Origin of the sequence: Aliarcobacter cibarius, from assembly GCF_013372265.1 — a bacterium.
Taxonomy (GTDB): Bacteria; Campylobacterota; Campylobacteria; order Campylobacterales; family Arcobacteraceae; genus Aliarcobacter; species Aliarcobacter cibarius.
This window is the reverse complement of sequence record NZ_CP054051.1, coordinates 1499459-1557129: the sequence shown is the minus strand read 5'-3', so window position 1 is coordinate 1557129 and position 57671 is coordinate 1499459. Positions and strand designations below refer to the sequence as shown.

Below are 57671 nucleotides of genomic sequence, written 5' to 3'. Positions count from 1 at the left end.
ATGATATTGGAAAAGCTTTAACTCACGAAGCTCCAGGAAGTCATGTAGATTTAGGTGCTGAAATTTGTAAAAGATATGGTGAATGTGAGACTGTAATAAATGCAATTTACGCTCATCACGGACATGAGGAGCCTATAAACGTAGAAAGTGCAGCTGTGTGTGCGGCTGATGCTTTAAGTGCAGCAAGACCAGGAGCTAGAAGAGAAGTTTTAGAGAGTTTTCTAAAAAGAGTAGAAGAGATTGAAAATATAACTACAAGTAAAGTTGGAGTTACAAATGCTTATGCTATTAATGCTGGAAGAGAAGTAAGAGTTATTGTAAATGCTCAACTTGTAAATGATGACGAAGCTGTACTTTTAGCATCTGAAATAGCAAAAGAGATAGAAGAAAAAGTTCAATATCCAGGTGAAATTAAAATAAATGTAATAAGAGAATTAAGAGCGGAGAGTTACGCAAGATAATTCCACATAAAGGTAAAATATGAAAGAAACAAAACCAACAACAAAAATTATAGCTGGTGCTTATAAGGGAAAAGTTTTAGAATTACCATCTCTTGATGTTACAAGAAGTTCAAAATCAGTTTTAAAAGAGTCTGTTTTTAATGTTTTACAGTTTGATATTATTGACAAAATATTTATAGAATCATTTGCTGGAAGTGGTTCTATTGGTCTTGAAGCAGTTAGTAGAGGAGCAAAAAGAGCTTATTTTATAGAATTAGATAAAAATTCTTACTCTATTTTGGTAAAAAATTGTAAAAATGTGAATATAGAAAAATGTCAGACTATTCAGGGAAATGCTTTTGTTCAAACTCCTCTTATTTTAGATTTTTTGAAAAATTCTAAAGATGAAATAATTTTATATGTAGATCCACCTTTTGATTATAGAGATAATATGGAAGATATTTATGATAAATCATTTAGGATGATAAAAAATATTGAAGTAGATAATATTTTTAAAATTATAATTGAACATCAAAGTGCACTTGAAGTTCCTACAGTTTTAGGTAAATTTAGTTTGGAAAAAACTAGAAAATTTGGTAAAAGTTCATTATCTTACTATAGTTACACTATTTGATGTTTAAATTTGCTCTATTTTTATTAATAACTCTTAGTTTGGTAATGTTTATTTTGCCAATCTTTTATACAGTTTCCCCTTATGAATTAGATCCAAATAAAATTCTTTTGGCTCCTAGTTTTGAACATATTTTTGGAACTGATAGACTGGGACGAGATATTTTTGCAAGAGTTTTACAAGGTGGACAAACTTCACTTATTATTGGATTTCTAGCTGCTAGTTTTTCATCTTTATTAGGATTAATTATAGGAATTACAGCTGGATATTTTAAAGGATATGTTGATAAAACTATTACGGTAATTATTGATTTGTTTTTAACTTTTCCAACATTTTTTCTTCTTTTGGCCCTTGTATCTTATATTGAAGCAAACGCACTTATTTTAATAGTTGTTATTTCAATTACTGGTTGGATGGGAATGTCAAGGATGATTAGAAGTGAGAGTTTTGCCATAGGAAATAAGCCTTTTATTAAGATCCTAAAAATTACAAATGTTAGTAAAACAAAGATTATTTTAAAATATTTTGCTCCACTTTTAGCACCTATATTTCTTATTTCTTTTTCTTTTGGCGTAGCAGGTGCAATTTTAGCTGAATCAGGACTTTCATTTTTAGGACTTGGCGTAAATCCTCCTAATATGTCTTGGGGAAGTTTATTAAGTGATGGAAAAGCTGTTATTGATATTGCTTGGTGGCTTAGTTTTTTCCCTGGACTTATGATATTTATAATAACTTTTTGTTTAATTCAAATAAGTGACTATTTACAAAATTTAGCAAATAAAAAAGAGGTAGTAAAGAGTTAAATCTTTACTAACAATTTGTCAAGCAATCCTTGAGATAAAATTCTTTTAGCAAAACCTAGAATATATGTAGCTTTTGTTACGTAATATCTTGGTTTTGGTTTTTGACTTTTTAATATTTCTAAAACAACTTTAGCAACGCTACTTGGAGGAAGAGTAAAAGCTCCTTTATCATCGCTACTTTCAAGCCTAGCTTTAAGCTCACTTTCGTAAGCACTTTTCCAAAAGCTATTTTTTATATTAATGTGTTTTTTGAAATTTATCAAAGAGTTTTCTCTAAATTTTGATGTTACTGGTCCAGTATTTATTGTGCTTATAAAAATATTACTATTTAAAGTTTCAAGTCTTAATGTATCACATAGTCCTTCGATAGCGTATTTACTTGCATTGTAAGCTCCTCTAAATCTTAAAGAGATTATTCCTAAAACAGAACTATGTTGAACAATTTTCCCATAACCTTGATTTCTAAATATTTTCATAGCTTGGATTGTTACTTCATGTAATCCAAAGAAATTTGTATCGAATAACTCTTTTAAAACATCAGTGTTTATATCTTCAACTGCTCCAGGGATTGCAAATCCTGCATTATTAAAAACACAATCAAGTTTTTTATCTTCTTTTAAAATTTCATTTAGAGCAAAACTTATTTCATCTTTTTTTGTAACATCAATTTTAAAAGTTTTTAATCCCAAATCTTGTAACATTTTTACATCATCTTCATCTCTTGCACTTGCATATACTTTTACATTTTGTTTTTTTAAAAAGAGTGCAGTTTCAAGTCCAATACCACTTGAACAACCTGTAATTAATATATTTGTCATTATATTCCTAATTAAATTTTAGTTATTATATCTAAAAATAATTTGAGTAAAAAATGACAAAAAAAGATAAAGAGATAAAAGAACTGTTAGATATAGAAGTAAATTCTAGAAATACTACTTTTGAAATAAACTATGATAAACCTGACCCACTTTTGGTTGCTAGAAGACAAAATAATGATTATGCAATACTTTTATGTGCTTTGTTCGCTTATGGAAATGCAAAGTTAGTTGTTAAATTTTTGGATAGCTTGGATTTTTCTTTGTTAGAGCAAAGTGAAGAGCAAATAGAAAAGGAGCTTAAAAATCATTATTATAGATTCCAAAGTAGTAAGGATGTAATTGAAGTTTTTAAAACTTTTAGAAGATTAAAACAAGAATATAATTTGGAAAATAGTTTTTATGAAGCATATAAAAAAGAGAATAATGTCTTAGATGGTATTGACTTTTTAATACAAAAAATTAGGCTCACTTCTTCTTATAGCTCAAAAGGCTTTGACTTTTTAGTTGGAAATTCTTTAAAAAGAGATAAAAATGGAATTATAAAAGACTCAAATGCTCCTTATAAAAGGTGGAATATGTATCTTAGATGGATGGTTAGAAATGATAACATTGATTTGGGACTTTGGAAAAGTATTGAGAAAAAGGATTTAATCTTACCTTTGGATACTCATACTTTTAGGATTTCGCAAAAGTTTGGACTTTTGAAAAATAAAAATTATAATTTGAAATCTGCTATTGAAGTTTCAAAAAAATTAAAAGAGTTTGATTCTTCTGATCCCGTTAAATACGATTTTGCAATTTATAGGTTGGGACAAGAAAAGTTATTTTGATTTTGTTACTTTAATGTTATCTTTGTTTGTTATGATACGGTTCTAATAAATATAGGAGGAAAGATTTATGAGAAAGTTAGTTTCAATTACAGCTTTAATAGCATTAGCAGCAACTTCGTTAAGTGCTTTTGATGCAAAAGAGTTAGCAAAACGACAAGATACTGGATTTAAGTATGAGGGAAAACTTGAATATAAAATTCCAGATGAGAGTACAATTCCAAATAATAAGTTTGGTGAAATGGTTAAATATGGAAAGGAGTTGGTAGTTAATACTCCTAAATATATAGGTCCTGAAGTAAGTGATGAAAAAATGAGATTTGCAGGAAACAATTTAACATGTCAAAATTGCCACTTAGAAGCAGGTACAAAACCTTATGCAGGGACATTTGTTGGAACTTATGCATCATTCCCACAATATGGAGCAAGAGGTGATAGTATTGGAACATTGGCTGATAGAATCAATGGATGTATGACAAGAAGTATGAATGGTAAAGCATTACCACTTGACAGTAAAGAGATGAAAGCTATTGAAACATATATGTTTTGGTTAAGTCAAGGTATTCCTCTAGGAGCTGCAAATAAGCTTCAAGAAAGAGAACTTTATAAAGTTGATAGAAAAATGATTAAACAAAAAGCGGCAGATCCTATAAAAGGGAAAGTTGTATATGATACTCATTGTGCTTCATGTCACGGTACAAACGGTGAGGGGATAAAAAATGAAGGTTTAGCTACAGGTTATATAAATCCACCACTATGGGGACAAGATAGCTACAATAAAGGTGCTGGAATGTATAGAACACTTAAAGCAGCAGATTTTATTAGAAGTAATATGCCTTTAGGTGCATCTAAAGATAGTCCTATCTTAACAGACGAAGAAGCTTATAATGTTGCTGCTTATATGAATGATGATAGTCACTTTAGACCAGAAAAAGCAAATAGAGATAAAGATTTTCCTGATGAAGTTGTAAAAGCTCCTGATACATATAGAGAAGGAATTGAATCAAAAGAGTACAAATTTGGACCTTATGGAAAAATTATTAAATAAATTGGTGGTATCTATATGATACCCCCCAATTAAAATATCTTACAAAAAATTCTTAATATCATTTTTAATATTGATTTCAATTTTACTATTTTTTTTAAATAGATATAACACAATACTTAATCAAAAAGAACTAGATATTTTTGTTTCTAATCAAATGAAAATAGTTGAAGATGAATTAGAAAATCAGAAAAAACAAGCCCTTTCTTTAGCTTTAGTATTTTCAAAGAATCAAGATATAGTAAAAAATCTTGATGATAACAATTCAAAAGAGTTAAAAAAAGAGCTTTTAAAACTTTTAGAGATTATTAAAGCCTATACAAATCAAGATATTGACGTACAAATTCATACAAAAAATCTTGAAGTTTTTACTAGAAGTTGGGAAGATAAGGATTTTGGAGAGAATTTAACTAGTTTTAGAGAAGGACTAGTAAAAGTTAAGAGCTCAAATAAACCATTTGTTTCTAATGAATTAGGAAAAAGATTTAATGTTAAAGCAATAGCTCCAATTTATGATAAAAATAATGAATTCTTAGGATCTATAGAGATAATTATTGATTTTAAAGATTTTATTTACAGGCTAAAAAATTTGGGTATATCATCGATGATTTTGCTTGAAAAAGATTTTTTGAATATTGCTACTTCATATAAAGAGAATAAGCATATTGAAGAATTTGTATTATTACAAAATAGTTTTGATAAATTTAATAAAGAACTTATAAAAGAAGTTTTAAATAGTGATAAATTATTTATTGAACAAGATTCTAAAATTTATTCAAAGATACCTTTAGGAAATTTTGGAAATAAAAATGCAGGTGTTTTAGTGGTTTGTTTTGAGAAATTTGTAAAAAACTTTGTATATTTGCCAAATTATAATTATCATGGGGAATTTAATTTAAATGATAGTGAAAGAAAATATAATAATATAAATAAAGAGATAATAATAAAATGATAAAGATATTGTTATTAGAAGATGATTTTTTATATAAAGAGTCGATAAAAGAGTTTTTAGAAGAATTAGATTTTGTTGTAGATGATTTTGATAATGGAGAAGATGCGCTAAACGCTATATTTGAAACAAAGTATGATTTGCTTTTACTTGATATAAGAGTTCCAAAAATAGATGGTTTTTCTCTTGTTAAGTATGTAAGAGAATCAAATATTGATACTCCAATAATAATTTTAACTTCATTAACAGATATAAAAGATTTAAGTCATGGTTATACTTTAGGTTGTAATGATTATATAAGAAAACCTTTTGATATGATTGAATTAAAGCATAGGATTGAACAACAAATAAAAAATTATTTCCAAAGTAATGAAGATTGTATAACATTACAATTTGGATATAAATTTAATATAAAGAAAATGGTTTTATCTGTAGATAATGTTATAGTAGAGCTATCACAAAAAGAGCTTGAACTTGTAGCTTTTTTAGTACAAAATAGAGGTTTCTTTGTATCAATTGAGAGTTTACATGAAAATGTATGGGAAAATAAAGAAATTTCTTATGCTGATATTAGAATGTGCATAAAAAGAGTTAGAGAAAAAACAAATAATAATTTTATAGTTACAAAAAGATTTTTGGGATATAAGATTGAAAAGTAATAAAAGTGATTTTAAATATATTTTAATTCAAGGTTTGATAACTCTTTTAATAGCTTTTATACCAATCTATTTTTATATAGATGCAAGTATAAAAAATCAAGATATAAAAGATAAACTTGACTTACAAAGCTATTCTAATCAAGTAGTTAAAAAAATAGAGAATTTTTTAGAACAAAATGGTGAAGTTTTTTATTTTCCTAGATCAAATATATTTTACTCTAGTTTATATGATGAAAATAAAAAAGAGAAATTTTTTACAAATCTTTCTTTAGATTTTTTTGAAGATGATTTTAATGAATCTAATGAAAGACTTTGTTTTAAAAGAGAGCTAAATAATATTTTAGATAATAATTATTTGATTATTTGCAAAAATATTGATTATAGTGAAGTTATTTACAACTGTTTAATACTTTTTATAATAGTTAGTTTTTTTATATTTTTGTTATCTTTTTTTGTAATTAAACAAAGTATTGAACCTTATAGAAAATTAAATGAGTATTTAGATAATTTTTTAAAAGATGCAATGCATGAATTAAAAACACCTATTGGGGTTGCAAGAATAAATATTGATATGTTATCTTTGAGATTAAAAAATGATAAGAATATTTTAAGAGTTAAATCAGCTTTAAAAAATATGACAGTTATTTATGAAGATTTAGAATATTATATGCAACAAAATGAAGTAAAAAATGAAAGAAGAGATATGGATTTTTCTTTATTTTTTGAAAAAAGAGTAGATTTTTTTAATGATTTAGCAAATGCAAAAAATATAGAAATTTTTAAAAATATAGAACCAAATATAAATATAAAATTTAATGAAATAGAAGCTTATAGAATAATTGATAATAATCTTTCAAATGCAATAAAATACTCAAATAAAGAATCAAAAATTTTTGTAAAATTAGAAAAAATAGATGAAGGTTTTATTTTAGAGTTTAAAGATGAAGGAATTGGAATAAAAGATGTTTCAAAACTTTTTGAAAGGTATTATAGAGGTGATAAAATTACAGGTGGTTTTGGAATAGGGCTTAGTATTGTAAAGAATATTTGTATTAAAAACAATATTAAAATAGATGTATTTTCTAAAGAGAGTGAGGGTTCAACTTTTAGATATATATTTTTTAATATTTGATTTAAAAATGGAATTAAAATTCCATTCCATTTTCTAAAATAATTTTATTTCTACCAGATTTTTTTGCTTCATAAAGTAGCTTATCTGCTTTATTTATAGCTTCATCATAGTTTTTGTAGCTATTTCTAATAGTTACACCAGCAGAAAAAGTAACTTTTAGTTGTTTATCTTTGTATATAAAATTGTTTTCAGTAACTATTGATTTGATTCTTTTTAAGAAAAGTAAAAGCTCTTTTGTCTCTTTAAAATGAACAATAGCGATAAATTCTTCACCACCATACCTTCCAACTATATCTAAATCTCTAATACTTTTGTTTAGAATTTTTCCAAAAGTTGATAATACAATATCTCCACCTTCATGGCCAAATGTATCATTTATCTTTTTGAAATGATCTATATCAAAGAAAATAATTGCATACTGTGTTCCCATTCTTTCATATGAACTATCTATTCTTTTTAATTCTTCAAAAAATGTTTTTCTTGTTAAAAGACCAGTTAAATGATCTCTCATACTTTCATTTTTCGTTTTCTTTAGTTCATCTTCAAGATTTTTTATTTTATCTTCAAGCTCTTGAACTTTTGTTTTTCCTGATTGTAATTTATTTGAAACTTTGTTCATCTCTTCTTCTATTGAAGAAGCCGCATTTATTAGTTCTGCTTGAACCATAGAAAGAGTCTCTAAACTACCATCATTTATATCTATAGATTTTAATTTTTCTTTTATATTTAATACATTTTTAGAGCCATTTCCACTACTTGAAATGGCTTCATTTAAAAATTCTTCCATTATAAAAACAAGTTTTGAAAGATCAGAAGTTTTTTCAATAATTACTTGTTTGTCTTTTTCAAATCTTTGTGAAATAAATTGTTCAATTTTTTCTTGTACTTCTTTTTCAAAGATTAAATTTTCATCTTTATCTATTTCTAAAAATAGTTCTTCAAGCTCTTTATTTTCATCTTGGCTAATAGAAGGAAGTAAAGATTGTTTTAAAATATTTACTAAAACTCTTACATTTTTTCTAGGGGCTCTTTTTAAAAGAAGAGAAATTAGCCCTTCCGCAGAATTTATCTGATTTTTTTTAATTTCAAGTTTTTCTATTTCACACAGATTTTCAAAGAATTCTTGCATTTTTTTTTATCCTAAAAGTTTTTTTACCATCTCATTTATTCTTTTTCCATCTGCAACACCTGCAAATTTCTTTGAAGCTGCTCCCATAACTTTTCCCATATCTTTTAAACTAGTTGCTCCAACTTCACTGATTATTTCTTTCATCCCAGTTTCTAATTCATCATCACTTAGTTGTTTTGGTAAATACTGCATAAATACATCAACTTGATCCTGCTCTTTTTGAACTAAATCATCTCTTTCAGCAGCGCTATATTGAGAAATTGCTTCCTCTCTTTGTTTGATACCTCTTTGAATAAGTTTTATAACTTCAGCATCATCTAAAACTCTTCTTTCATCAACTTCAACTTGCTTAACCATTGTATTAATAGCTCTAATAGAATCTCTTTTTACAACCTCTTTATCTCTCATCGCTTGTTTTAAATCTTCATTTAATTTTTCTTTTAAACTCATTTTTTCTCCTTTTTTAATGTAAAATTATATTATTTTAATTGTTAAAACTTTCAATTAACTCTTCAAGATGTAGGAATCTTTCAACTTTTTCTTCATAGATAGTTTTTGTATCTTCAAGCTCTTTTGAAAGTGCTATAATTCCCATCTTTTCATAACATTTTGGATCAGCTAAGCAGTTATTTAATTCGGCAATCTTATTTTCAAGATCTTCAATCTCTTTGGGTAAAATATCATATTCTCTTTGATCTTTATATGATAATTTAGTTTGTTTTTTCGGTTCATTTACAACTTTTGAAGTAGTTTTGTCTTTTTCTATTTCAACTTCTAAAGAATCAAGCTCTTTTAGCTCTTTTTCTATTTGTAAATATTCACTATATGGCTGGAAACTTTCCATAATATGACCATTTCCTTGGAATACAAATAGTTTTTTTGCAATCTTATCTACGAAATACCTATCATGTGATACAAATATTAGTGCACCTTGAAAATTTTGTAGATACTCTTCTAAAATATTGATTGTAGGAATATCTAAATCATTTGTAGGCTCATCAAGAATCATGCAATCAACTCTTTTTGTAAATAGTAGTGCAAGGGCAACTCTATTTTTTTCACCACCACTTAAAACACCTACTTTTTTATCTAAATACTCTTTTGGAAATAGAAAATTTTTCAAGTATCCAAAAACATGCATATTTCTTCCATCATCTAAAACTACTCTATCTCCACCATTAGGGCAGAAAATCTCCATAATAGTTTTGTTGTCATCTAGCATCTCTCTTTGTTGATCAAAGTAACCTATTTGGAAATCACCTTTTTTAAAAGTTCCTTTGTCTATTTTTAGTTTTTCCATAAAAATTTTAAGTAGAGTTGATTTTCCACTTCCATTTGGTCCAACTATTGCAATAGTATCTTTTTGTAGAATTCTAGTAGTAAAATCTTTGATTAACTCTTTTTCACCCAATGTTTTGTATACATTATCAAGTTCATAGAGCATTTTTTTCTTATTTTGTTGTTTTTCTTCACTATTAAAAGATTTTTGCTCTCTTTGAAGTTCTATGCTCATTTTTTTTATTACTGCCGGATTTGTTTTTGCTTTTTGTTTTAAATCAAAATATTCAGCTTTTCTTCTTTCGTTTCTTTTTCTTCTTGCAGTAACTCCATGTTGCATCCAGTGAGCTTCTTGTTTTACAAGTCTTAGAAGGTTTTCATGCTCTTTTTGCATATTTGATAAGATTTGAGCTTTTTGTTCTAAATAAGCAGAGTATCCTCCATTAAAACGTCTTAATTCTCCACCTTCAACTTCAACAACACTTGTAGCAATATTATCAATAAAATATCTATCGTGAGAGATGAAAAGTAGAGTAAAGTTATTTTTTAAAAGTAATTCTTCTAAAAATTCAACCATATAAACATCAAGATGATTTGTAGGCTCATCTAAAAGTAGAACATCTGGTTTTTTTAAAATTAGTCCAGCGAGGCTAACTCTACGTTGTTCTCCTCCACTTAACATGTTTACATCTTTGTTTTCATATTCTTTTAATTGAAATTCAACCAAAACTCTTTCTATCATGTTATCTAGATCCCAAGCATTATGAAAATCAATAAATGAAGCTAAATCACTCTGTTTTCTTAACAAATCTTGATCTTCATAATTTGTAGCTAATTCATTTGTAACTCTTTCATATTCAGCTTTGGCAGTTTTTAGTTCTACTAGTTGATTTTCAATGGCATCTCTTACACTTAAGTTTGCTTCAAATTTTGGTTGTTGATCTAGCATCTCTATTTTTACTGACCTATCAATAGCCATTTCACCACTATCTGGTTCAACAGTTTTCATAATAATTTTAAATAGAGTTGATTTACCTTGTCCATTTTGACCAATAACTGCAACTCTTTGCCCTTGTTGTAGGGTAAAGTTTGCATCTTTTAGAATAACTTTTATATCGTATTGTTTTGAGATGTTTTGTAAGTCTATTAGTGCCATATAAAAACCTTTAATCTTTAAAGGTTAGATTTTATCCAAAAAAGGGTTATATATGGCTTTTTGCTTTTTTAATTAAGATTTTACATCGTGTACAACTGCAACTTTTCCACACCAACTTTTTAAGATATCACAAGCAACTTTTGTTCCATCTCCATTAGCACATGCAAACATAGAAGGAACACCACTTGCAAGACCAGCAACATAAAGATTCTCTGAAATAAGATTATTTGTATTTGCTAATAAAATTTTATTTGGTTTAGGAGCAAAAATATTTTCTTTTACTTGAACTTCACTAAATTCTATATCAAATTTATGCATACCTGTTGCTAAAACAAGAGTTTTTGATTCTATAGTTTGATTTTCACAAATGATTATAAATCCAGACTCTACTTTTTCTATTTTGTTAACTGTACTATTTTTTAGTTCGTTGTTAGAATATTGTTTTAATTGAACTTTCATCTTTTCTAATAAATCAACTCCATTTATACCAGCCTCAATTCCAGCAACATTAAAATATTTACCAGCATTTAAATCACTTTTGTTATCATCAATAATTAAATATTTTTTATCTTTTGCCCATTCAAACTTATCATTAGCACTAGCAAGAGTCAATGCACAACCAAATCCAGCCGCACCACCACCTATAATAACAACATCATAAATCATAATTCTTCCTTATAAAATTTTTGTTAATTATAATAAAAAAGATTAATAAATCTCTTAAATAAAACTTTATTTAAAAATAAGTTTAATTTAATTTTAAGAAATGTATAATTGGCCATATAAACACAAAGGAGTTTAAATGAAAGTACAAGGACAGATGAGCCAAGCTTTGGATATGTATAAGCAAAATACGAATTTAAGTGCCAAGACTAAAAATGAATCAGCTAAGAGTGAATCGGTTGAGGAGATTATTAATAATTCTGCAGCTAGAGTTACTTTATCTATGAATGCTCAAGTTATTTTATTTGAGATAAACGCTAAACATATGGCAAAGGGTGGTACATTAGCTCAGGCTGGTGTTGTTGGACAAGGAGCTGATAAATCTAGTCAAATAGATCTTTTAGATTTCCTTGGTGGTAAAGAGACTCAAAGTGGAATGAGTTTAAAAAATATTGGATATACGGGTAAACCAATTTTAGATTTAACGCAAGATGAAGCAAAAGATTTAGTTAGTGAAAATGGTTTTTTTGGAATAACTCAAACTTCAGATAGAGTTGCAAATTTTGTTTTTAGCTTTGCAGGGGATGATTTAGAAAAGCTTCAAAAAGGAAGAGATGGAATTGTTCAAGGATTTGAAGAGGCAAACAAACTTTTTGGAGGGAATTTACCTGAAATTTCATATAAAACTCAAGAAAGAACTTTAGCTTTAATTGATGAGAAAATAAATTCATTAAAAAGTGAGTAAGAATTAAATTCTTACTCATCTTTTAGATAGTTTTGTAAATCATAATTATTAAAACAAACAGATTTAATGTTAATACAAATTTTTTATACGAAGTTGCTTTTGTTTTCTCTTTTACTTTTATTCCAAAATATACTCCAATAACAGAACCTATACCTATAATTGCTCCTTCATAGTAGAGCATATTTCCATAAATTGAAGTTGAAATAAAACCACCAATTGAAGAAAAAATAACAAAAAACAGTCCTAAAGCAGTTGCTACTTTTAAATCATATTTTAAAAATCGTACCAATATTGGTAGAAGCATCAATGAACCACCAATTCCTATACTCATAGCAAAAATTCCAACAAAAAAACCAATAAAAATTAGTAGAAATATATTTTTATCTTCTTGTTCTACATCTTGACTTGCAGGAGCTCTAAAAAGGGTATATATTGTATAAATAAGAGTAGCTATGAATATGTATTGAAGATATATATTTGGAATACTAGGTAAAAAATATCCACTAACTAATCCACCAAATATAGCTCCAATTCCTAAAATAATACCATCTCTAACTAAGCCTTTTATTTTTTTTGAATTTAAAAATGAACCATAAATTGATGAAAAAACCATTTGCATGATTGATATTGCAACAGCTTCCTTCATAACAAATCCAACGAGTAAAAGCATAGGAATTAAAATACTTCCTCCACCAATTCCAAAAAAACCTGATGTAAATCCAGTAATTAATCCAAATACAATAAGTTCTAATTCCACAATCAGTCTTTCTTACTAGAGTTTAGTGTTTCTATAAATTTGTTATATTCTGTTTCTAAAATGTTGTTTTTTTCATCTTCTGTACAATCTTCATCTCTTTTTATTGAATGTTCAAGATGAGCAATTCTTCCTATTAAGTATTTAAACATTTCTTTATTTATATCTGGTAATTCATTGTGTGCTAATTTATCTCTTTTACCATCTTTTTTTATAATTCTTGCAGGTACTCCAACAGCTGTAGAGTTTTCAGGTACATCGACAACTACAACAGAGTTTGCTCCAATTTTACAATTAGCACCAATAGTTATATTTCCAAGAATTTTAGCTCCACTTCCAAGAACTACATTAGATTTAATTGTAGGGTGTCTTTTACCTTTGTTAAGACTTACCCCTCCTAAAGTTACACCTTGATAAATTAATACATCATCTTCGACAATAGCTGTTGCTCCAATAACAACTCCAATTGCATGGTCTATAAAAACTCTTCGTCCTATAGTTGCAGCTGGATGAATATCTGTTTTTGTGAAAAAAGATGAAATTCCAGCAACTACTCTTGCAAATTTTTTAAATCCTTTATAATAAAGTTTATTTGCAATTCTATGATTTATTATCGCCCAAACACCTGGATAGTTAAAAAATAGTTCAAAATTTGAGTCTAGAACAGGATCATTTAATTTTGGAACAGAAAAGTCCTCTTTAATTATCTGCCATAAGCTTAATTCTTCTTTCTTTTGTTCTTCATTCATCGTCATAGTAACTCCAGATAGTTTTTAAATAACTATTATCATTCAGGTATTTTTTTAATATTTCATAAGTTTCTAAAGGTAATCTTTTACTCAAAATACTTTGTATCTCTTCAGTATCATAGTCAATATCATCCAAAATATCTATAACTTTTTGAGATTCTAAAAGTTTTTCTAAAATTACTTCATCATCTTTAAATACTACATTTACTTCAGTTGGATGAGAGAATAGATTGTGTTTCATTCCTAAAGTATCTTGATATGCTCCCACATTAAAAAAACCTAGAAAGTAATCTTCTTTATTTAAATTTACATCATGTAAATATAGAGGTTTTTGCATATCAAAAGGTATCTCTCCATCACTATCACAAGTTATATCCCAAAGACTTGCACTTCTTGTTGGTTTCTTATCTAAATGCGTAATTGGCATAATAGGGAATTCTTGGTTTATTCCCCAATAATCTGGTAGTGATTGGAATAAAGAGAAATTAAGTAGATATTTTTCTTGAATATTTTTATCAAATTTTCTAAGCTCTTCATAATCATCTACTTGTAAAAGTGAAATAGCTTTTTTTATAATTTGATGAGTTAAAATTTCAGCATTTGATCTATCTTGTAAGTCAATATATCCTAAATCAAAAAGAGTTAAAAGTGACTCTAAGTGGTCAATACTATCATGCATAAACTCATATGCTTTTTTCTTAGTCATATCTCTAAACAAATCATGTAACTCTTGAATAAGAGGAGGATTTACTCCTTTTAATTTTAGATGACTTAATTCATATTCTGCTGAGAAAAGTTCTAAAACAGGTGCTATAAGTACAGTTGATGCAGCACTAATAAATCTTCCTGATTCAGTAAAAATATTTGGCTCTTCAACACCTTTTTGTCTTGCTATCTCTTTTAGTGTAAATACAACGTCACTTGCAAATTCATTTAGAGAGTAGAATCTTGATTGTTCGTAAGCACTATATTCAACACTTAATCCACCACCAATGTTTATTGAGCTTAATTTTTTTGCTCCTAAATTTTTAAGTTCAGCATAGATATGACCAGATTCTCTTAAAGCTTTTTTCAAAGGTTTGATAGTATTCATAGCTGAACCTATGTGGAAATGAATCATAGTTAATAAATCTTCTAAATTATTGTCTTGCATAAGTTCAAAAGCTTCTAGAATTTCTGTTGAAGTAAGTCCAAATTTAGAATCAATTCCTCCACTTTTTGCCCAAACGCCGCTTCCTCCACTATGAAGTCTAACTCTAAGACCTACATTAGGCGCTTCCATATTTGTCTCTTTTAAAACTTCAACAATCATTTCAAGTTCATTTAAACCTTCAATAATAACTGTAATATCATGACCCATACTTTTTGCAATGAAGCAAAGATGTATCATCTCTTTATCTTTGAATCCATTTACAGTAATAGGACTTCCCAAGTTGTTATAAGTCATAGCTATTATTAATTCGGCTTTACTTCCAGCTTCCAAACCATAACCATACTTTTTCCCAGCACTTACTAAAGGGTGAATAAAATTAGGTAGTTGGTTTACTTTTAATGGGAAAACTGCATTAAATTTACCTTTGTAATCATACTCTTTCATGCTTGCATTGAAAGCATTAAAAAGAGTTTTTATTTGTTTTTTCGTAATATGAGGAAATCTAAGAAGCAAAGGACCTTTAAATCCTTGTTTTCTTATGTCTTTTACAATTGAAATAAGTGAAGGAGAACAACTATAATCAACTTTTACAACACCATCTTCAATAAAAAAATTATCATCACCCCAAATATCTATTCCATATTTATTTTTCATACTAAAAATCTCCCAACTTCACTGTAATTTCTTCTTTTGTACCTATATTTTTTGTATAAATTGTCTCATTCTTTAGTTCATTTTCACCGATTAATGCAACAATATTACAACCTAATTTTTCAGCTATGCCAAAATGCTTTGCAAATCCTCTAGGAGTATATTCGATATAAGTTTTTGTTGTTTTTCTTTTTTTTATACCTATTTCAAAAGCTTTATTTAAAGAAGCTTCATCTAAAACACCAATGTATACAAAGTCTTCTTTTTCATCATTTTTCTTAACTAATTCTAAAAGTCTTTCAATACCTATAGCAAAACCAATACCAGGAGTTGATTTTCCACCTAAGAATTCAACTAATCTATCGTATCTTCCTCCACCAGCTATTGCACTTTGAGAACCTATTTCATTACTTACAAATTCAAAGGCTGTTTTGTTATAGTAATCAAGTCCACGAACAAGGTTTGAATCTATTTCATAAGAGATATTATTAAAATCTAAAATTTCTTTTAGTTTATTGAAATCTGTATTACATGAATTACAAAGGTTATTTGTAATTTTTGGTGAATTAGTTAATAGTGATTGGCATTTTTCAATTTTACAATCTAAAACTCTAATAGGATTTGTTAAAAGTCTTCTATTACAATCTTCGCATAATTCTTCTTTGAAGCTTGATAGATGTTCAACTAAGCTTTCTTTATATTTTGGCATACAATCACTGCATCCTAAAGAATTTAATTTTAAAGTAAATCCAATACCAAAAAATTCTAAAATTTCTTTTATCATGATTATAATATTTGCATCTTCATAAACACTTTGTAATCCAAAAACTTCACAACCAAATTGGTGAAATTCTCTTAATCTTCCTTTTTGAGGTCTTTCATATCTAAACATTGGTCCATAATAGTACCATTTATAAACCCCTCCAGCACGATCAAGTTTTTTCTCAACAAAATGTCTAACAACTCCAGCTGTACCTTCAGGTCTTAGACAAACATCATTTTGTCCTTTATCAATAAATTGGTACATCTCTTTGTTTACAATATCACTACTTTCTCCAACGCTTCTTTTAAATAAAGCAGTCTCTTCCAAAAGTGGAGTTTCAATGTAAGAAAATCCATATTTTTTAGCAATTTTAGAAGCATTTTCAACAAAATATGTGAAAAGTTCACTTTCACTTCCCACAATATCTTTCATTCCTCTTAAACTTTGTATATTTTTAATACTATTTTGCATTTATAAAATCCTCTATAATCTTCTCAATTTCATTTATATTTAGACTTGCATCAATAAATTTATAAGATATATTTAGTTTTAAAATCGTCTCTTTTAATCTTTTTTGAATATTTAAAAGATATTCTATTCCTCTTTTTTCTATACTATCATTTTGCTTTTGTGATAATCTTTTTTCTAATTCTTCTTTACTTAGTTCCAATAATATAACTTTTTGTGGAAAATTATTTGAAGTTGCAAGACGGTTTAATTCTATTAGTTTATCAATTTCTTCATCTAAAGCATAAGCAATACCTGAGATAAAAGATCTATCACTTATTACCAATTCATTTTTATTTTTTAAAATAACTTCTTTAGTATGTTCTGCTCTATCAGCTAAAAACATAAACATCTCAGCTAAATTTGAATTTGCTTCACCATTTAAAATCATCTCTCTAAGTTTAATTCCAAGTTTTGTTCCACCTGGTTCTTTTGTAAAAACAGCACTGGGAAATTTATATTTTAAAAGTTGTAGTTGTGTAGATTTTCCAGCTGTATCAATACCTTCAAGAACTACATACATTCAACAACCTTCTTAGGAACCAAATGTTCAAATTTTCCTTTAAATCTTATAATTTCTCTAACAATTGTAGAGCTTACAAAAGCGTGTTCTAAAGTAGGCATTAAATAAACAGTTTCTAAATTCTTATTTATTGAAGAGTTTGCATATCCCATTTGAAGTTCAAATTCAAAGTCACTAACAGCTCTAAGACCTCTTATAATTGTATTAGTTTTAAGTTCTCTTGCTAAATCAACTAAAAGTGTATCAAACCCTACAACTCTAACATTGTTTAGGTGAGTTGTAGCTGCTTTTACAAATTCCACTCTTTTTTGGTGAGAAAACATTGGTTTTTTTAGTTCACTTTTTGCAACACTAATAATAACTTCATCAAAGATATTTGTTGCTCTTTCTATGATGTCTAAATGACCAATAGTTATTGGATCAAAGGTACCACTATAAATTGCTCTTTTATATGAACCTGTATAATTATAATTACTGTTTTCCATTTTCATTTCCATCTTTTGTATAATGTATTATCTATTTTTAATAAGTCCATCCATTTTCCAATAATAAAATTTTCCATATCTTCAAGTGTTTGTTGATTACTGTAATATCCTAATATTGGTGGAGCAATAACAACGCCTAAATTTGATAGTTTTAGCATATTTTCAAGCATAATAGTATTTAGAGGTAATTCTCTGGGAACTACAATTATCTCTCTCTTTTCTTTTAACATTACTGAAAAGGCTCTTGTAATAAGACTATCTGCTATCCCATAGGCACATTTTGCAAGTGTATTTGAACTGCAAGGAATAATTATCATTTTGTCAATTTTAAATGATCCAGAAGCAATTGAAGCTCCTATATTTTCATCTTTGAAGATTGTGATATTATTAAAATCTTTAAAAATATCTTTTACTTTCAGTTTATTTTCAAGACTTAATGCTTTTTTTGCACTTTTAGAAAATACAACAAAAAGCTCAATATCTTTGGGTATGAGTTTTACGAATTTTATCGCTAAATTTACCCCACTAGCACCGCTAATTGCAACAGTTAACTTCAATCTAAAACCTTATTATTTATATAAAAAATTGATATTATCTAAAATAAACTTTGAATTCAATCACAAAATATTTAGTAAAAAAGACAATTAATTTATGTAAGCATTTATTAATATTTTAGTGGATAACATTTTGTATAAACTTTTCTATAAGAATTAAACAATATGTTTAAGCAAAACTAGATTGTTTTTTTGAATAAAGGAGAAATATGTCAAAAATTTTTACTTACATTAGAAAAAATTTAAACAATGATAAATATACACAAGAGCAAGAAGAAGCAATTTCTAATTATGTTTCAAAAAAGAAGTTGCAAATATATAAAAATGTTGAGATAATTATTAATACACCAAAAGATGAAAAAAACATTTTACAACTTCTTGAAAATTGTGAAAAAAACTCAATGATTATTGTTACAAATTTAAATGTATTTGGAAGAACAATAGATACAATTTTAGAAATTGTAAAGTTTTTATTACAAAATAAAATTCGAATTATTGTAATAGAGCAAAATTTGGATTTAATAGATGACAAAGATATGCTAAGCCAAATGATTTTAAGTGTTATATCAATGACAGTAAATTTAGAGAAAGAGCTTATGAGTCTTAGAACAAAAGAGGCTTTAACTGCAAAAAAATTAGATGGTATAGCTTTAGGAAAACCAAAAGGAACTATTCAAAAATCTAAGTTTGATGAACAAAGAGAGAAAATTGAAGAACTTCTAGGTGTAGGTTTAAGTGTACGAAAAATAGCAAAACTTTTAGGTTATAATAACCATATAGGCTTAAATAATTATGTTAGAAAAAGAAATATAAAACAACAAGTTAATCAATCTTCAGATAGTTAGGCTTTATTAGGCTTTAAATAAAATATTGTAAAATAAAAAGATTAAAAAAGAAGGATGAATAAAAATGAAAGTATTATTAATAAAAGATGTAAAAACTTTAGGAAAAGCTGGAGAGATAAAAGAAGTAGCTGATGGATATGGTAAAAATTTTTTAATTGGAAAAGGTTTAGCTTTACAAGCAACAAATGATGTAATTGCAAAACATAACGCAGAACAAAAAAAATTAGCACTTAAAGAAGAAGAGGAGATAAAAGCTGCAAAAGAGTTAGCAGAAAAAATTAATTCTACTAAACTTACTATTAGACACAAAGCTGGTACTAATGGTCAACTAATTGGAAGTGTTACAAATAAAGAGATAAGTGAAGAACTTGAAAAACAATTTTCTATAATGATTGATAAAAAAAGTATAGCAGCTGATAACAAATTAAAATCAGTTGGTATTTATGAAGTTGTTTGTAAATTAGGGCACTCTATAAATGCTACATTAAAAATTGATATTATTGCAGGTTAAATTATGTTTCACGCGACAACTATACTTGCATACAAAGGTAAAAATAAAGCTGTAATTGGTGGAGATGGACAAGTGTCTTTTGGAAATACAGTTTTAAAAGGGAATGCAACAAAAATAAGAACTTTATATCAAGGAAAAATATTAGCCGGTTTTGCAGGAAGTACTGCAGATGCATTTAATCTTTTTGATATGTTTGAAGCTCATTTAGAAGCTTGTAAAGGAGATTTACTAAAGTCTGTTATTGCTTTTTCTAAAGAGTGGAGAAAAGATAAATATTTAAGAAGACTTGAAGCTATGATGATAGTTTTAAATAAAGAGAAAATATTTATATTAAGTGGAAATGGTGATGTAGTTGAACCAGAAGATGGAGAAATTGCAAGTATTGGAAGTGGTGGAAATTTTGCCATTTCGGCTGCACGGGCATTAGCAAAACATTCAAATCTTGATGAAGAAGAGTTGGTAAAAGAATCACTTATGATTGCTGGAGAACTATGTATTTATACAAATCAAAATATAAAAATATTAAAGTTAGAGGATTAAAAATATTATGGATATGACACCAAGACAGATTGTTGAATATTTAGATGATTATATTATAGGTCAAAATGATGCAAAAAAAACTATTGCATTAGCTCTTAGAAATAGATATAGAAGAATGAGAGTTGAACCAAAACTTCAAGAAGAGATTATGCCAAAAAATATTCTAATGATTGGAAGTACTGGAGTTGGAAAAACTGAAATAGCAAGAAGAATGGCAAAAATGATGGGTCTTCCTTTTGTAAAAGTAGAAGCTAGTAAATATACAGAAGTTGGATTTGTAGGACGTGATGTTGAATCTATGGTTAGAGATTTGGTGTATGAAGGAATAAATCTTGTTACAAAAGAGTATGAAGATAAAATAAAAGATAAGATTGATGAAGAAGTTACTAAAAAAATAGTTGAAAAATTAGTTCCTCCTCTTCCTGAAAGTGCAAGTGATAGTGCAAAAGAATCTTTTATAAAAGCATATAATCTTATGGAAAAGAAGCTTCTTGATGGGGAATTAGATGATAAAAAAATAGAGATCGAAGTTCCAAAAAAAGCTCATGTTGAAATAATTGATTCCAGTTTACCTTTTGATATGAGTTCAATGCAAGAAAGTCTTAACAAGATGTTAGGGAATTTAAACAAAGATAAAATAAAAAAAGAAGTTAGTATAAAAGATGCAAAAGTTCTTTTAAGAGGAATTGCAAGTGAAGGATTATTAGATACAGAGGCTATTAAAGTTGAAGCAATAAAGAGATGTGAGAATGGTGGAATAATTTTCATTGATGAGATAGATAAAATTGCAACTAGCAAAAAGAATAATGGACAAGATCCTTCAAAAGAGGGAGTACAAAGAGATTTACTTCCAATAGTTGAAGGTAGTTCTGTTCAAACAAAATTTGGGCAAATAAAAACTGATCATATTTTGTTTATTGCTGCTGGAGCATTTCATGTATCAAAACCTAGTGATTTAATACCTGAACTTCAAGGAAGATTTCCTCTAAGAGTTGAACTAGAATCTTTAGATGAAGAAGCATTATATAAGATTTTAACAAATACAAAAAATTCATTGTTAAGACAGTATAAAGCTCTTTTACAAGTTGAAGATGTAGAGTTAGAGTTTGATGATAGCGCAGTTAGAGCTTTTGCAAAATATAGTGTATTAGCTAATGAAAAAACTGAAGATATTGGGGCAAGAAGACTTCATACTGTTATAGAGAAAGTTATTGAAGATATATCTTTTGATGCAGATATGAGTAAAGGTTCAAAAGTTGTTGTTACAGAAGAATTAGTATCTTCAAAATTAGAGAAGATTGTTGATAACGTTGATACAACTAGATATATTTTGTAATTTAAAAATATTTAGATAGAATTGTTTAGACTTAAATTTTTAGCCAAGGAATGTTTATGAAAATAGTTACTTTTTATGATATAGATGCATCTTTATTTAATAAAGAGTTTGATGTTGAATCTTTTTCTGGTAGTTCAAGCGATGCTGATATCGTTATTTTAGGAATTGATTCAATTTTTGATTTTGAAGAAAATAAATCAAAAGTTTGCAAAGACAAGTTTGCTTCTATCGCTGTAATTGATGATGAGAGTGATTATGATGCATTTAAAAATTTTGGAATAGATGCATGGATAAAAGGTAAAGATATTTCACAAATTAATAACATTATAAATTTAGTAAATAAAAGATTATTGTCATAAGGATATACCATAATTATCGATACACATTGTCATTTAGACAACGAAGCATATTTTAGTGATATAGAAGGTGTTATAATAAATGCTAAAGAAGCAGGTGTTAATGGATTTTTAATTCCTGGTGCAGATTTTGATACACTAGATAGAGCAATTAAACTTAGTGAAAAATATGAAGAAGTATTTTTTGCTGTTGGTGCGCATCCTTATGATATTGAAAAATATGATGAAGCAATCATTGAAAAATATGTAAATCATCCAAAATGTGTTGCTATTGGCGAATGTGGATTAGATTATTATAGGCTTCCAGAAGATGAAGAAGAAAAAAAAGAGAATATAAAAAGACAAAAAGAGGTATTTATATCTCAAATAACTTTGGCAAAAAAGTATAAAAAACCTCTTATTATTCATATAAGAGAAGCTTCTGATGATTCAAGACAAATTTTGATAAATGAAAATGCTAAAGAAGTTGGTGGTGTTTTACACTGTTTCAATGCAAGTGAACATTTACTTCCTTTGGCTGATCATAATTTTTATTTTGGGATAGGTGGAGTTCTTACTTTTAAAAATGCAAAAAAATTAGTAGAAATTTTACCTAAAATCCCCAAAAGTAAACTTCTTATAGAAACAGATGCTCCTTATTTAACTCCTCATCCTTATAGAGGTATTAGAAATGAGCCATATTATACTGTATATGTTGCACAAAAAATGGCAGAACTATTAAATCTTTCAGAAGATGAAATAATAAATTTAACAACAAATAATGCAAAAAAATTATTTAAAGAGTTTAAAAATATTTCTTAGATATAATAAAATAAATTATAATAAGAGGCTCTTTTGATTAAAACACTACTGCTTATCCTACTATTTTGTTTGCAACTATTTTCTTTAGATGAAATAGAACAAAAAGTTTTAAATGACTTAGGAATTAATAGTTCTTTTTTAAATACGCAAGCTTTTAAATCAGTTTATGATGAATATAGTTCTTCTTCGCAAATAAATTATTACAATAACATTTTAAGAAAATCTGCTTTAAATATGGAAATTGTAAGAGAAGAGATAGAAAAAAGAAATTTACCTGATGCTATGTTTTTTATTCCTTTATTTGAATCAAGTTATGTTAATCAAGGAAAAGGAAAAGGTCCAGGAGGACTTTGGCAAATAATACCTCAAACAGCAAGTAACTTAAAACTAAAAATTGATGATAATATCGATGAAAGATTAGATTTATTAAAATCTACAGATGCTGCTGGAACATATTTAAAAAGATATTATAAAATTTTCAATAAATGGTATTTAGCAATAGCAGCATATAATAGTGGAGAAGGAAGAATAATTAGTGGTATTGCAAGAGCCAGTTTAGATAAATATCTTGAAGAAAATCCAAATGAAGAGAATAACCCTACGGTAAAAATTTATAAAAAATATATAGATGATTATAATAAAAATAAAAGTGGTATGAGTAATTTATATATAATTTATGATAGATACAAAAGTTATTTTGATCTCGCATATTTAGTAAATAATAATCATAAAGACTATTTTTCAAAAACTACAGTGACATATATTTCAAAAATTGTAACTTTTTCTATATTGAAGGAAAAAGATTCTTTTAGTGCAATTGATAAAAAAGCAAAATATAATTTAGAGGTTGTAAATCCTCCAAAGGGTGTACAGCTAAAATCTATTGCTGGTATGATAGGAATGGATTTTAACGAATTCAGAAATCTAAATAAACATATAAAAAAAGATGTTTTACCAACTAGTATAAAATCATATAATATCTATATCCCACATACTAAATTAGATGTTTATAATCAAAAACTGGGTAATATAAAACAAGTTATTGCAAAAAATAACAATAAACAAGAGATAGATACAAAAAAAGTAATAAAAAATGATAGTAAAAAAGATGTATCGAAAAAGCAAGGTATTACTGTTTATGAAGTAAAAGCAGGGGATACATTAGAATCAATTGCAAAAAAATATAAAACTTCTACAAAGAAGTTAAAAATTATTAGTAAAAAAAGTAAGAAAGTGCTAAGCATAGGAGATAAGATTGAAATTGTTAAATAGTGTTAATATAAGTTTTTTTATAGGACTAGTTAGCATTTTTTTCTTTACAGGTTGTTCAAGTAAAAATGTAGATAACGACTATAATAAATTTTATAAAAATACAAACAATTCAAAAATAAACAATTCTCCAGAAATGCATAGAGCAACTATGCGACCTTATAGTGTTTTTGGTATAAAATATTATCCTGAGATAGCTAAAATAGGTGATAGATTTGAAGGTATTGCATCTTGGTATGGCCCTGATTTTCATTCTAAAAAAACTTCAAATGGTGAAATTTATAATATGTACGATATGACAGCAGCGCATAAGACTTTACCTATGAATACTGTTGTTAGAGTTGATAATCTTGAAAATGGAAAAAGTACTATTGTAAGAATAAATGATAGAGGACCTTTTGTTTCAGGAAGAATAATTGATCTTTCAAATAAAGCAGCTCATGCAATAAGTATGGTAGGTGCAGGAACAGCAAAAGTAAAAGTTACAGTTCTAGGGTATAATGGTGAAATTGAGAATAGTAAAGCACCTGCTGTTGAGGTTATTGATACACCAAAAGAAGAGAAGATTGAACCTTTTGAAGCTATTGAAATAAAAGAAGATAATATAGTTGTTACGACTCCAGTTAGTACTCAAATTGGCGCGAAAGTAGCAAATAATAAATCTTCTAACCAAAAAATAGTTGGTAATTCTAAAGTTGCTATACAAGTTGGTGCTTTTAGTAAACTAGAAGGTGCGAATAAAGTGAAAAAAGATTATCAAAATAAATATCCTTCAAAAATAGTAGAATATGTAAATCAGAATGGATTATATAAAGTTTTGATAAAAGGTTTTTCAAGCGAACAAGATGCAGTTAATTTTAGATCTACAAATGGTTTAAATAATGCAGTTATAATTAAATAGGATTTTACAATGGTAGAAATAAATAGAGATACAAAAGAGACAAAAATAAAGTGTAGTTTAGTGCTAGATGGTTGTGGAAAATTTAATATAAATACTGGAGTTGGTTTTTTTGACCATATGCTAGAAGCTTTCAGTAAGCATAGTGGTATTGATATAAATTTAGAATGTATAGGTGATTTACACATTGATGCACATCATACAGTTGAAGATTGTGGAATAGTTTTAGGGCAAGCTTTAAAAAAAGCAATTTTTCCCATTCAAGCTGTTGAAAGATACGGAAATGCAACCGTTGTAATGGATGAAGCTGCAACAACTTGTGCTTTAGATTTATCAAATAGACCTTTTTTGGTATATGAGATAAATGTTAGTGGTAAAGTAGGAGAATTTGATGTTGAATTAATTGAAGAATTTTTTCATGCATTGAGTGGTAATGCTGGAATCACACTTCATTTAATTCAAGAAAGAGGAAGAAATAAACATCATATTATTGAAGCAACATTTAAAGCTTTTGCTGTTGCACTAAGACGAGCTTTAGTTAAAAATGAGAGATTAGGAATACCAAGTACAAAAGGTGTTTTATGATTGAACTTTTAGTATTTGACGTAGATGGTACTCTTACAAATGGTGATATTATGTATTCAAGTTCAGGAGAAGAATTTAAAACCTTTAATGTAAACGATGGTTTTGCAATGGTTTTTTGGACAAAACAACTTGGGAAAAAAGCTGCGATTATAACTGGACGTGAATCAAAAATAGTTGAATATAGAGCAAATGAATTAAAAATAGAACATCTATATCAAAATGTAAAAGATAAGTTAGCTATTCTTGATGAAATCTTGAAAAAAGAGGGTTTAAATTATAGTCAGGTTGCTGCAATTGGTGATGATTTAAACGATCTTAAAATGCTTAAAAAAGTAGGATTGTCTTTTGCTCCACAAAATGCTACTGAACTAGTAAAAAATAGTGTAAATGTTGTTTGTAAAAAAAGTGGTGGTAGTGGTGCAGCTAGAGAAATGATAGAATACATATTAAGAGAAGATAATCTAGAAGAGGAGTTTTTAAACACATGGCTTTAAAAATATTCATCTTTTTAATGCTTGTTTTTAGTACAATTTTTTATTTTATACCTGTAGAGAGTTTGCATACTAGTCTAAAAAAAGAAGAGGCTCCGCAGTTGATGTTTGAAAATTCTACTATGTATACATTAAATGATATAGGTGTAACAAGAGTTGTTGAAGCAGCAAATGTTTTAAAATATAAAAATAGAGATGAAATGTATTTAGCTAACATTACTCTAAGAAATCAAGATAAAACAAAAGATTTTTTAATTGAGAAAATTAAAGCCGATAAAATGGAAAAGATTGGAAATACATATAATTTTATAGATAATGTTGAGTATATAAGAGATAATTTTGCAAAAGTTAATACAGATTTTTTAAAGTATGATGAAATAAAAAAAATAGCTACAAATTCACATCCTTTTAAAGCTATTTACAAAACTCATAACTATGATGGAATAAATTTATATTTAGATGCAACAAATGATTTTATAAAATCAAAAAATACACATTTTAAAATTGATCTTAATGATAAAAAAGGAAAATAAATGAAATATTTGGTAGCAACACTACTTTTCTCAACTGTACTATTTGCACAAAATGATATTTTGGAAATTGATTCAATAGATTTTCAAGCAGATGACAAAAAAGGTATATCTATTTTTACAGGAAATGTAAAAGTAAAAATGAATCAAGATAGATTAAATGCAAAAAAAGTTGAAGTATATTTTGAAACAGATAAAAAAACAAACAATAAAACACCTTTAAAGTATGAAGCTACTGGTGACGCTGATTTTGAAATCGTAACTGCAGATAAACATTATGTTGGTAAAGGTGATAAAATAATTTATGATCCTAAAAAAGAGGAATATAATATTATAGGTAATGGTTTTGTTCATGAGAAAAAAGATGATAGAAAAGTTTATGGAGATAACATTTTTATAAATCAATTAAGTGGTGAAGCAAAAGTTAAAGGTAGTGAAAATAAACCTGTTAAATTTATTATAAATGTTGAACGAGGCGAAAAATAATAGTATGAATTTAATAGATGCCAAATTTTTACAATCAGCCCAAAGTTTAAATGATTCTCCACCACCTTCAATGGCAGAAGTTGCTTTCCTAGGTCGTTCAAATGTTGGGAAATCTTCAATTTTAAATTCTCTTACAAAGCAAAAAGGTCTTGCGAAATCTTCTTCAACTCCAGGAAAGACGCAACTTATAAATTATTTTGAGATTAAATTTAAAACAGATAATGTTGAAAATCCTTATGTTTATGCAAGATTTGTAGATTTACCAGGTTTTGGATATGCAAAAGTTGCAAAAAGTTTAAAAGCTTCTTGGAATAAAAATCTAACAGGTTATTTAGAACAAAGACCAAATCTTCAAGTGTTTGTACATTTAATTGATTCAAGGCATCCAGATTTAGAAATAGATAAAAATGTTGATGAATTTGTGAAACATATTAAAAGAGGCGATCAAATTATAATTAATGCTTTTACAAAAATTGATAAGTTAAATAGTAGTGAATTAAATAAATTGAAAAGAGATTATCCTGATGGAATTTTTGTTTCAAATTTAAAGAAAAAAGGTATAATCGATTTACAAAATAAAATTACGGAGCACCTTTTTGGAAATTGAATTTTATAAGCCTACAGTTCTTGATATACCACAAATGCAGGAGTTAGTAAAACCTGAAGTTGATAAAGGGATCATATTGCTAAGAACAGAAGATGAAATGGCAACAACAATAAGATCTTATATAGTTGTAAAAGTTGATGGAAAAATGGCTGGATTTACAGCAACTCATATTCACTCACCTAGAATGGCAGAAGTTAGAAGTTTGATTGTAGATGAAAAATATAGAGGCTTAGGTTTAGGTAAAAAGTTAGTTGATAAGTGTGTCGAAGAAGCCAAATTTTATGGAATAAAGCAAGTACTATCTTTAACTTATGAAAAAAATTTTTTCTTAAATTGTGGGTTTAGAGAAATTCCAAAAGAGGAAATTCCTGAGCAAAAAATTTGGGCTGACTGTATAAAATGTAAGCTTTTTCCAATTTGCAATGAAGTTGCAATGGTAAAAGATATAGCATAGATTAAAGTTTTACTTTAATCTACTTATTTTGCATGTCTTGATGACATTCTAAACTCTCTTCTACTTATAGCATCATTGTATCTTCTTTTATCATCTTCTGTTATTAGTTCTAGCTTTGGAACAGGTGTTGGTTTTCCATCTTCATCAACGGCTATCATAGTGAAGTAACATACGTTTGTATTTTTTATACTATGATCTTTTATATCTTCTGAAATTACTTTTATACCTATTTCCATAGATGTTCTTCCTGTATAATTTACAGAGGCATGGAAAGTTACAAGTGAACCAATTTTTATAGGATCTTTAAATAAAACCATATCAACAGATAAAGTCACTGCATAAGTTCCTGCATATCTAGCTGCACATGCATATGCTACGTGATCTAGCATTTTTAAGATCTCTCCACCATGAACATGTTTACCAGAGAAATTTGCTTTATCTGGAGTCATAAGCATAGTCATAGTAAGTGATTTTTCTCTTTTTATATTTTCCATATTTTATACCTTAATTAATTATTGACCAAATTATAGTTAAAAATAATATATATTTAAAAAAAAAAGCTTTGATTTCTTTTGAAAGTAAAATAAGGTTTAAAAAGGTAACAATTAATAAAGCAATATTATTAAAATATTACTTCATTTGTTTCAGTATTTCTCACCAAATCTATTGAAAAACACTCATTTGAAAGATTTCTTACACTTGTATCTTTGTATAAAGTTACTACTTTGTGAATAGTTTTTAGTTCATCGCTTGTAAAAATAGTTTCATCAAAATCTTCATCTATTTTTGCAAATTTCAATTCTCTAAATGTAGGTTTTTCTACAATATCTATTTCTAAAAAATCCATAAGTTCTTGAATAAAAAACACTCTATCATCTTCTTCATCTTCAAATTCTACGTCATCAATAATCAAATTAAAAAGTTCATCTAAAACCAGAGGTTTTACACCTCTAGAAGTTTTTATGAAAGTTTCATTTACAATTTTTTGGTTACAAAAGTTTAAATGATTGTACTCTATAAAAAATAGCATTAGTTCTATTTTTTTGTGATTTAGTGCCTTTACTTGTTTGTGCAACATATATAAAATAATATTTGCTACTTTTGTCATATCTATATTCATAAAAATCCTTAATCTGCGTAAGTTTGCATTAAAATATCTCTGTATTCATTTAGTTTTTTCATTTTTTCTTCATCTCCTCCATTTAAATCTGGATGATAAATTTTTGCTAATTCTTTGTATTTTCTTTTTATATCATCTTTTGTAGGAGTTTGGCTAAATCCAAAAAAATCTTTTGCTTCTTGTAATTTTGAAGATTGATTGTAAAATCCACCTTGGAAACCACTGTTATTAAAATTTTGGTTAAAATTTTTGAATTCAAAATTTTGATATTGGTATTGAAATTTTGAAGCATTTTTTAAAAAAGCTCTTCTTAAAAAATATACAGCTACTACTAAAAACAGAATAATACCACCAATTATCATTAGAAAAGTACCAAAGTTTGTAAAAATTAGATATAAAATTAAAATAGTTATCGCTAAGTTTATAATTTGTCCCATAAAATACCTTAAAAAAAATTGGGTATATTATACAATAAGTAGATTAATCATAATGTTTTTGTACAATATCCTTTTAAAGGATTAAAAAATGAGTTATGAAGATTTTATAAAAGCAGTTGAAATGTTTGGAATTATTTCGACAATGAGTAAAAAAGATATAAAAAAAAGATATTTAAAACTTTCTAAAAAATATCATCCTGATATGGAGGGTGGAAGTAATGAAAAATTTATGCAACTCAAAGAGGCTTATGAAATTTTGCAAGAATATATGGATAATTATAGTTATTCATTTGAAGAAAATGAGTTTAAAAAGCAGTTTCCAAGCTTTACAAACTATAAAAATTGGGTTAAATAGGAGATAAAATGATAAAAGCTTTATTAATAGTTTTTTTAGCAACAGTTTGTAGTTTTGCTCAAACATATTCAAAAAACGAAGTTGAAAAAATGATTGCAAAAATGGTTATTTTAGGTTTTAATGGTACAAGCATAGATAAAAATAGTCAAATTTATAAGGATGTAGAGTTTGGATTGGGTGGAGTGATTTTATTTGATAAAGATCCAAATGATAAGACAAAAGTAAAAAATATAGAAAGTAAGGCTCAGTTAAAAAAGTTAAATCAACAACTTCAAAATATTTCTAATAGAAAACTTTTAATTTCTGTTGATCAAGAAGGTGGAGTAGTTCAGAGACTAAAAAGTGATATGGGATTTGTAAATATTTTAAAAGCTAGTGAAATAGCATTAAAAGATGAAGATTTTGCAAAACAAACTTATCAAAACTTAGCAAAAGATTTAAGTAGTGTAGGAATAAATCTTGATTTTGCTCCAGTTGTTGATTTGGCTATAAATAAAGATAATAAAGTAGTAGTTACAAGAGGAAGAAGTTTTGGAGAGGATTCTAAAGTAGTTACAAAATATGCTTCAATTTTTGTTGATGAGTTACAAAAAGAAGGTGTTCTTTCAACTTTAAAACATTTTCCAGGACACGGTTCATCTTTAGCTGATTCTCATTTAGGTTTTGTAGATATTTCAAATACGTGGAGTAAAAAAGAGTTAGAGCCATATAAATATTTTATTAAAAACAATAAAGTTGATATCATAATGACTGCTCATGTTTTCAATGAAAATTTGGATAAAAAGTATCCAGCTACACTTTCATACAACGTAAATACAAAACTTTTAAGAGAAGATTTAGGATATAAAGGAGTATTAATAACAGATGATTTGCAAATGAGTGCAATAAGTAAACATTATGATTTAAAAGAGACTTTAACGTTAGCTATAAATAGTGGTGTAAATTTTTTATTATTTGCAAATCAGTTAGCAAAACCAGTTAGTTTAGATGAAATTATAAAAACAGTTTATGCTCAGATATTAAATAAACAAATACCTTTACAAAAAATAGTTGATTCAAATAAAAAGATTGATGAACTTTTAAATAAATTATAATTAAGGAAAAAATATGAAAACAGTTGCAATTGCAGGTGCTAGTGGGTTTGTTGGGCAAAGTTTGGTTGAGTATTTTTCAAAACAAAATTATAAAACTGTACAAATAAAAAGAGAAGTTTTAAGTAATGCTTCAAAACTTGATGAGCTTATAGAAAGTTGTGATATTGTTGTAAATCTTAGTGGAGCAAATATTATAAATAGATGGAGTGAAGAGTATAAAAAACTTTTATATAGTAGTCGAATAAACACAACTAAAAGTTTAGTAGAAAGTATTAATAGAGTTCAAACAAAACCAAAAATGCTTATTTCTACTTCGGCAGTTGGAATTTATGATAACAAAGCAACTTATGATGAAAATGGAAGTTATTCAAATGATTTTTTATCAAATCTTTGTCAAGAGTGGGAAAAAGAAGCAAAAAAAGTAAATAATGGATTTACAAAAGTTACAATTTTTAGATTTGGAATAGTTTTAGGTAAAAATGGTGGAGCAATTTCAAAAATGATGTTGCCATTTAAACTAGGTCTTGGTGGAATTATTGGAAGTGGAAAACAATATTTTTCTTATGTTCACATAGAAGATTTGGTTAGAGCTTATCATTTTACTATAGAAAAAGAGCTAGATGGAGTTTATAATCTTACAGCTCCAACTCCAACAACAAATTATGAATTCACTAAAACTTTTGGAAAAATTTTAAATAGACCTACAATATTTCCAGTTCCAGAGTTTGTATTAAAACTTATATTTAGTGAAGGTGCTAAAGTTTTAAGTGATGGACAAAGTGCAGTTCCAAAAAATCTTTTACAAAATGGTTTTGAGTTTAAGTATAGAAATATTGAAGAGTGTTTAAAAGAGATTTGTAATAAGTAGTATGAAGTTATAAAATAACTATACAAAAAAGCTTTTTTATATTATAAAATAAAATAAAAAAAGGTTTTGCTATGATTTTGGGAGTTTCTTCTTGTTTACTAGGAAATATGTGTAGATATGATGGTCACGGTGCGAAAGATGAGTTTGTATTTGATAGCTTAAAAGAGTACTTTACTCTTTTACCGTATTGTCCTGAAAATTCAATTTGGGGAGCTCCTAGAGAGGCAATTAGACAAGTTTCAATAGATGGAGAGGTTAAAATATTTACATCTACAAAAGAACCAAAAGATGTAAGTGATGTACTAGAAGTTGCTTGTGAAAAAATGGCTTTAAAAGCTTGTAATGATGACTTGTGTGGATTTGTTTTAAAATCTGCTTCTCCTTCTTGTGGAATGGAGAGAGTTAAAGTTTATCAACCTTTAAATGCACCATCAATTAAAAATGGAGTTGGAGTTTTTGCAAAAAAACTAAAAGAAAAAATGCCAAATTTACCAATGGAAGAAGAGGGTAGATTAAATGATGCTTGGCTTAGAGAAAATTTCTTGATGCAAGTTTACTCTTATGCTGATTTAAAAAATTTACTAAAAAAAGAGAAAAAAATCTCAACTTTGGTAGAATTTCACACTTCATACAAATATTTAATATATTCAAAATCACAAAATTCTTACAAAATCTTAGGAAAAATAGTAGCAAATAGCGAAAAAAAGGATATTGAAGAACTTTATAAAGATTATGAAGCAGAATTTTTAAAAGCAATAGCTACAAAGTCAACTTTAAATAAAACTTACAATATTTTACTTCATATTTTTGGTTATTTTAAAAAACATATAACAAAAGAAGAAAAAGTTGATATTTTAGAAAGCATGTACGATTTTAAAAATAGAGTAATTCCTCTAATTAGTGTAATTAAGATATTTAATTTATATATAAATAGATTTGATATAGTTTATTTAAAGAATCAGAAATTTTTAAATCCATATCCATCAAAACTTGCACTTAGAAGTGATTTGAAGGCATATAAATGAAACAAATTTTGTGGTTTAGAAGAGATTTAAGAATAATTGATAATGAAATACTTTCATCTGCAAAAGGTGAAGTATTACCAATATTTATTTTTGATAAAAATATTTTACAAAATCTTCCAAATAATGACAAAAGAGTAACATTTATTCATAAAAGTGTTTATGAGTTAAAAGAGAATTTAAAGAAAATAGGGCTTGATTTAGCACTATTTTTTGATACTCCGACAAATGTTTTTACAAAGTTAAAGAAACAAGGATTTGATGAAATTTTAACATCTATTGATTTTGATAGTTATGCAAAAAAAAGAGATGATGAAATTGAAAAAATAATACCTCTTAGAAGATTTTTAGATTCATACTTGATTAATCCAAAAGATATTTTAAAAAGTGATAAAACACCATACAAAGTTTTCACACCATTTTATAATTCTTTAGAACCACTTCATCAATCAAATTATATAAAAGAGTTTGAAGTTTCAAAAAATATAAATAAAGTAGATTTTGATTATAGTTTTTTTCCTAGCTTAGATGAATTGGGATTTGAAAAACAAGATTTACCTAATTTTTTATATAAAACAGCAGATGAATTGATCTGTGATTTTTCAAAAAAAATAAGAAATTATCAAGAAAATAGAGATTTCTTTTATCTTGACGTTGGTTCAAATTTATCTGTTCATTTAAGATTTGGACTTATTTCTCCTAAAATGGTTTTTAATAAAATAAAAAAACTGCAAGCTCCTAAAAAAGAGATAGATTTTTTTATAAGAGAGCTTATTTGGAGAGAATTTTACAACTATATTTTATATCATTTTCCAAAATCAGAATTTGAAAATCTAAATGGTATAAATGTAAATTGGAATCAAAATGAAGAAGATTTTCAAAAGTGGTGTGAAGGAAATACTGGTGTTCCAATAATTGATGCTAGTATGAGACATCTAAATAGTACAGGACTTATGCACAATCGTTTAAGAATGATAGTTGCATCATATTTAGTAAAAAACTTGTTAGTTGATTGGAAAAAAGGTGAGGCTTATTTTGCACAAAAACTTTTGGATTACGAAGCTAGTTCAAATATAGGTTCTTGGCAGTGGGCTGCTAGTACAGGAGTTGATGCAGTTCCTTATTTTAGAGTTTTTAATCCATATTTACAATCAAAAAAATTTGATAATGAAGCACTATTTATAAAAACGGTTTTAAAAGAGTTAAAAGATGTTGAACCAAAAAAAATTCATAATGAAAATGGAGTACAAGAAGATATCTTTTTAACTTATCCAAAACAAATTGTATCAATTAATTATTCAAGAGATAGAGCTATTTTAGAGTTTAAAAGGGCTAATTGTGAAAAAGTTTGATTTAGCTGTTGTTGGAAGTGGAATAGGTGGAAGTTTAATCTCTATTTTAAATAAAGATAAGGATTTAGTTTTATTTGAAAAGGATAAAAATTTAGGAGGAACTGCATCTACGTTTAAAAGATTTGGAAACTATTTTAATACAGGTGCGACTACTTTTGTTGGATATGAAGATAATCATATATTAAAAGATATATTTGATAGTGTAAATTTTGTACCTGATTTAATAGAGAGTTCTTATGCTTATAGAACTATTATAAATGGAAAAATTATAGATAGAAAGACGAATTTTGAAGAGTTTATAGAGAGTTTAAACACTGTTTTTTATCATAAAAACAATAGATATTTTTGGCAGACTTTAAAAGATATTGATGAGAGATTTTGGAGACTTAAAGATATATATTTTGCAAAATATAGTTTAAACTCTTATTTAAAAAGTTTAAAAACTATTGAAACTCTTTTTAAAGAGTATAAATTTTTAATGTTTAAAACAGCAAAAGGTTTTATAAAAGAAGTTCTAGGAGATATCTCAAAAGATTATCAAAATTTTATTGATGCACAACTTCAAATTACTTTGCAATCAACTTCTAAAGATATTCCACTTTTATCTTTTGCAATTGCTTTATCATATCCTTTTCATAAGATTTTTTATGCAAATGGTGGTATGGGAAAACTTTTTGATGATATGTTAAAAGATATAAATGTAAAAAATAAAGAGCAGATAAAATATATAAAAAAGGAGAAACATTTTTATAGATTAATCTCTTCAATAGATGAATATTTAGCTTCAAAAGTTGTTTTAAATATGCCAGTTTTTGAGTGTAGTGAAATGTTTTGGGATAAAGATATACAAAACTATTATAAAAAATTTAAATTTTATGATCAAAGTGCTTTTGTAATTTATCTGAAAATAGATTCAAGAAAAGAGTTTTTAAATCATTATCAAATAATTTTGAATGAAAATATACCAAATTCAGTTTCAAAAACTTTTTTTGTATCTTTTAGTCACAAAGATGATGAAAAATTATCAAAAAATGGATATTCTGTTACGATATCTTGTCACACAAAAGCTCTTTTTTGGGATGAATTATCAAATGATGAATATGAAAATAAGAAAGAGATTACAAAAAATTTTATCCTAAATGAACTATTTAAAAATTTTGAAGATATAAAAAAAGAGGATATCAAAATAGATTTTTGTGCCACTAGTAAGACCTTTAAAAGATATATAAATAGGTTTAATTGCGGTGCAACACCTTTAAATCTTAAAAATATTTTTAAAATTCCAAGCTCTATAACGCCTTTTGAAAATCTATACAATGTAGGAGATTCGGTTTTTGCAGGTCAAGGATGGCCAGGAGTTGCTTTAGGTGCAAAAGTTTTAAACTCAAACTTATTTAGATAATATAATAAAAATATAAAAGGTATTTGATGCTAAAAAATGAACTAAATATATCTGTAAAGGATTGGAGAAATATTTTAATAATTGGAATACTATTTGGATTTTTTCAATCTTTAATATTTTATTTTCTAAACCCAAATTTACAAACTATTTCTACAATTATATTTAGTATTTGTACAGCTTTTTTTATAACTATTTTTGCAATAGTTTTAATTACTTTTTCAAATAGATTTATTCTTCCTAAAATTCAAAAAAAGTTTTGGACAGCTTTGAGCCTTTTTTTCTCTTTTTTATCTGGTTTTTTAGGTTTTGTTTTATCATTTTTTGTTTTTCACAAATCAAATACAGAAGTAATAGCATTTATAAGTGATTTTTGGTTAAATATTGGTGTTGTAGTAGGTTTTTTAACTCTTCTAATAGCATTGATATTGCATCAATTTGTATTCTTAAAAAATAAAAATAATCAAATACAACAAGAGATTTTAGAATCAAAACTAAAATCACTAGAAAATGAGTTAAATCCACATTTTTTATTTAATGCTCTAAACTCAGTTTCACAGCTAATATACATAGATAAACAAAAAGCTGAAAATGCTGTACTACAGTTGTCGAAGTTTTTAAGAAATGCTATAAATAAAGAGAGTTTAGTTACACTTGAAAATGAGATTTTTATGGTACAAACTTATGTAAATATAGAAAATATTAGATTTGATAATAAAATTGTTTTGCATATAGATGATTATAAAAATTTAAAGTTTGTAAAAATACCGAAATTTTCTATTCAGCTTTTGGTTGAAAATGGTATAAAACATGGATATTTAGGAAAAGAGTTGAATATTTTTATTAAATTTGACAATAATATTATAAAAGTATCAAATGATGGTAAAAAAAGTTCAAATATAAAATTTAAAACAGGTTTATCAAATCTAGAAAATAGACTTAGATTGTTAAATATTGGAGAATTGGATTTTTCTGTAGAAAAGGAAAACATGGTCTTTTGTATTATTTTAAAGGATAAAAATTGAAAGTATTAATAGTAGATGATGAAAGTTTAGCATTAGCAAGACTAAAAAGAATTTTAAATGATAATAATGTTTTTGATATTGTAGAGTTTAATGACCCACTTGAAGCTATAAAAGAGGTATCAAAAACAAAGTTTGATGCTGCTTTTTTAGATATTTCTATGCCAAATTTTAGTGGTTTAGAACTAGCAGAGATTATTTTAAATATTGAACCAAAAACATTTATAGTGTTTCAAACTGCTTATGAAGAGTATGCTTTAGATGCTTTCAAAAAAGGTGGTATGGGATATTTGCTAAAACCTGTTGAAGATAGTGAACTAAAAAAGACTTTACAAAAGATTTCAATTTATAAAGAAGAAAAGAGTGTTTCAAAAAAGATTTTAGGAAAAGTTTCTGATAAAATCTATCTAGTAGAGCTTGACGAAATATTCTATATAAAAGCAGATTTAGATGAAATTATTATAAGAACTAAAGATAATTTTGTCTATGCAAAGAAAAAGATAGGTGATATAGAAGAGATATTAAAAGACAAAAATTTCTTTAGAGTTCATAGGTCATATATAGTAAATGTAGATAAAATTAAATCTATAAAAAGTGTAGAACAGTCAAAATTAGAGATATTTTTTAATGGCGTAGATGAGTATATAGTTAGCTCAAAAGATGGTGCAAAAGAGTTTAGAGAGTATCTAGATAGAAAAAGTATATAAATTGTCATAAAACTGCTACAAAATATTTATAAATTCTTTTATAATTTTAAGACTATAGGAGGAAATTATGGCTACAACAGCTTGTATAAAGTGTCATACATTACCATCGTTTGATGATTCAAATTCAAAAGTTGTATTTGGTTTTGAAGTTGTTGAACTATGTAAAAAGTTTAGAAATTATTTAGATGAGAATAGAATAGATTACTTGAAAGAAGATAGTTTAACAGTAATCTTAAAATCTGTATGTTTGGTTGATTTCTTGAGTACTCTTCTTTCAAAAAGCATATTTAAAAAACATGAGAGAGAAGCTATTTGTATCCTTAGTTTAAATGAAAATGAAGAGTTTCATTATTCAAAAATTAGAGATGTAAAGAGTTTAGAAAAGTATAAAAATTTGATTTCAGCAAGTGAATTATCTAATCTTTTAACAAAAGGTGGTTTAACTGCACATTTCCAACCAATTTTGGATATAGAAAATAATACAATTTATGGTTATGAAACTCTTGCAAGAGGTGTAAATGATGATGGAACATTAGTTTATCCTGATAAACTTTTTAAATGGGCAAAAGATGGAGATATGCTTTTTTATCTAGATAGAGCTTGTAGAGAGAGTTCTTTAAAAACTGCTGCTATTAAAAATATTAGAGCAAAAGTTTTTATAAACTTTATACCAACGGCAATTTATGATCCAAATCACTGTTTACAATCAACAGTTAAATGGGCAAATTCATTGGAATTTGATCCTAAAAATGTGATATTTGAAGTTGTCGAAAGTGAAAATGTTGAAGATATTGAACATTTAAAAAATATTTTAAATTTTTATAAATCAAAAGGATTTATGATAGCTTTAGACGATGTTGGTAGTGGTTATTCTTCTTTAAATATGATTGTTCAGCTTCATCCTGATATTGTAAAAATCGATAGAGAAATTATAAAAGATATTGATAAAAACAAAGCAAATCAATCTGTATTTGGAGCAATTGTAAAAATTGCAAAAGATAATAATATTATTGTTTTAGCTGAAGGTATAGAGACTAAAGAAGAGTTTTTATATTTAAAAGAAAATGGTGCTTCATTGGCTCAAGGTTATTACTTTGCAAAGCCATCTTCAGAGCCAATTAGAAAAATTAATTTTTAAGGAGTTAGAGATGTTAAAAGAGATTTTATTTACAGGACTTGGTGGAGCATTACTGCTAAAAGAAAGAGTTGAAGAAGAGTTAAAAACTCTTGAAGAAAAAGGAAAAATTAAAACTTCTGATGCAAAGAGCTTTTTAGAGTCTTTAGAGCAAAAAGGAAAAGATGAAGATGAGAGAATTAAATCTAAAATAAAAGATATGTTTAAAGAAGTTTTAGATGAGCTTGGAGTTGCTACAAAAGCTGATTTAGAAAAGTTAAAAGAGGATTTAAAATAAAAACTTTTTATATTTATTTAAAACTTTTTTCACCTTACAGGGTTTATTTAATATTTAGATTTTTGTTATCTCTTTTTTTACTTATTAAAAAAAGGGATAGCTTTTTATTTATTAAACCATTAAAACCAAAAAAATTAAAAGAGACAATTTTTTATTTAGGAGCTAGCTTTATAAAACTTGCACAAGTTTTAGCAACTAGGTCTGATTTTTTTTCAAAAGAGTATTTAGATGAGTTAAAAGAGCTTCATGACAAACTTCCAAAAATGTCTAAAGCTGATTTTGAAAAAGTTTTTAAAGAGTCTTTCAAAGAAAAGTGTTTTAAAAAGTTTGAAAATGAGCCAATTGCAAGTGCTTCAATTGGTCAAGTTCATATTGCTTTTTTAGAAGATGATACGAAAGTAGCAGTTAAATTAAGAAGAAAAAATATTGAAAAACAAGTAAGAGTTGATATAAAAATATTAAATTTTTTCAATAAACTTTTTAGACCACTTTTCTCATATTACACAAAAAATTCCATAGATGCTGTTATAAATGAATTCTCAAGTATGATAAAAGATGAAACAAATCTTAGTATTGAACTTGAAAATTTAAAAAAGTTTTCTATTACTTATGAAAATAGTGGAATTTTATTTCCAAAACCTTATGAAGAGTTTTGTTCTCAAAGTGCTATTGTTATGAGTTTTATGGAAGGATTTAGATTTGACGACAAAGCTTCTTTAAAAAAATATGATATTGATTTTATACAAATTATTTCAAAACTAGTAAATTTTTATACAGAACAGATGCTAATAAATGGATATTTTCATGCAGATCCTCACCCTGGAAATCTACTTGTAAATACAAATGGAGATTTGATTTTACTTGATTATGGAATGGTTAAAAATATCGCAAATGATTCAAGAGTTGCAATAATTGAGTTAATTGACGGTGCAAATAGAGGTGATTTTGAAACCTTTGTAAGAGCAAACAAGAAGCTGGGAACTATTAGCTATGAAGCACCAGAAGGTTTAATGGTAGAGTTTAGTCAAAAAATGTTTGATATTTTCTCAAATGATAATCTATCTAGTGAATCTATGCAAAAATTGGCATTTGAAGTTTTAGAAAGTACAAGAGATTTACCTTTTAAACTACCAAGTGATGCTGTTTATATACTTAGAGTTAGTGCAATAATTGAAGGTTTAGGAACTACATATATAGAAAATTTTAATGGTGTAAAAGATATTTTACCAATTTTAAAAGATAACCTTCCAAAAGCCCTAGGAATTAAAACTACTATTTCTGAAATAGTTTTAGATGAGTTAGAATCAATACCAAAATTTTTAAAAAATCTAAAATATATGGTTGCAAAAAGTTCAAAGGGTGAACTTGAAGTACTTTTAAATAAAGATCAACTGGAATTTATAAAAAAAGATTTAAAAGATTATTTTGGCTCATATTTAAAATCTTTATCTTTTATTCTATTTGGAATGTTTTTAGTTTTTTATGATGAAAACTTAAAAAATTTGGCTTTACTTTTGGTTTCTTTTGGATTTTTAAGAGTTTGGTTTATCAAGTAGTTTGATTCTTAAATTCACTCATATAAGTTCTATAAAGTAGTGGAACCATTTGAGTTTGAAGCTTTAAATTTGTTCTTTCATTTATAGTTACACCTTTGAAAAAACTTTTCCAAAGTTTTTGGAATTTTTCTTCATTTGAAGAGTAGATTGGTTCATCAAAGTAAGCAACTTCTTGTATAGAAAAATCATTTTCTATTTTTATAAAAGCAAGTTTTCTATTTATGTCATGAATTATGAAATTTTGGTTGTTAAATCTTTTTAGAAAATGTTTTCCTAAAAAATAAACTACATTAAATTTTGATTCAATTTTAGCGTACAAAGTCTTATCTTCTAGCTCTTCAAATCTTATAAAACCTGTCATTTTATGAACATTTCTAAATAACTCTTTTTCAAGAGAGTTTAGATAAAAAACACAAGAGTTATTTATATTAAATAGTTGTTTTGACTCTTTGAAACCAATAATAATATACTCTAAAAGAGCTAGCTCAAAATCTTTTGAATCACACATAAAAATATTTAGAATTTTTTCAATCATCTCATTTGGAAATTTTATTTTTAGTGCATTTAAAACTTTTTCATATTCTTCTTTTGTTGTATCTATTTTTATAATATCATCAAAAATCATCTCATTTGGAAGAGTTCTGTATATTTTTATGGGTTTTAATTTTTTATAATAAACTTCATAAACTAAAGATAAAAAACCTTCAAAAGTTCCATCATAAACTAAAATCATAATTCACCTGTAATTGAACTAACATCAAAAAGTGTTGGCTGAACCAGTTTCTTTGGTTCAGGTTTTAGTAATGCTAATTTTAGATTTTCTCTATAAAATGGAACTTCTTTTTGAAAATCTTTATTGCAAGTGATAAAAAATTTTGCTTTTTTTATAGAGATTTTTAGTTTTTTTAAATCGTCAAATGTTAATTTTTTAAATCTTCTAGCACTTAAAATTTTCATAACACCTCTAGCTCCAATTCCAGGAATTCTTAAAAGTTCTTCTTTTGAAGCGGTATTTATTTCCATAGGAAAGTATTTTAAGTTATTTAAAGCCCAAAATGTTTTTGGGTCTAGTTCTTCATCTAAATTTGGAAATTCATCTGTAACTATCTCATCATAAGAAAAGTTATAAAATCTAAGTAACCAATCAGCTTGGTAAAGTCTATGTTCTCTAAGTAATGGAGGTTTTGTAACAACTGAAGGAAGATTTTTGTCATTATTTACTGGAATATAAGCACTATAATAAACCCTCTTTAGCAAAGCTTTATCATAAAGTGCAGAGCTAAGTTTAAGTATATCTCTATCACTTTCAGGTGTTGCCCCAACTATTAGTTGAGTACTCATTCCTATTGGTTTTTGCTCTTTTGCTAGGCTTAAATCTCTTGCAAATTTCAAAGGTTGCAAAACCTTTTCTTTAGTTTTATTTGGTGCTAGAAGTTTTAGAGATTTATCGCTAGGAAGCTCTATGTTTGAACTTACTCTATTTGCTAGTTTTACAATCTCTTCAATCAATTCCATAGAACAACCAGGAATTAGTTTTACATGAATATATCCATTGAATTTATATTCGTATCGCAAAATTTTCAAAGCTTTTAAAATCAAAGTCATTGTGTGGTCTTCATTTTTAACTATTCCAGAGCTTAAGAAAAGTCCTTCTATATAGTTTCTTTTATAAAAATTGATTGTAATATCTGCAAGTTCTCTTGGGCTAAAAACAGCTCTTGGAATATCATTTGAAACACGATTTATACAATATGCACAATCATATATACAAATGTTTGTAAGTAGTACTTTAAGTAGTGACACGCATCTTCCATCAGGAGTAAAAGTATGACAAATTCCGCTTGTATGAGTTGCTCCTAATTCTCCTTTTTTGTATGAAGTTTCAACTCCACTAGAGCTACAAGATACATCATATTTCGCACTGTTTGCTAAAATTTCCATTTTTCCATAAATATCTGTTTTCATTTTATAATTTTACTTTAAATAAATTTTTTCATTCAAAAATATGTCAATTTGCAATAAAAAGCTCTGATAAATATTTCTCTGCAACAAAAAGATGTCTTTCAAGTTTCTCTTTAGGCATTTTATTTAAAAGTGCTATTTGCATTTTCATTCTAGGACTTGATGAAAATTTGTGTGAATATTTATATAAAAATCTCCAATAAAGTGCATCTAAAATTTCACACCAATTTTCATTTTTACTATAATCACTCATTTTTAAAAGATAATTTGAGCTTGCAATATAAGGCTTTGTAGTTATGCTTCCACCATCACTAAAACCACTCATTCCATAAACATTTCCAACCATTACCCAATCATAAGCATCAATATAATTTTTCATAAAAAATTCATAAACTTCATTTGGTTTTATTTCAAGTAGTAAAAATATATTTCCTAAAATCATAAGTCTTTCAATATGGTGGTTATATGCACTAATTTCAAGTTTTTTGATAGTATCATCAAGAATTTTTATTTCACTTCTGGCTTGAGTTACTTTTTTTGGCATAGGGTTTTTAAACTCAAAAAAGTTTGAATTTCTAAGCTTTACACCATCATCTTCATAAACTCTTAGCATAAATTCACGCCAACCAATAATTTGTCTTATAAAACCCTCTTTGGCATTATATGGAGCATCAAAATTTATTATTTTATCTATTAGTTCATGTAAATCAAGTAAACCAATATTTAAACTACTTGAAATATTTGAGTGAAATAAAAAAGATTGTTTTGTATCTTTTATAATTGCATCTTGATATGTTCCAAAGTTTTCAAATTTTTCTTTTAAAAAATAGTTTAGTTGTAAAGAGGCTTCATCAAAAGTTGTGGGATAATAAAAATTCTCACAAATTCCTACTGTTTTGAATTTCTGGCAGTAAGCTATTGCTTCTTCTACATATTCATTTTTGAAAGCTAAAGTAGGGGGTATTTTTATATCTTTTGGGAGTTTTTTTCTATTTTCTTCATCAAAACTATATTTATCAAAAAGAGGTTTTCCATTTTGCATAAATATATTTAACTCTTTCCTTCTATTTATATAAAATTTATGTAAAAATTTATTTTTATCTTTTGGGTTTATAAAGTTTGGATTTTTTAGAATTTTGATATTTGAGAAGTTCTTATAAACTTTTTTTTCCAAATAGTTATCAAAAAGTTCATAAACAAATATTTCATTATTTTTATAAATTTGAAGGTAACTTTCATCTTCATAATATTCAACTAAAATATTATTTTGCTTTAAATAATTTTCATAAAATTTCATACTAGCTCTGTGTAAAACAAGTTTTTGAATATGAAAATCATATTGTGTAAAAAATAGAAGTTCTTCTATTAAAAGAACTTTCTTATCTATAAAGTTTGATAAATTTTTAAATAGTTGATTTGGATATAGAATAAATATTTTCATAGATTTATTTTATTTGGTTTTTAGGTTAATTTGTAGAGTTTGATTGTTATTTTATAATATTTTACAAAATTGATTAACTAACAAATAAAAGCTACAAATAGTCTGTTTATTATTATAAATTTACAAAAAATAATAGGAAGAATTTTGAAAAGAGCAATAGTTTTAATGAACATGGGCGGACCAAACAATCTTAATGAGGTTGAAGTCTTTTTGAAAAATATGTTTAATGATAAATATATTATAGGTGCTCCTCAGCCAATTAGAGCTTTAATTGCAAAATTAATAATATTTAGAAGGTTAAATATTGCAAAAGAGAATTATAGAGAATTAGGGGGTATTTCTCCTATAGTTGGATATACAAAAAGATTGGTAAGAAGACTGCAAAAAGTTGTTGATGCTGATGTATTTTATGAGATGAGATATACATTTCCTTTTGCAAATGATATTATTAAAAAAGTAAAAGATTACGATGAGATTTATGCAATTCCAATGTACCCACACCACTCACGAACTACAACTTTATCTTCAATTGAAGATTTTATCTCTTGTGCAAAAAGTTTTAAAATAGATCATAAAATAAAAACTATTGATTATTACTATGATAATTTGTTTTACAACAAAGCTATAGTTGATAGAATAAAAGAAACTTTAAAAGATGATAGGTCAGAAGATTTTGAGTTGGTTTTTTCAGCTCATGGATTGACTCAAAGAGTTATAGATAAAGGTGATTTATATCAAAAACATATTTTAGAGAATGTTGAATTTGTAAAAAAAGAGTTAAAATTACAAAACATAAATTTTAAAAAAATTGATGTTGCTTATCAGTCAAGAGTTGGACCTATGAAATGGTTACAACCTTATATGGAAGATAAGTTAAAAGAGTTAGGTGAAAAGGTTATCATTTATCCTATATCTTTTACAGTTGATAATTCAGAAACTTTAGGAGAATTAGTGCTAGAATATGGTGAATTAGCAAAAGAGTACGGTATAAAGGATTATAGGGTTGCAAAAGCTCCAAACTCTAATCGAAATTTTATTATTGCTTTAAAATCGATTTATGAAAATTTAAAATTAAAATAAGGAAAAATCATGAAAAAAATAGTTAGTTTATTTTGTATGACTTTATTGTCATTATTTTTTGTAGCTTGTAGTACAAAACAAGATACAGATTTAAAAACTGTAGAAAAAGTAGATTTACAAAGATATCTTGGCGATTGGTATGAGATTGCTAGATATGAGCATAAGTTTCAAAAAGATTGTAAAAATGTAAAAGCAAATTACTCTTTAAGAGATGATAAAAAAATTCAAGTTGTAAATAGTTGTACAAAAATATCTACAAATGAGTTTAAAGATGCAAAAGCAGTTGCTTATAATGTTGATGAAACAAATAGTAAGTTAAAAGTTAGTTTTTTTAGACCATTTTATGGAGATTACTGGATTTTAGATTTAGATAAAGATTATAAATATGCAATTATTGGAACTCCATCTAAAGAGTATTTATGGATACTTTCTAGAGAAAAAACTATGAATCAAGATTTGTTAAATAAATTGTTAGAAAAAATTACAAATATGGGATTTGATAAGTCAAAACTTATTTATACAGTACAGGATTAAAATATGTATTTTCAAAAAGATAGTGCTAGAGAGTTTAGTTTAAATAAAAAAAAGAGTGTAAAACCAAGTAATTTATCTTTTAGTGAAAGTGATAAAAATAGACTTGTTGAGATGGCATGGCAAGATAGAGTCTCTTTTGACACAATAAAAGAACTTTATGGTTTTAGTGAAAATGAAATTAAAAAAATGATGAGAAATCTTTTAAAAAAGAGTAGTTTCAAGATGTGGAGAAAAAGAGTTCAAGGAAGAGCTACAAAACATAAATTAAAAGTTAGTTATAAAACTACAAGATTTCAGTAAATAAACTTATTTATAGAGCAAAATTAATTTTTTGCTTTATAAAATTCTTCAAAATCTTTTGCAGAAAGTGGTTTGCAAAAGTGATAACCTTGATATAAATCACAAGATATAGATTTTAAATATTGAAGTTGTTCAATAGTTTCAACACCTTCGGCTACAATTTTTAAATCAAGCATTTGTCCCATTTTAACAATAGTTTCTACAAATATTTTTCCATTTTTTGAATTCATATCATCTACAAAAGATTTGTCTATTTTCAGATAGTTTATAGGGTATTTTTTCAGATAAGATAAAGAAGAGTAACCTGTCCCAAAATCATCTAGAGATATATTTATTCCAAAATCATGGAGTTTTTTTAGACTTAAGTAAACTTTATCAGTTTGGTCTATTAAAATATATTCAGTTATTTCCAAAATTATTTTATTTGGATTTATTGATTTATCTTTAATTTTTTTAATTAAAATATCTTCAAAATTATTTTGTAAAAATTGTTTAGCTGAGATATTTATTGATATTGAAATATCAATACCTATTTTTTGCCAATTAATATATTGGTTTAAAGCATCATCTATAATCCATTCCCCAAGCTCAATAATAAAATCATTCTCTTCAGCTAAAGGAATAAATTCATTTGGTGGTATAAATCCTTTTATTGGGTCAATCCATCTAATCAATGCTTCTGCTCCAATTATTTTTGAAGTTTTTATGCACACTTTTGGTTGATAATATAGCTTGTAATTTTTTTCTTTTAAAGCTTGTCTCATTTGTTTATCTAGATTTATAATTCTTAAGACAGCTTCATTTAATTCTGCTGTGAAGAAGTGATATCTATTTCTTCCATGTTTTTTTGCTTCATACATAGCAATATCAGCATTTTTCATTAAAGAGATTATATCTTCAGCATCTTTTGGAAATATTGATATACCAATACTGCAAGATGTACTTACTGGATGGGTTTGAATTATCCAAGGCTTTGCTAATTGTTCTTGAACTCTTTTTATGATATTTGTAAGCTCTAAATTAGACTTAAAATCTTGAATTATTAAAACAAATTCATCTCCACCAATTCTTGCTACAAAATCATTTGGTCTTAAAATCTTTTTCAGAATTTTTGATATATTTTGTAATAGTTCATCTCCAACATTATGACCAAGAGAATCATTTATTGTTTTAAAATGATCTAAATCCATAAATAAAAAAGCAAATTCTTCTTTTTTTCTTCTTGCTGTTGGAATAAGCCTATGTAAAAATTCATTTAAAGAATTTCTATTTGCTAAACCGCTTAAAGAATCTGTTCTTGCCATCAAAAACAGCTCTTTTTTCTCATTTTCCAATCTAGAAAAAGAGTCAACCATTGAGTGTCTAATTGATTCTAGTTCTCTAATTTTAAAAGCTTTTGGAATCTTTGTATTATAGTAAGCAAGTTGTCTTAGTTTCTCAAGAGGATTTGTTATATATTTTTTAAAAATAAAAAATAGAATTAAAAATCCAATTATAGGTAGGATACCAAAATATATAAAAAATTCATCTCTATTTTTTATGAAATAAGAGTTTATATAATTCTTATCAATAACATAGATTAAATCTAACTTTTTTTGTTTATTTTGTTCATAAAAATTTATATTTTCACTTAAATAGTTTAAATTTGTTAATTTGTCATTGTATGTTTCTAAGTTATCTATGAAAGAGTTTTTTTCTAATTTTTTTATTTTAGGATCTGTAGTTAAAAGTAGTTCATTGTCATCAAAAACTAAAATATTACTTACAAAAGGGCTATTTGCCGAGATGTTTCCTATTTGAGCTCTAAAAAGTAAGATATCCTCTTTTTTTTCTATATTTTTTGAGATTGAATAGGCTTTTTCTTTTATATCATTTAAGATAGTAGTATAAATTACTTTTGATGTCTGTTCTTCTTGTTTTTGGAAGTAATATGCAAAAACTACATAAAAAATTGCAAGAAGTAAGAATATAAAAAATAGAATAAATCTTTGAATAGAAAAAATCATAGAATCTCTTTAGTAGAAAAATTATGATCTTTTAGATTTTTTAATATTTCTTTACTTGGATTCTTGTTTAGCCATTTAATATTAGAAAGGCTTCCTAAAAATTCATCATAACTTGTATCATATAGATAGTCTTTTATTGTTTCATAATATTTTTTAGGATCTTTTTCAAGTTCAATTATTGCCAAATCTATTATATTTTTTAATTCGAGTAATTCTTGTTTATGTTTAGCTAAAATATCATTTTTTGTAAACATTCCATCAATTATTAAAATATCTATACTGTCTTTTGTTGTTTCAATTGTTTTTAATCCGACTTTTTCTAAAAAAATATTGTAAGGATTATAAGTGATTACTATAGAAGGATTTTGAAATTCTCTTAATGCAGATATATAAGATTGATCTTTATTTATATAGTTAAACTTTTTATCTTTTAAATTATGTTTTATTATAAAATCTTCAAAAACAATAGAATTTATTGAATCTAATTCTAAAAATATATCTATTGTCTTTTCTTCATTCTTTAAAGAAGAGAGTTCTAAATTTGACATTATTACATCTCCTCCATCTGATTTATTTAAAAGCATAATGGGGATTACTTCAGGATTTTTTTGTGAAGCTACTTTATACTCATATTGAGTTCCCATGAAAATATCAGCATTTCCTGAGTTGAAAGTATGCAAATTCTCACTAAGAGAAACAACGTTTAAAAGTTCAATATTTAGTTTGTCTAAATAACCTTTCTCTTTTGCATAAATTAAAGGTGTATAGCCAATCCAATTTGAAGTTACTATTACTAATTCTTCTTTTTTATTATTTGAGCAAGAAGATAAAAATAAAATAGCCAAAAGACTTAAAAAAATAACCTTAATCATAAACTTTCCCCTAGTTTTGGTTAATATGTATTGATTCTATTTAAAAAGTCTTAAAAGATAAATAAAAATCTATTTTTTACAGAATTTAGTTTCAAATAGTGTTTAATTATTGGTAAGTTGATGCTTCACAAACTCTAAATAGTGCCCATCTTTTTCTTCTAATTCATTGTGTGTTCCACTTTGAACTAACTCACCATCTTCAAGAACAAATATTTTTGAAGCATTTTTAACCGTACTTAATCTATGAGCTATTGTAATAACTGTTTTATCTTTTAAAAATGACTCTAAATTTCTAAATAGCTTTGTTTCTGTGTGTACATCTAAAGCAGATGTTGATTCATCAAATATAACAACACTAGGATTTGCTAAAACCATTCTTGCTATTGATAATCTTTGTCTTTGACCACCACTTAATCTTATACCCATTTTCCCAACAATAGTATCTAAACCATTTTCTAAATTCTCAAACATTTCTTTAAGTTCAGCTATTTTTAAAGCCTCTAATATTTTATCATCAGATATATCTTCACCCATTGTAAGATTAAATCGTAGTGTGTTATTGAATAGTATAGGCATTTGAAGAACTAAAAATATATGTTCTCTTAAACTTTTTTTTGAGATTTTATCTATGCTTATGTTGTTATACAAAATATCGCCATCATTTTTGGCATAAAAACCAGCAATTAGTTGTGAAATTGTTGTTTTTCCACTACCACTTGCTCCAATTATTGCAACTTTTTCTCCACTTTTTATATCAAAGCTAATATTTTTTAGGGTGTTTTTATCTTTTGTATAAGAAAAACTCAAATTTCTTAAACTAATATCAACTTTTCTGTCTTTTAATTCTATATCTCCATCATTTTCAGTCTCTAACTCTAGTACTTTGTTTATTCTTCCCATTGCTGCTTTTGCACTTGCAAGTGAGTATTGAATAGATAATATCTCTTGAACAGGAGTCATAATAAACCAGATATATCCAAACATAGCAAACATTAAACCAATAGATAAATCGCTATAAGCTACTAATAGAAGTCCTGTTGCTCTAAATATTTCAAAAGCAAATAGAAAAATTGTATAGGAGAATTTTTCATAGGCCACACTTTTATAGTTAAACTCATTTGAAGCTTTTTTTATATCTTCAGCTTTTTGTATAGATGTATCAAAAAAACTATTTTCTTTGTTACTTGCTTTTATTTGAGAAAATAGATCCAAAGTTTCATTAATATTATTTTGAAAAGCTTCAATAGTTGTATTCTCTTCTTTTTTTAGTTCACCAGTTTTTTTTGCAATTCTTCTTGAAATTATCGCAATTGTTGGTTGTGTAAACAGTATCATGATTCCAAGAAGCAAATCTATTTTTATAATTACAAATGCAACTGCTATTAAAGTAAGAGAAGATGTAATTAATTTACTTGAAACATTTACAATAAAACTATCTAGGGTATTTACATCTGTTATTAAGTTTGCTGCAATTTTACCACTTCCAAGACTTTCATATTCGTTCATATTTACTTTTTTTAGATGATTTAGTAGTTTTACTCTAATATCAAAGATTACTATTTTAGATATTCTTGTAAATATTTTTGTATTAATTACCCCAAAAATAAAATGTAGAGCTCTTAGAACAATGACAACTACTGTTACAATTGCAACATAGTATAGTGCACTACCACTACCAAAAAACTCATTTATATTATTTACAAAAAAACTTGGTTTATCAAGTAGAACTTCATCAACCAGCAAAGGTAGCAATAAAGGAATTGGAACACTTATTAAAATCCCTATAACTGTAAAGATTTGACCCCAAATAAGACTCTTTTTATTATTTAAAAGAAGTTTATATATATATTTTAAAGATATTTTTTCATTCATGGATTTATTATATCCATTTTTAGCTACAATATACGATTATTATACAGTTCTTATGTAGTATAAAAATAAAAAAAGTTGGGTTGTATGCGAAGAGGTTTTTTAGTGTTTTTTTTGCTAGTTGTGTCTGTTTTTGCGAAAGAGAATTATAGTCAAATGAGTACACAAGAGTTAATTGAGATTATTGGTTTTGTTGATGAAAAAGATAAAGTATCATTTCAAAAAGAGTTAGAATTTAGAATTCCAAAAATGAGCTCTTTTGAAAGAGAACAATATGAAAAAAGATTAAACGAAACACCAGAAATAAAGGTAATAGAAGATGAAGAGTAAGATTTTATTATTAGAAGATGATTATAACTTAAGTGAAACAGTTGCTGAATATTTTGAAGAAGAGGGCTTTGAAGTAATTTGTGTTTACGATGGTGAAGATGCTATAAGTAAGATATATGAAGAAACTTTTGATCTTTTTCTTTTAGATGTAAATGTACCAAATAAAAATGGATTTGAAGTTTTAAAAGAAGCAAGAGCAAATGGAAAAACAACACCTGCAATTTTTATAACATCTCTAAACTCAATGGATTCTTTAGAAGAGGGCTTTACTAGTGGTTGTGATGATTATATTAGAAAGCCATTTGAGTTAAAAGAGTTACAATTAAGAGTTCAAACTTTAATAAAAAAAGAGTTTTCAAAGAAAAATGAACTAATTAAAATTGGAACTAATGTTACATTTAATCCAATTTCAAATGAATTAAAATGTGATAATGAAGAAGTTAAATTAAATTTAAAAGAGTTAAAACTATTAAAACTATTTTTACAACATCCAAATGAACTTTTAACACATGATAGAATTTACGATTTTGTATGGGATTATGACGAAGAGTATAGTGATAACTCTTTACGAACTTATATAAAAAATCTTAGAAAAATTTTAGGAAAAGATACAATTGTTAGCCTTAAAAAACTCGGGTATAGATTTATCCAAGAGTGAAACTAGAACTATAATTGGGTTTAGTTTAATTTACTCAGTTTTAGTTTTAGTTATTTTGGGAGTTATTACCTTTTTATATTATCAATTTAAAAAAGATTTGATGCTTCAAGATAAAAGGCAAACTCTTCAAAACTACTCAAATGATCAGATAGCAAGCCTCAAAGAGTTGCATATAAATATTGATAAATCAAATATTTATCCAAGAGATGAAAAATATAATTCAGCTATTTATGATAGTTCAAAAAAAATGATTTTTACAACTTTAGCTATGAATAATGTAAAACTTGATGAGGTTATATATCTTAAAGATGGCTATATTCATTTAATAAAAGAACCAGAGTCATATTATTTAGGTTCAAAGTATGTAATTGTTGAAATTAAAGATGATAATGTTTGGTTTTTAAAAATTAAATATAAAATGGTTTTTTGGTTTATAATAGCATTCTCAATACTTCTTTTTATTGGATATTTTATAGCAAAACTGTTTTTACGTCCAATGAGAGAATCTATACAAATGCTAGATAGATTTATAAAAGATACAACACATGAATTAAATACACCAATTGCTGCTATTTTATCAAATATACAGATGATAGATAAAAATAGTATAGATGAAAAGTTAGCAAAAAAAATAAATCGTATAGAAATAGGTGCAAAAACAATTTCAAATATTTATGAAGATTTAACATTTATATCTTTAAATAATCAAATAATTTCAAACAATGAGAAATTAAATTTGTCAGAAATTTTAAAACAAAGAATAGATTTTTTTAAATCAATAGCAAGTAGCAAAAAAATAGAATTTCAATTAGATATAAAAGACGATATTTTTATATTTTGTGACCTAAAAAAATTATCTAAGTTAATAGATAATATTTTATCAAATGCTATAAAATATAATAAATTTCAAGGTTTCATAAAAGTGACTTTGAAGCCTAATTTATTAGTAATTGAAGATAGTGGAAAAGGTTTAAGTAAAGAAAATTTAAAAAGTTTGTTTACAAGATATAAAAGATTTGATAAGAGTGTAGGTGGATTTGGTATTGGTTTGAATATTGTATCTATGATAGCAAAAGAGTATAGTTTTAAAATCGATGTTATATCAAAAGTTAATGTTGGGACAAGGATAAAAATAAGATGGCAAGATTAGTAATTTTTTTATGTTTAACATTTAGTTTTGCTTTTTCAAATCAAAAAAATATTTATGAAAAAAATTGTGTAGCTTGTCATAATAGAATTCCTGTTAGTATTGATAAATATTTTTATAGATATTTGTTGGAGTATAGTAGTGAAAAAGATGTAAAAGAAGCTATGTTTTTATTTTTAAAAAATCCAACATTAGAAAAAAGTTTAATGTCAGAATCTTTAATAAAAAGATTTGGTTTAAAAAAGAAAACGAAGCTTAGTAATGAAGCGTTAAGAGAAGCTTTAGATATCTATTGGAATGAATATAATCTTTTTGGAAAATTGAAGTAGTTTTTCACAATATATCCACAAATCATAGATACTCTTTCACAATTATAATTTGAAGGAATATCTTATGAAAAAAGTTGTATCAATATTTTTAATTTCAAGTTCTCTACTTTTTGCGAATAACAATTCTATTGGTTTAGATACAGTTGTTGGTGCAACTTTGGGTGTTGCTATCGGAAATCAGATTGGACATGGCAGTGGTAAAGATGCTGCTAAAGTTGCTGGCGGAATTTTAGGTGCTGTTATTGCGAATAGTACAAGGCCAAATGAAAGTTATGTTTCAAATAACTATTATGGTAATCCAAATAACCAATACAACAATGGATATTATGATGGTGGATATGAAAAATCTACAACTTATGTAAATAATTATTACTATAATGATCCATATTATAGACCCAGTCCACAAGTTTCAATAAATTATATTGGTGGACATCCTAGACCTCACCATTATGTTCCAAAACACCACCATAAAAAACATGGACATAATAAACATCATAATGGACCGAATTATTATGATGGAGGAAGAACAAACTTTTATGGAGGTTTTTCTTATTCAAGATAACTCAAAGCCTTTGCTTTGAGTTAAATTATTGTAGAATAATCAATGATTATTTTAGATTTTGAAACAAACACACATAATATTGGCGATGTTTTTGAAGTTGCCGCAGTTAAAATAGATAAAAATTTTAATGTTTTAGATAAATTCCACAGATACTACTTGTCAAGATATCCTCTTAATTTTTATTCATATTCAGTTCACAGATTAACTCCTGAATTAATACTTGATTATAGAAAGGATAAAACTTATAGCTCTTATTTTAGTGAAGATTTAGATTTTGAAGAGTTTTGCAAAGGTAGTTCTACTTTAATAGCTCATAATATAAGTTTTGAATTAAGACATATAAATAATAGAGTAATCTTTAAAAATCATATTTGTACTATGTCTGGAAATAAACATCTTGTAAAATCTTATGGTAAAAATGGAGTTTTAAAGAATCCAAAATTAGATGAAACTTGTAATTATTTTGGAATAGAGTTTGATTCATCAAAATATCATAGTGCAACTTATGATGTTACGAAAACTTATGAAATTTTAAAAAGAATGGATATAAAACTTTAAGAAATAAGTAAAATTTTACTCATTTCTTAATACATCAATTACATCAATTTTTGTAGCACGGCTTGCTGGATAATAAGATGATACAAGAACTATTAAAACAGCTCCAACAATTATAGAAACAAAATCTGTAAGAGCCAAATCTAAAGGTAATTTTGCACTTCCATAAACATCAGCAGGTAAAGATACTATATCAAAAGTATCAAGTAAGAAATAACCAATAAATCCTAAAATTATTCCTAAAATAATACCACCAAACCCTATAATCGTTCCAACTCTTAAGAAAATTGATTTTATCTCTTTTGAGCTAGCACCCATTGATAAAAGTAGGGCAATCTCTTTTCTTCTACTCATTACAGTCATTAATAAAGAAGAAATAATATTTAAAGAAGCAACAAGGATAATTAGCATTAAAACTATAAATAGAGCAGTTTTTTCCATTTTCATAGCAGCAAAGAAATTTCCATTTTGTTGCCACCAACCAACAATTCCTACACCTTCATCTTTTAATGTAATTTTTAGTTTTTCAATATCTCCAAAAGCATCATCTGATAATATATGTATTCCATCATAAACATTTGGTTCTTTTTGAAGTAGTGTCTGTAGAGCTTCAATAGATGTATACATGTAAGCTTTATCATAGGCATTTAGACCTGATCTAAAAGAACTCAAGTAATTAAATCTTTTCATCTTTGGCATAAGTGAAAAACCAGCAGGATTAAGTTCTGTAAAGTATAAAGTTACTTTGCTATCATAAGTTAGTAAAAGTTTATCACTTATACCAATTCCTGTAATTAAATCATATTTATTTATTAGCTGATCTTTTACAGCTTCTTTGTAAATAGGATTGATTTCTGCTTCATTTTGTGGAATAACACCAAAAATCATACCACCGCTCATATTATCACCATTTTGAACAATTGCTTGAGTTGATACAAAAGGTGAAAATTTAAGATTTGGATACTCTTTTGTAAGTTTATTTAATAACTCTTCATTTACAGTATTTGCCATTTTTGGGTAAATAGTAAGTGGATAATTCATAGTAAAGAGTTTTCTTTCAAACTCTTTTGCTGTACCATTCATAATCGCCATTGATAAAATTAAAACCATAACACCAATAGCAACTCCAATAAATGCTAGAATAGCACTTACAGAGATAAATGGATTTTTTTTATCAAATCTTAAATATTTTTTTACGATAAAATTTACTAAAGCTTTATTCAAATTAATTTCCTGCTGCAAGTCCTATTTTTGGACCACTTTTTCCACAACATTGTTTATATTTTAAACCACTTCCACAAGGGCAAGGATCATTTCTTGCAATTTTTTTATCACTGTTTAAAACAGCTTCTCTTGCTTTATTTGTTGTTTGATGTTCTGTTGCTTTTTCCATAGAAGCTTTCATTCTATTTAAAGCTTCTTGCTCTTTTTCTTTATCTTCCTTACTTTGAAGCTGTACAGCAAAAAGTATTTTAATAATTTCTAATTTAATGTTAGAAACTAATTCAACAAACATATTGTAAGACTCTTTTTTATACTCAACAAGAGGATCTTTTTGGTTGTAACCTCTAAGTCCAATACCAGTTTTTAAAGTATCCATTGAATATAAGTGTTCTCTCCAAGCATTGTCTAAAATTTGAAGATATAATATTCTTTCTATTTCACTTCTTTGTTTTGTATCAACTACACTCATTTTTTGTTCATAAACATCTTTTAAAATAGTAATTAATCTATTTTCTAAAGAGTCATAGTCTTCACTTTTTATATCTTTTTCTTCAATTATAAAGTGAAGTTCTTCTTTGAATTTTGCAACAATTTCTTTATAATTAAATTCTTCTTCACTCATTCCTTGGAAAATATTTGCATGAGATAGAAGATTTTGTACATAATCAACTCTATTTTCATCTATTTTTGAACCAATGTTATAATCTTCTTTTAATAAATCATTTCTAAAAGCATAAATAACTTTTCTTTGTTCATTTGCTACATCATCATATTCTAAAAGATGTTTTCTACTTTCAAAGTGCATTGATTCAACTTTCTTTTGAGCATTTTCAACAGCTCTTGTAACCATTTTCGACTCTATGTATTCACCATCTTTAATACCAAGTCTTTCCATGATTCTTTTTATTTTATCACTTCCAAAAATTCTTAAAAGATTATCTTCTAAAGATAGATAAAATTGTGATTCTCCAACATCTCCTTGTCTTCCACTTCTTCCTCTAAGCTGATTATCAATTCTTCTACTTTCATGTCTTTCTGTACCAATAATTGCTAAACCACCAAGAGCTAAGATTTCTTGAGTTAATTTAATATCAACACCTCTTCCTGCCATATTTGTAGCAATTGTTACAGCACCTTTTTGTCCTGCATCAGCAATGATTTTTCCTTCTTTTTCATGTTGTTTTGCATTTAATACAGTATGAGGTATTTTTTTTTCAGCTAAAATTTTATGCAGTTGTTCACTTTTTTCTATACTAGCAGTTCCTACTAGAACAGGTTGCCCTTTCTCATGGTATTCTTTTATTTTTTTACAAACTGCTTCAAATTTTTCTCTTTCAGTTTTATAAATTAAATCACTTCTATCAACTCTTTGAACTTTTAAATTTGTAGGTATTGATACAACATCTAAATTATAAATTTGTGCAAATTCTGTTGCTTCAGTTTGAGCAGTACCTGTCATTCCTGAAAGCTTTTCATACATTCTAAAATAGTTTTGGTATGTAGTATCTGCTAGAGTTTGACTTTCATCTTGGATAGCAACTTTTTCTTTTGCTTCAAGTGCTTGGTGTAGACCTTCACTAAATCTTCTTCCCTCACTAAGTCTTCCTGTAAACTCATCAACGATAATGATTTGATCATCTTTTACAACATAATCAACATCTTTTTGAAAAATATAGTTTGCTTTTAAAGCTTGATCAAGAGAATGAGAAAGCATTGCATTTTCAATAGAGTATAGATTCTCAACTCCAAACAAAAGTTCAGCTTGTTCATGTCCTTGCTCAGTTAAAACAACAGATCTATTTTTCTCATCTACTATAAAATCACCTGTCGTTATTGGTTTATCAGCAGGATTTTTAGGTTCAATCATTTCTCCTCTAACTAGTTTTAAAGCTATTTCATTTGCTTTCACATAGTTAGAGTTTTTGTGGTTTGTTGGACCACTAATAATAAGTGGTGTTCTTGCTTCGTCAATTAAGATAGAGTCAACTTCATCAACTATTACAAAGTTATGACCTCTTTGAACTTTATCTTTTAAATCATAAACCATGTTATCTCTTAGATAATCAAATCCTAAAGAGCTATTTGTTGCATAAGTTATATCACAATTATATTGTTCTCTTCTCTCTTTATCATCTCTGATTGAATCAGTTAAAGCACCAACGCTGAAACCTAAAAATTCATATAAAGGTTTTAATTCATTTGCATCTCTAGATGCTAAATAATCATTTACAGTTACAACATGTACACCTTTTCCCGTTAGTGCATTTAAACAAACTGCAATAGAACCAACTAGAGTTTTTCCTTCACCTGTTTTCATCTCTGCAATTCTTCCATC

66 protein-coding genes (2 of these 66 running past the window's edge) are annotated in these 57671 nt (G+C 26.4%); 43 read left to right on the top strand and 23 right to left on the bottom strand.

Features of this window, described 5'->3' with window-relative positions; all coding sequences use genetic code 11:
* The 3 genes in view from rny to ACBT_RS07790 are tightly spaced (at most 19 nt apart) and all read left to right on the top strand, a layout consistent with a single transcriptional unit that may run on beyond the window.
* Positions 1-461, top strand: partial view of a ribonuclease Y gene (rny, locus tag ACBT_RS07800; protein ID WP_024776144.1) — the 3' portion only. Its footprint begins 1084 nt before the window's first position; the window shows 461 of its 1545 coding nt (coding positions 1085-1545); its start codon lies beyond the left edge, outside the window; it ends in the stop codon at positions 459-461.
* 19 nt (positions 462-480) lie between these two features.
* The gene (gene rsmD / locus ACBT_RS07795) at positions 481-1074 is read left to right on the top strand and encodes a 16S rRNA (guanine(966)-N(2))-methyltransferase RsmD (RefSeq protein WP_024776145.1); all 594 of its coding nucleotides are present in this window, start codon (positions 481-483) and stop codon (positions 1072-1074) included.
* Positions 1074-1874, top strand: coding sequence for an ABC transporter permease (locus tag ACBT_RS07790; RefSeq protein ID WP_024776146.1), 801 nt, complete (start codon positions 1074-1076; stop codon positions 1872-1874). Before rsmD ends, ACBT_RS07790 begins: the two co-directional genes overlap by 1 nt.
* Here ACBT_RS07790 and ACBT_RS07785 read toward each other — a convergent pair.
* The gene (locus ACBT_RS07785; protein WP_024776147.1) at positions 1871-2692 is read right to left on the bottom strand and encodes an SDR family NAD(P)-dependent oxidoreductase; all 822 of its coding nucleotides are present in this window, start codon (positions 2690-2692) and stop codon (positions 1871-1873) included. The genes ACBT_RS07790 and ACBT_RS07785 overlap by 4 nt on opposite strands.
* 53 nt (positions 2693-2745) lie before the next feature.
* On the opposite strand from ACBT_RS07785, the gene ACBT_RS07780 reads away from it, so the two are divergent.
* The 5 genes from ACBT_RS07780 (at position 2746) to ACBT_RS07760 (ending at position 7304) form a co-directional block, all read left to right on the top strand.
* Positions 2746-3522, top strand: a complete 777-nt coding sequence (locus ACBT_RS07780; RefSeq protein WP_024776148.1) for a TIGR02757 family protein — start codon at positions 2746-2748, stop codon at positions 3520-3522.
* Positions 3523-3589: 67 nt separating this feature from the next.
* Complete coding sequence (locus ACBT_RS07775; protein ID WP_024776149.1) at positions 3590-4567, top strand: c-type cytochrome; 978 nt, start codon at positions 3590-3592, stop codon at positions 4565-4567.
* A 70-nt stretch (positions 4568-4637) separates the two neighbouring features.
* Complete coding sequence (locus ACBT_RS07770; RefSeq protein ID WP_024776150.1) at positions 4638-5516, top strand: cache domain-containing protein; 879 nt, start codon at positions 4638-4640, stop codon at positions 5514-5516.
* Positions 5513-6172, top strand: coding sequence for a response regulator transcription factor (locus ACBT_RS07765; RefSeq protein ID WP_051429970.1), 660 nt, complete (start codon positions 5513-5515; stop codon positions 6170-6172). Before ACBT_RS07770 ends, ACBT_RS07765 begins: the two co-directional genes overlap by 4 nt.
* The gene (locus ACBT_RS07760; protein WP_024776152.1) at positions 6162-7304 is read left to right on the top strand and encodes a sensor histidine kinase; all 1143 of its coding nucleotides are present in this window, start codon (positions 6162-6164) and stop codon (positions 7302-7304) included. The genes ACBT_RS07765 and ACBT_RS07760 overlap by 11 nt, the downstream gene beginning before the upstream one ends.
* 13 nt (positions 7305-7317) lie before the next feature.
* On the opposite strand, the gene ACBT_RS07755 is transcribed toward ACBT_RS07760, so the two are convergent.
* The 4 genes from ACBT_RS07755 to ACBT_RS07740 all read right to left on the bottom strand — a co-directional run bounded on the left by ACBT_RS07755 (position 7318) and on the right by ACBT_RS07740 (position 11533).
* Positions 7318-8433, bottom strand: coding sequence for a GGDEF domain-containing protein (locus ACBT_RS07755; protein ID WP_024776153.1), 1116 nt, complete (start codon positions 8431-8433; stop codon positions 7318-7320).
* 6 nt (positions 8434-8439) lie between these two features.
* The gene (locus ACBT_RS07750; RefSeq protein WP_024776154.1) at positions 8440-8883 is read right to left on the bottom strand and encodes a GatB/YqeY domain-containing protein; all 444 of its coding nucleotides are present in this window, start codon (positions 8881-8883) and stop codon (positions 8440-8442) included.
* A gap of 34 nt (positions 8884-8917) precedes the next feature.
* Positions 8918-10867, bottom strand: coding sequence for a ribosomal protection-like ABC-F family protein (gene abc-f, locus ACBT_RS07745; protein ID WP_024776155.1), 1950 nt, complete (start codon positions 10865-10867; stop codon positions 8918-8920).
* Between the two features lie 72 nt (positions 10868-10939).
* A complete protein-coding gene (locus ACBT_RS07740; protein WP_024776156.1) occupies positions 10940-11533 on the bottom strand; it encodes an FAD-dependent oxidoreductase in 594 nt (197 codons plus the stop codon).
* Positions 11534-11669: 136 nt separating this feature from the next.
* Between ACBT_RS07740 and ACBT_RS07735 the strand changes: the two genes are divergently transcribed.
* A complete protein-coding gene (locus ACBT_RS07735; protein ID WP_024776157.1) occupies positions 11670-12275 on the top strand; it encodes a hypothetical protein in 606 nt (201 codons plus the stop codon).
* A gap of 22 nt (positions 12276-12297) precedes the next feature.
* Here the strand turns inward: ACBT_RS07735 and ACBT_RS07730 are convergent, their stop codons facing one another.
* Genes ACBT_RS07730 through ACBT_RS07700 form a run of 7 tightly spaced genes read right to left on the bottom strand, consistent with a single transcriptional unit; the run spans position 12298 to position 18417 of the window.
* The gene (locus ACBT_RS07730; RefSeq protein WP_024776158.1) at positions 12298-13032 is read right to left on the bottom strand and encodes a sulfite exporter TauE/SafE family protein; all 735 of its coding nucleotides are present in this window, start codon (positions 13030-13032) and stop codon (positions 12298-12300) included.
* 2 nt (positions 13033-13034) lie between these two features.
* The gene (gene cysE / locus ACBT_RS07725; RefSeq protein ID WP_084031373.1) at positions 13035-13784 is read right to left on the bottom strand and encodes a serine O-acetyltransferase; all 750 of its coding nucleotides are present in this window, start codon (positions 13782-13784) and stop codon (positions 13035-13037) included.
* Positions 13771-15585, bottom strand: a complete 1815-nt coding sequence (gene speA / locus ACBT_RS07720) for a biosynthetic arginine decarboxylase (RefSeq protein WP_024776160.1) — start codon at positions 15583-15585, stop codon at positions 13771-13773. Before speA ends, cysE begins: the two co-directional genes overlap by 14 nt.
* A 1-nt stretch (position 15586) precedes the next feature.
* Entirely contained in the window at positions 15587-16816 is a 1230-nt protein-coding gene (gene hisS, locus ACBT_RS07715; RefSeq protein WP_024776161.1) for a histidine--tRNA ligase, read from the bottom strand.
* Positions 16806-17375, bottom strand: coding sequence for a dTMP kinase (gene tmk, locus ACBT_RS07710; RefSeq protein WP_024776162.1), 570 nt, complete (start codon positions 17373-17375; stop codon positions 16806-16808). The genes hisS and tmk overlap by 11 nt, the downstream gene beginning before the upstream one ends.
* The gene (gene coaD / locus ACBT_RS07705; RefSeq protein ID WP_051429971.1) at positions 17366-17860 is read right to left on the bottom strand and encodes a pantetheine-phosphate adenylyltransferase; all 495 of its coding nucleotides are present in this window, start codon (positions 17858-17860) and stop codon (positions 17366-17368) included. Before coaD ends, tmk begins: the two co-directional genes overlap by 10 nt.
* Positions 17861-17862: 2 nt before the next feature.
* Complete coding sequence (locus ACBT_RS07700) at positions 17863-18417, bottom strand: UbiX family flavin prenyltransferase (protein ID WP_024776164.1); 555 nt, start codon at positions 18415-18417, stop codon at positions 17863-17865.
* 206 nt (positions 18418-18623) lie between these two features.
* On the opposite strand from ACBT_RS07700, the gene ACBT_RS07695 reads away from it, so the two are divergent.
* From ACBT_RS07695 to ACBT_RS07630, 14 genes are all read left to right on the top strand, one after another.
* Complete coding sequence (locus ACBT_RS07695; protein WP_024776165.1) at positions 18624-19259, top strand: recombinase family protein; 636 nt, start codon at positions 18624-18626, stop codon at positions 19257-19259.
* A 64-nt stretch (positions 19260-19323) separates the two neighbouring features.
* Complete coding sequence (gene rplI, locus ACBT_RS07690; RefSeq protein ID WP_024776166.1) at positions 19324-19770, top strand: 50S ribosomal protein L9; 447 nt, start codon at positions 19324-19326, stop codon at positions 19768-19770.
* Positions 19771-19773: 3 nt separating this feature from the next.
* On the top strand, positions 19774-20310 hold the full coding sequence (gene hslV, locus ACBT_RS07685) for an ATP-dependent protease subunit HslV (RefSeq protein WP_024776167.1): 537 nt from the start codon (positions 19774-19776) through the stop codon (positions 20308-20310).
* Positions 20311-20317: 7 nt separating this feature from the next.
* Positions 20318-21646, top strand: coding sequence for an HslU--HslV peptidase ATPase subunit (gene hslU, locus ACBT_RS07680; RefSeq protein WP_024776168.1), 1329 nt, complete (start codon positions 20318-20320; stop codon positions 21644-21646).
* A gap of 56 nt (positions 21647-21702) precedes the next feature.
* Positions 21703-22005, top strand: coding sequence for a hypothetical protein (locus tag ACBT_RS07675; RefSeq protein ID WP_024776169.1), 303 nt, complete (start codon positions 21703-21705; stop codon positions 22003-22005).
* A 9-nt stretch (positions 22006-22014) separates the two neighbouring features.
* Positions 22015-22803 carry a TatD family hydrolase gene (locus ACBT_RS07670; RefSeq protein ID WP_024776170.1) on the top strand — a complete coding sequence of 263 codons (789 nt, stop codon included), beginning with the start codon at positions 22015-22017 and terminating at the stop codon, positions 22801-22803.
* A 33-nt stretch (positions 22804-22836) separates the two neighbouring features.
* On the top strand, positions 22837-24075 hold the full coding sequence (locus ACBT_RS07665) for a lytic transglycosylase domain-containing protein (RefSeq protein ID WP_024776171.1): 1239 nt from the start codon (positions 22837-22839) through the stop codon (positions 24073-24075).
* On the top strand, positions 24059-24973 hold the full coding sequence (locus tag ACBT_RS07660; protein ID WP_024776172.1) for a septal ring lytic transglycosylase RlpA family protein: 915 nt from the start codon (positions 24059-24061) through the stop codon (positions 24971-24973). The genes ACBT_RS07665 and ACBT_RS07660 overlap by 17 nt, the downstream gene beginning before the upstream one ends.
* 9 nt (positions 24974-24982) lie before the next feature.
* On the top strand, positions 24983-25555 hold the full coding sequence (gene hisB / locus ACBT_RS07655) for an imidazoleglycerol-phosphate dehydratase HisB (RefSeq protein WP_024776173.1): 573 nt from the start codon (positions 24983-24985) through the stop codon (positions 25553-25555).
* Positions 25552-26049, top strand: coding sequence for a KdsC family phosphatase (locus tag ACBT_RS07650; protein WP_024776174.1), 498 nt, complete (start codon positions 25552-25554; stop codon positions 26047-26049). The genes hisB and ACBT_RS07650 overlap by 4 nt, the downstream gene beginning before the upstream one ends.
* Positions 26040-26579 (top strand): LPS export ABC transporter periplasmic protein LptC, encoded by a 540-nt coding sequence (lptC, locus tag ACBT_RS07645; protein ID WP_024776175.1) that lies wholly within the window; start codon positions 26040-26042, stop codon positions 26577-26579. The genes ACBT_RS07650 and lptC overlap by 10 nt, the downstream gene beginning before the upstream one ends.
* A complete protein-coding gene (gene lptA / locus ACBT_RS07640) occupies positions 26580-27062 on the top strand; it encodes a lipopolysaccharide transport periplasmic protein LptA (RefSeq protein ID WP_024776176.1) in 483 nt (160 codons plus the stop codon).
* A gap of 4 nt (positions 27063-27066) precedes the next feature.
* On the top strand, positions 27067-27669 hold the full coding sequence (gene yihA / locus ACBT_RS07635; protein WP_024776177.1) for a ribosome biogenesis GTP-binding protein YihA/YsxC: 603 nt from the start codon (positions 27067-27069) through the stop codon (positions 27667-27669).
* On the top strand, positions 27659-28123 hold the full coding sequence (locus ACBT_RS07630) for an N-acetyltransferase (RefSeq protein ID WP_024776178.1): 465 nt from the start codon (positions 27659-27661) through the stop codon (positions 28121-28123). The genes yihA and ACBT_RS07630 overlap by 11 nt, the downstream gene beginning before the upstream one ends.
* A 23-nt stretch (positions 28124-28146) precedes the next feature.
* Here the strand turns inward: ACBT_RS07630 and ACBT_RS07625 are convergent, their stop codons facing one another.
* The 3 genes from ACBT_RS07625 to ACBT_RS07615 form a co-directional block, all read right to left on the bottom strand.
* Positions 28147-28617 carry an acyl-CoA thioesterase gene (locus ACBT_RS07625; protein WP_024776179.1) on the bottom strand — a complete coding sequence of 157 codons (471 nt, stop codon included), beginning with the start codon at positions 28615-28617 and terminating at the stop codon, positions 28147-28149.
* A gap of 128 nt (positions 28618-28745) precedes the next feature.
* Positions 28746-29243: a type II toxin-antitoxin system antitoxin SocA domain-containing protein gene (locus ACBT_RS07620; RefSeq protein ID WP_024776180.1), complete on the bottom strand. Its 498-nt coding sequence runs from the start codon at positions 29241-29243 to the stop codon at positions 28746-28748.
* Positions 29244-29251: 8 nt separating this feature from the next.
* Positions 29252-29680 carry a J domain-containing protein gene (locus ACBT_RS07615; RefSeq protein WP_024776181.1) on the bottom strand — a complete coding sequence of 143 codons (429 nt, stop codon included), beginning with the start codon at positions 29678-29680 and terminating at the stop codon, positions 29252-29254.
* 88 nt (positions 29681-29768) lie between these two features.
* Between ACBT_RS07615 and ACBT_RS07610 the strand changes: the two genes are divergently transcribed.
* The 11 genes from ACBT_RS07610 to ACBT_RS07560 all read left to right on the top strand — a co-directional run bounded on the left by ACBT_RS07610 (position 29769) and on the right by ACBT_RS07560 (position 40467).
* Positions 29769-30035 carry a DnaJ domain-containing protein gene (locus ACBT_RS07610; protein ID WP_024776182.1) on the top strand — a complete coding sequence of 89 codons (267 nt, stop codon included), beginning with the start codon at positions 29769-29771 and terminating at the stop codon, positions 30033-30035.
* Positions 30036-30043: 8 nt separating this feature from the next.
* A complete protein-coding gene (locus tag ACBT_RS07605) occupies positions 30044-31129 on the top strand; it encodes a glycoside hydrolase family 3 N-terminal domain-containing protein (RefSeq protein ID WP_024776183.1) in 1086 nt (361 codons plus the stop codon).
* Between the two features lie 13 nt (positions 31130-31142).
* Positions 31143-31997, top strand: coding sequence for a TIGR01777 family oxidoreductase (locus ACBT_RS07600; RefSeq protein WP_024776184.1), 855 nt, complete (start codon positions 31143-31145; stop codon positions 31995-31997).
* 71 nt (positions 31998-32068) lie between these two features.
* The gene (locus tag ACBT_RS07595) at positions 32069-33022 is read left to right on the top strand and encodes a DUF523 and DUF1722 domain-containing protein (RefSeq protein WP_024776185.1); all 954 of its coding nucleotides are present in this window, start codon (positions 32069-32071) and stop codon (positions 33020-33022) included.
* Positions 33019-34371: a cryptochrome/photolyase family protein gene (locus ACBT_RS07590; RefSeq protein ID WP_024776186.1), complete on the top strand. Its 1353-nt coding sequence runs from the start codon at positions 33019-33021 to the stop codon at positions 34369-34371. The genes ACBT_RS07595 and ACBT_RS07590 overlap by 4 nt, the downstream gene beginning before the upstream one ends.
* Entirely contained in the window at positions 34358-35773 is a 1416-nt protein-coding gene (locus ACBT_RS07585) for a phytoene desaturase family protein (RefSeq protein ID WP_024776187.1), read from the top strand. The genes ACBT_RS07590 and ACBT_RS07585 overlap by 14 nt, the downstream gene beginning before the upstream one ends.
* 26 nt (positions 35774-35799) lie before the next feature.
* Complete coding sequence (locus ACBT_RS07580) at positions 35800-36795, top strand: sensor histidine kinase (protein WP_024776188.1); 996 nt, start codon at positions 35800-35802, stop codon at positions 36793-36795.
* Positions 36792-37499 carry a LytR/AlgR family response regulator transcription factor gene (locus ACBT_RS07575; protein ID WP_024776189.1) on the top strand — a complete coding sequence of 236 codons (708 nt, stop codon included), beginning with the start codon at positions 36792-36794 and terminating at the stop codon, positions 37497-37499. Before ACBT_RS07580 ends, ACBT_RS07575 begins: the two co-directional genes overlap by 4 nt.
* Positions 37500-37566: 67 nt before the next feature.
* Positions 37567-38637 (top strand): EAL domain-containing protein, encoded by a 1071-nt coding sequence (locus ACBT_RS07570; RefSeq protein WP_024776190.1) that lies wholly within the window; start codon positions 37567-37569, stop codon positions 38635-38637.
* Positions 38638-38647: 10 nt separating this feature from the next.
* Complete coding sequence (locus ACBT_RS07565; protein ID WP_024776191.1) at positions 38648-38911, top strand: hypothetical protein; 264 nt, start codon at positions 38648-38650, stop codon at positions 38909-38911.
* 170 nt (positions 38912-39081) lie between these two features.
* Positions 39082-40467, top strand: a complete 1386-nt coding sequence (locus ACBT_RS07560; RefSeq protein WP_257116998.1) for an ABC1 kinase family protein — start codon at positions 39082-39084, stop codon at positions 40465-40467.
* Here the strand turns inward: ACBT_RS07560 and ACBT_RS07555 are convergent.
* The 3 genes from ACBT_RS07555 to ACBT_RS07545 are packed head-to-tail and all read right to left on the bottom strand — an operon-like array spanning position 40460 to position 43870.
* Entirely contained in the window at positions 40460-41200 is a 741-nt protein-coding gene (locus tag ACBT_RS07555) for a TIGR03915 family putative DNA repair protein (protein ID WP_024776193.1), read from the bottom strand. The two genes, ACBT_RS07560 and ACBT_RS07555, sit on opposite strands and share 8 nt — an antisense overlap.
* Entirely contained in the window at positions 41197-42432 is a 1236-nt protein-coding gene (locus tag ACBT_RS07550; protein ID WP_024776194.1) for a putative DNA modification/repair radical SAM protein, read from the bottom strand. The genes ACBT_RS07555 and ACBT_RS07550 overlap by 4 nt, the downstream gene beginning before the upstream one ends.
* A 43-nt stretch (positions 42433-42475) precedes the next feature.
* Positions 42476-43870 carry a cryptochrome/photolyase family protein gene (locus ACBT_RS07545; RefSeq protein ID WP_024776195.1) on the bottom strand — a complete coding sequence of 465 codons (1395 nt, stop codon included), beginning with the start codon at positions 43868-43870 and terminating at the stop codon, positions 42476-42478.
* A gap of 144 nt (positions 43871-44014) precedes the next feature.
* Between ACBT_RS07545 and hemH the strand changes: the two genes are divergently transcribed.
* The 3 genes from hemH to ACBT_RS07530 are packed head-to-tail and all read left to right on the top strand — an operon-like array spanning position 44015 to position 45784.
* A complete protein-coding gene (gene hemH / locus ACBT_RS07540) occupies positions 44015-44950 on the top strand; it encodes a ferrochelatase (RefSeq protein WP_024776196.1) in 936 nt (311 codons plus the stop codon).
* Positions 44951-44959: 9 nt separating this feature from the next.
* The gene (locus ACBT_RS07535) at positions 44960-45484 is read left to right on the top strand and encodes a lipocalin family protein (RefSeq protein ID WP_024776197.1); all 525 of its coding nucleotides are present in this window, start codon (positions 44960-44962) and stop codon (positions 45482-45484) included.
* A 3-nt stretch (positions 45485-45487) separates the two neighbouring features.
* Positions 45488-45784, top strand: a complete 297-nt coding sequence (locus ACBT_RS07530; RefSeq protein WP_024776198.1) for a TIGR03643 family protein — start codon at positions 45488-45490, stop codon at positions 45782-45784.
* Between the two features lie 23 nt (positions 45785-45807).
* On the opposite strand, the gene ACBT_RS07525 is transcribed toward ACBT_RS07530, so the two are convergent.
* From ACBT_RS07525 to ACBT_RS07515, 3 genes are all read right to left on the bottom strand, one after another.
* Complete coding sequence (locus ACBT_RS07525) at positions 45808-47790, bottom strand: putative bifunctional diguanylate cyclase/phosphodiesterase (RefSeq protein WP_024776199.1); 1983 nt, start codon at positions 47788-47790, stop codon at positions 45808-45810.
* Positions 47787-48662 carry an ABC transporter substrate-binding protein gene (locus ACBT_RS07520; RefSeq protein ID WP_024776200.1) on the bottom strand — a complete coding sequence of 292 codons (876 nt, stop codon included), beginning with the start codon at positions 48660-48662 and terminating at the stop codon, positions 47787-47789. Before ACBT_RS07520 ends, ACBT_RS07525 begins: the two co-directional genes overlap by 4 nt.
* Positions 48663-48764: 102 nt before the next feature.
* Positions 48765-50534 (bottom strand): ABC transporter ATP-binding protein, encoded by a 1770-nt coding sequence (locus ACBT_RS07515; RefSeq protein WP_024776201.1) that lies wholly within the window; start codon positions 50532-50534, stop codon positions 48765-48767.
* A 102-nt stretch (positions 50535-50636) separates the two neighbouring features.
* Here ACBT_RS07515 and ACBT_RS07510 point away from each other — a divergent pair, with 102 nt between their 5' ends.
* From ACBT_RS07510 to ACBT_RS07485, 6 genes are all read left to right on the top strand, one after another.
* Positions 50637-50861: a DUF1104 domain-containing protein gene (locus ACBT_RS07510; protein ID WP_169729052.1), complete on the top strand. Its 225-nt coding sequence runs from the start codon at positions 50637-50639 to the stop codon at positions 50859-50861.
* A complete protein-coding gene (locus tag ACBT_RS07505) occupies positions 50851-51519 on the top strand; it encodes a response regulator transcription factor (RefSeq protein WP_024776203.1) in 669 nt (222 codons plus the stop codon). Before ACBT_RS07510 ends, ACBT_RS07505 begins: the two co-directional genes overlap by 11 nt.
* Positions 51476-52669, top strand: coding sequence for a sensor histidine kinase (locus ACBT_RS07500; RefSeq protein WP_034218859.1), 1194 nt, complete (start codon positions 51476-51478; stop codon positions 52667-52669). Before ACBT_RS07505 ends, ACBT_RS07500 begins: the two co-directional genes overlap by 44 nt.
* Positions 52657-52995: a hypothetical protein gene (locus tag ACBT_RS07495; protein ID WP_024776205.1), complete on the top strand. Its 339-nt coding sequence runs from the start codon at positions 52657-52659 to the stop codon at positions 52993-52995. Before ACBT_RS07500 ends, ACBT_RS07495 begins: the two co-directional genes overlap by 13 nt.
* Before the next feature lie 64 nt (positions 52996-53059).
* Positions 53060-53557: a glycine zipper 2TM domain-containing protein gene (locus ACBT_RS07490; RefSeq protein WP_024776206.1), complete on the top strand. Its 498-nt coding sequence runs from the start codon at positions 53060-53062 to the stop codon at positions 53555-53557.
* 42 nt (positions 53558-53599) lie between these two features.
* Positions 53600-54115: a 3'-5' exonuclease gene (locus ACBT_RS07485; protein WP_024776207.1), complete on the top strand. Its 516-nt coding sequence runs from the start codon at positions 53600-53602 to the stop codon at positions 54113-54115.
* A 15-nt stretch (positions 54116-54130) separates the two neighbouring features.
* On the opposite strand, the gene ACBT_RS07480 is transcribed toward ACBT_RS07485, so the two are convergent.
* Both ACBT_RS07480 and secA read right to left on the bottom strand, forming a co-directional pair.
* Positions 54131-55336 (bottom strand): ABC transporter permease, encoded by a 1206-nt coding sequence (locus ACBT_RS07480; RefSeq protein WP_024776208.1) that lies wholly within the window; start codon positions 55334-55336, stop codon positions 54131-54133.
* 1 nt (position 55337) lies between these two features.
* Positions 55338-57671, bottom strand: the 3' portion of a protein-coding gene (gene secA / locus ACBT_RS07475) for a preprotein translocase subunit SecA (RefSeq protein ID WP_024776209.1). The gene runs 285 nt beyond the window's last position; 2334 of the gene's 2619 nt are visible here — the last part of the coding sequence; its start codon lies off the right edge, out of view — the gene reads right to left on this strand; the stop codon is at positions 55338-55340.

Coding starts and splice junctions, on each gene's coding strand:
- ACBT_RS07600 (WP_024776184.1), top strand. CDS start 31,143: ATGAAAACAGTTGCAATTGCAGGTGCTAGTGGGTTTGTTGGGCAAAGT.
- ACBT_RS07785 (WP_024776147.1), bottom strand. CDS start 2,692: ATGACAAATATATTAATTACAGGTTGTTCAAGTGGTATTGGACTTGAA.
- ACBT_RS07545 (WP_024776195.1), bottom strand. CDS start 43,870: ATGAAAATATTTATTCTATATCCAAATCAACTATTTAAAAATTTATCA.
- ACBT_RS07780 (WP_024776148.1), top strand. CDS start 2,746: ATGACAAAAAAAGATAAAGAGATAAAAGAACTGTTAGATATAGAAGTA.
- ACBT_RS07530 (WP_024776198.1), top strand. CDS start 45,488: ATGTATTTTCAAAAAGATAGTGCTAGAGAGTTTAGTTTAAATAAAAAA.
- lptC (WP_024776175.1), top strand. CDS start 26,040: ATGGCTTTAAAAATATTCATCTTTTTAATGCTTGTTTTTAGTACAATT.
- ACBT_RS07550 (WP_024776194.1), bottom strand. CDS start 42,432: ATGAAAACAGATATTTATGGAAAAATGGAAATTTTAGCAAACAGTGCG.
- rsmD (WP_024776145.1), top strand. CDS start 481: ATGAAAGAAACAAAACCAACAACAAAAATTATAGCTGGTGCTTATAAG.
- ACBT_RS07505 (WP_024776203.1), top strand. CDS start 50,851: ATGAAGAGTAAGATTTTATTATTAGAAGATGATTATAACTTAAGTGAA.
- ACBT_RS07615 (WP_024776181.1), bottom strand. CDS start 29,680: ATGGGACAAATTATAAACTTAGCGATAACTATTTTAATTTTATATCTA.
- ACBT_RS07740 (WP_024776156.1), bottom strand. CDS start 11,533: ATGATTTATGATGTTGTTATTATAGGTGGTGGTGCGGCTGGATTTGGT.
- hslU (WP_024776168.1), top strand. CDS start 20,318: ATGGATATGACACCAAGACAGATTGTTGAATATTTAGATGATTATATT.
- ACBT_RS07570 (WP_024776190.1), top strand. CDS start 37,567: ATGGCTACAACAGCTTGTATAAAGTGTCATACATTACCATCGTTTGAT.
- ACBT_RS07650 (WP_024776174.1), top strand. CDS start 25,552: ATGATTGAACTTTTAGTATTTGACGTAGATGGTACTCTTACAAATGGT.
- coaD (WP_051429971.1), bottom strand. CDS start 17,860: ATGGAAAACAGTAATTATAATTATACAGGTTCATATAAAAGAGCAATT.
- ACBT_RS07735 (WP_024776157.1), top strand. CDS start 11,670: ATGAAAGTACAAGGACAGATGAGCCAAGCTTTGGATATGTATAAGCAA.
- hslV (WP_024776167.1), top strand. CDS start 19,774: ATGTTTCACGCGACAACTATACTTGCATACAAAGGTAAAAATAAAGCT.
- ACBT_RS07580 (WP_024776188.1), top strand. CDS start 35,800: ATGCTAAAAAATGAACTAAATATATCTGTAAAGGATTGGAGAAATATT.
- ACBT_RS07565 (WP_024776191.1), top strand. CDS start 38,648: ATGTTAAAAGAGATTTTATTTACAGGACTTGGTGGAGCATTACTGCTA.
- ACBT_RS07775 (WP_024776149.1), top strand. CDS start 3,590: ATGAGAAAGTTAGTTTCAATTACAGCTTTAATAGCATTAGCAGCAACT.
- lptA (WP_024776176.1), top strand. CDS start 26,580: ATGAAATATTTGGTAGCAACACTACTTTTCTCAACTGTACTATTTGCA.
- speA (WP_024776160.1), bottom strand. CDS start 15,585: ATGAAAAATAAATATGGAATAGATATTTGGGGTGATGATAATTTTTTT.
- ACBT_RS07590 (WP_024776186.1), top strand. CDS start 33,019: ATGAAACAAATTTTGTGGTTTAGAAGAGATTTAAGAATAATTGATAAT.
- ACBT_RS07485 (WP_024776207.1), top strand. CDS start 53,600: ATGATTATTTTAGATTTTGAAACAAACACACATAATATTGGCGATGTT.
- ACBT_RS07620 (WP_024776180.1), bottom strand. CDS start 29,243: ATGAATATAGATATGACAAAAGTAGCAAATATTATTTTATATATGTTG.
- ACBT_RS07495 (WP_024776205.1), top strand. CDS start 52,657: ATGGCAAGATTAGTAATTTTTTTATGTTTAACATTTAGTTTTGCTTTT.
- ACBT_RS07610 (WP_024776182.1), top strand. CDS start 29,769: ATGAGTTATGAAGATTTTATAAAAGCAGTTGAAATGTTTGGAATTATT.
- ACBT_RS07625 (WP_024776179.1), bottom strand. CDS start 28,617: ATGGAAAATATAAAAAGAGAAAAATCACTTACTATGACTATGCTTATG.
- ACBT_RS07675 (WP_024776169.1), top strand. CDS start 21,703: ATGAAAATAGTTACTTTTTATGATATAGATGCATCTTTATTTAATAAA.
- hisS (WP_024776161.1), bottom strand. CDS start 16,816: ATGCAAAATAGTATTAAAAATATACAAAGTTTAAGAGGAATGAAAGAT.
- ACBT_RS07605 (WP_024776183.1), top strand. CDS start 30,044: ATGATAAAAGCTTTATTAATAGTTTTTTTAGCAACAGTTTGTAGTTTT.
- ACBT_RS07490 (WP_024776206.1), top strand. CDS start 53,060: ATGAAAAAAGTTGTATCAATATTTTTAATTTCAAGTTCTCTACTTTTT.
- yihA (WP_024776177.1), top strand. CDS start 27,067: ATGAATTTAATAGATGCCAAATTTTTACAATCAGCCCAAAGTTTAAAT.
- ACBT_RS07695 (WP_024776165.1), top strand. CDS start 18,624: ATGTCAAAAATTTTTACTTACATTAGAAAAAATTTAAACAATGATAAA.
- ACBT_RS07525 (WP_024776199.1), bottom strand. CDS start 47,790: ATGATTTTTTCTATTCAAAGATTTATTCTATTTTTTATATTCTTACTT.
- ACBT_RS07790 (WP_024776146.1), top strand. CDS start 1,074: ATGTTTAAATTTGCTCTATTTTTATTAATAACTCTTAGTTTGGTAATG.
- ACBT_RS07595 (WP_024776185.1), top strand. CDS start 32,069: ATGATTTTGGGAGTTTCTTCTTGTTTACTAGGAAATATGTGTAGATAT.
- ACBT_RS07535 (WP_024776197.1), top strand. CDS start 44,960: ATGAAAAAAATAGTTAGTTTATTTTGTATGACTTTATTGTCATTATTT.
- cysE (WP_084031373.1), bottom strand. CDS start 13,784: ATGACGATGAATGAAGAACAAAAGAAAGAAGAATTAAGCTTATGGCAG.
- ACBT_RS07555 (WP_024776193.1), bottom strand. CDS start 41,200: ATGATTTTAGTTTATGATGGAACTTTTGAAGGTTTTTTATCTTTAGTT.
- abc-f (WP_024776155.1), bottom strand. CDS start 10,867: ATGGCACTAATAGACTTACAAAACATCTCAAAACAATACGATATAAAA.
- ACBT_RS07520 (WP_024776200.1), bottom strand. CDS start 48,662: ATGATTAAGGTTATTTTTTTAAGTCTTTTGGCTATTTTATTTTTATCT.
- tmk (WP_024776162.1), bottom strand. CDS start 17,375: ATGTATGTAGTTCTTGAAGGTATTGATACAGCTGGAAAATCTACACAA.
- ACBT_RS07750 (WP_024776154.1), bottom strand. CDS start 8,883: ATGAGTTTAAAAGAAAAATTAAATGAAGATTTAAAACAAGCGATGAGA.
- hisB (WP_024776173.1), top strand. CDS start 24,983: ATGGTAGAAATAAATAGAGATACAAAAGAGACAAAAATAAAGTGTAGT.
- ACBT_RS07755 (WP_024776153.1), bottom strand. CDS start 8,433: ATGCAAGAATTCTTTGAAAATCTGTGTGAAATAGAAAAACTTGAAATT.
- ACBT_RS07765 (WP_051429970.1), top strand. CDS start 5,513: ATGATAAAGATATTGTTATTAGAAGATGATTTTTTATATAAAGAGTCG.
- rplI (WP_024776166.1), top strand. CDS start 19,324: ATGAAAGTATTATTAATAAAAGATGTAAAAACTTTAGGAAAAGCTGGA.
- ACBT_RS07515 (WP_024776201.1), bottom strand. CDS start 50,534: ATGAATGAAAAAATATCTTTAAAATATATATATAAACTTCTTTTAAAT.